Origin of the sequence: Porphyrobacter sp. SLTP (genome assembly GCF_009905735.1) — a bacterium.
In the GTDB taxonomy this organism is placed as follows: domain Bacteria; phylum Pseudomonadota; class Alphaproteobacteria; order Sphingomonadales; family Sphingomonadaceae; genus Erythrobacter.
The window spans coordinates 1-57,082 of record NZ_JAAALE010000011.1; the positions used below are offsets into that span (position 1 = coordinate 1).

General features: G+C 64.6%; 50 protein-coding genes (1 of these 50 cut by a window edge). 22 read left to right on the forward strand and 28 right to left on the reverse strand.

The genetic code is table 11. The features are described 5' to 3' along the window. Positions 1-58 precede the first annotated feature (58 nt). Complete coding sequence (locus GVM20_RS10505) at positions 59-2,911, reverse strand: valine--tRNA ligase (RefSeq protein ID WP_166547153.1); 2,853 nt, start codon at positions 2,909-2,911, stop codon at positions 59-61. A gap of 111 nt (positions 2,912-3,022) precedes the next feature. Between GVM20_RS10505 and GVM20_RS10510 the strand changes: the two genes are divergently transcribed. From GVM20_RS10510 to GVM20_RS10525, 4 genes are read left to right on the forward strand one after another with little or no spacing between them, the layout of a single operon-like run. Next, positions 3,023-4,135, forward strand: coding sequence for an ABC transporter permease (locus GVM20_RS10510; protein WP_166547154.1), 1,113 nt, complete (start codon positions 3,023-3,025; stop codon positions 4,133-4,135). A gap of 3 nt (positions 4,136-4,138) precedes the next feature. Continuing rightward, on the forward strand, positions 4,139-4,945 hold the full coding sequence (locus GVM20_RS10515) for an ABC transporter ATP-binding protein (RefSeq protein ID WP_166547155.1): 807 nt from the start codon (positions 4,139-4,141) through the stop codon (positions 4,943-4,945). Between the two features lie 50 nt (positions 4,946-4,995). After that, complete coding sequence (locus GVM20_RS10520; protein WP_166547156.1) at positions 4,996-5,946, forward strand: MlaD family protein; 951 nt, start codon at positions 4,996-4,998, stop codon at positions 5,944-5,946. A 14-nt stretch (positions 5,947-5,960) separates the two neighbouring features. Continuing rightward, entirely contained in the window at positions 5,961-6,560 is a 600-nt protein-coding gene (locus GVM20_RS10525; RefSeq protein ID WP_166547157.1) for an ABC-type transport auxiliary lipoprotein family protein, read from the forward strand. 1 nt (position 6,561) lies between these two features. Here GVM20_RS10525 and GVM20_RS10530 read toward each other — a convergent pair whose 3' ends face one another. From GVM20_RS10530 to crcB, 6 genes are read right to left on the reverse strand one after another with little or no spacing between them, the layout of a single operon-like run. Beyond that, a complete protein-coding gene (locus GVM20_RS10530) occupies positions 6,562-7,263 on the reverse strand; it encodes an ATP12 family protein (RefSeq protein ID WP_166547246.1) in 702 nt (233 codons plus the stop codon). Continuing rightward, entirely contained in the window at positions 7,263-7,502 is a 240-nt protein-coding gene (locus GVM20_RS10535) for a hypothetical protein (protein WP_166547158.1), read from the reverse strand. The genes GVM20_RS10530 and GVM20_RS10535 overlap by 1 nt, the downstream gene beginning before the upstream one ends. Then, on the reverse strand, positions 7,499-8,167 hold the full coding sequence (locus GVM20_RS10540) for an HAD-IA family hydrolase (protein ID WP_199799557.1): 669 nt from the start codon (positions 8,165-8,167) through the stop codon (positions 7,499-7,501). Before GVM20_RS10540 ends, GVM20_RS10535 begins: the two co-directional genes overlap by 4 nt. After that, entirely contained in the window at positions 8,164-8,763 is a 600-nt protein-coding gene (locus tag GVM20_RS10545; RefSeq protein WP_166547159.1) for an FMN-binding negative transcriptional regulator, read from the reverse strand. Before GVM20_RS10545 ends, GVM20_RS10540 begins: the two co-directional genes overlap by 4 nt. Beyond that, positions 8,763-10,025 (reverse strand): RluA family pseudouridine synthase, encoded by a 1,263-nt coding sequence (locus GVM20_RS10550; protein WP_166547160.1) that lies wholly within the window; start codon positions 10,023-10,025, stop codon positions 8,763-8,765. The genes GVM20_RS10545 and GVM20_RS10550 overlap by 1 nt, the downstream gene beginning before the upstream one ends. Further along, positions 10,022-10,411: a fluoride efflux transporter CrcB gene (gene crcB / locus GVM20_RS10555; protein ID WP_166547161.1), complete on the reverse strand. Its 390-nt coding sequence runs from the start codon at positions 10,409-10,411 to the stop codon at positions 10,022-10,024. Before crcB ends, GVM20_RS10550 begins: the two co-directional genes overlap by 4 nt. Positions 10,412-10,674: 263 nt before the next feature. Between crcB and rpsU the strand changes: the two genes are divergently transcribed. From rpsU to GVM20_RS10595, 8 genes are all read left to right on the forward strand, one after another. After that, on the forward strand, positions 10,675-10,881 hold the full coding sequence (gene rpsU, locus GVM20_RS10560) for a 30S ribosomal protein S21 (protein ID WP_067402220.1): 207 nt from the start codon (positions 10,675-10,677) through the stop codon (positions 10,879-10,881). Between the two features lie 137 nt (positions 10,882-11,018). After that, positions 11,019-11,633, forward strand: a complete 615-nt coding sequence (locus GVM20_RS10565) for an FKBP-type peptidyl-prolyl cis-trans isomerase (protein ID WP_166547162.1) — start codon at positions 11,019-11,021, stop codon at positions 11,631-11,633. 14 nt (positions 11,634-11,647) lie between these two features. Further along, positions 11,648-11,950, forward strand: a complete 303-nt coding sequence (gene gatC / locus GVM20_RS10570; protein WP_160761893.1) for an Asp-tRNA(Asn)/Glu-tRNA(Gln) amidotransferase subunit GatC — start codon at positions 11,648-11,650, stop codon at positions 11,948-11,950. A 119-nt stretch (positions 11,951-12,069) separates the two neighbouring features. Continuing rightward, positions 12,070-13,551 (forward strand): Asp-tRNA(Asn)/Glu-tRNA(Gln) amidotransferase subunit GatA, encoded by a 1,482-nt coding sequence (gene gatA, locus GVM20_RS10575; RefSeq protein ID WP_166547163.1) that lies wholly within the window; start codon positions 12,070-12,072, stop codon positions 13,549-13,551. Next, positions 13,548-13,706, forward strand: a complete 159-nt coding sequence (locus GVM20_RS10580; protein WP_353653141.1) for a glutamyl-tRNA amidotransferase — start codon at positions 13,548-13,550, stop codon at positions 13,704-13,706. The genes gatA and GVM20_RS10580 overlap by 4 nt, the downstream gene beginning before the upstream one ends. Next, positions 13,703-15,199, forward strand: a complete 1,497-nt coding sequence (gene gatB / locus GVM20_RS10585) for an Asp-tRNA(Asn)/Glu-tRNA(Gln) amidotransferase subunit GatB (protein ID WP_166547165.1) — start codon at positions 13,703-13,705, stop codon at positions 15,197-15,199. The genes GVM20_RS10580 and gatB overlap by 4 nt, the downstream gene beginning before the upstream one ends. Positions 15,200-15,216: 17 nt before the next feature. Continuing rightward, positions 15,217-15,978 carry an alpha/beta fold hydrolase gene (locus GVM20_RS10590; RefSeq protein ID WP_166547166.1) on the forward strand — a complete coding sequence of 254 codons (762 nt, stop codon included), beginning with the start codon at positions 15,217-15,219 and terminating at the stop codon, positions 15,976-15,978. Beyond that, complete coding sequence (locus GVM20_RS10595) at positions 15,975-16,430, forward strand: tRNA (cytidine(34)-2'-O)-methyltransferase (RefSeq protein ID WP_166547167.1); 456 nt, start codon at positions 15,975-15,977, stop codon at positions 16,428-16,430. The genes GVM20_RS10590 and GVM20_RS10595 overlap by 4 nt, the downstream gene beginning before the upstream one ends. A gap of 88 nt (positions 16,431-16,518) precedes the next feature. On the opposite strand, the gene GVM20_RS10600 is transcribed toward GVM20_RS10595, so the two are convergent. The 3 genes from GVM20_RS10600 to GVM20_RS10610 are packed head-to-tail and all read right to left on the reverse strand — an operon-like array spanning position 16,519 to position 20,800. Continuing rightward, the gene (locus tag GVM20_RS10600; RefSeq protein ID WP_166547168.1) at positions 16,519-18,018 is read right to left on the reverse strand and encodes a TolC family protein; all 1,500 of its coding nucleotides are present in this window, start codon (positions 18,016-18,018) and stop codon (positions 16,519-16,521) included. Positions 18,019-18,020: 2 nt separating this feature from the next. Then, positions 18,021-19,052: an HlyD family secretion protein gene (locus tag GVM20_RS10605; protein ID WP_166547169.1), complete on the reverse strand. Its 1,032-nt coding sequence runs from the start codon at positions 19,050-19,052 to the stop codon at positions 18,021-18,023. Between the two features lie 2 nt (positions 19,053-19,054). Continuing rightward, on the reverse strand, positions 19,055-20,800 hold the full coding sequence (locus GVM20_RS10610; RefSeq protein WP_166547170.1) for an ABC transporter ATP-binding protein: 1,746 nt from the start codon (positions 20,798-20,800) through the stop codon (positions 19,055-19,057). Between the two features lie 265 nt (positions 20,801-21,065). Between GVM20_RS10610 and GVM20_RS10615 the strand changes: the two genes are divergently transcribed. The 4 genes from GVM20_RS10615 to GVM20_RS10630 all read left to right on the forward strand — a co-directional run bounded on the left by GVM20_RS10615 (position 21,066) and on the right by GVM20_RS10630 (position 26,418). Next, entirely contained in the window at positions 21,066-22,199 is a 1,134-nt protein-coding gene (locus GVM20_RS10615; protein WP_166547171.1) for an FAD-dependent oxidoreductase, read from the forward strand. Positions 22,200-22,240: 41 nt separating this feature from the next. Next, entirely contained in the window at positions 22,241-24,382 is a 2,142-nt protein-coding gene (locus tag GVM20_RS10620) for a dihydrolipoyl dehydrogenase family protein (RefSeq protein WP_166547172.1), read from the forward strand. A gap of 5 nt (positions 24,383-24,387) precedes the next feature. Next, positions 24,388-25,659, forward strand: a complete 1,272-nt coding sequence (locus GVM20_RS10625; protein WP_166547173.1) for a NupC/NupG family nucleoside CNT transporter — start codon at positions 24,388-24,390, stop codon at positions 25,657-25,659. A gap of 153 nt (positions 25,660-25,812) precedes the next feature. After that, positions 25,813-26,418, forward strand: coding sequence for a CDP-alcohol phosphatidyltransferase family protein (locus GVM20_RS10630; RefSeq protein WP_166547174.1), 606 nt, complete (start codon positions 25,813-25,815; stop codon positions 26,416-26,418). Here the strand turns inward: GVM20_RS10630 and GVM20_RS10635 are convergent. Next, positions 26,415-27,227, reverse strand: a complete 813-nt coding sequence (locus GVM20_RS10635; RefSeq protein ID WP_166547175.1) for a DUF1499 domain-containing protein — start codon at positions 27,225-27,227, stop codon at positions 26,415-26,417. The two genes, GVM20_RS10630 and GVM20_RS10635, sit on opposite strands and share 4 nt — an antisense overlap. Positions 27,228-27,429: 202 nt before the next feature. Between GVM20_RS10635 and GVM20_RS10640 the strand changes: the two genes are divergently transcribed. Continuing rightward, a complete protein-coding gene (locus GVM20_RS10640) occupies positions 27,430-27,939 on the forward strand; it encodes a c-type cytochrome (protein ID WP_234031957.1) in 510 nt (169 codons plus the stop codon). Positions 27,940-28,043: 104 nt separating this feature from the next. Here GVM20_RS10640 and GVM20_RS10645 read toward each other — a convergent pair whose 3' ends face one another. Then, positions 28,044-29,564, reverse strand: coding sequence for a tryptophan halogenase family protein (locus tag GVM20_RS10645; protein WP_166547176.1), 1,521 nt, complete (start codon positions 29,562-29,564; stop codon positions 28,044-28,046). A gap of 20 nt (positions 29,565-29,584) precedes the next feature. Continuing rightward, positions 29,585-30,355, reverse strand: coding sequence for a DUF6445 family protein (locus GVM20_RS10650; protein ID WP_353653142.1), 771 nt, complete (start codon positions 30,353-30,355; stop codon positions 29,585-29,587). 337 nt (positions 30,356-30,692) lie between these two features. Between GVM20_RS10650 and GVM20_RS10655 the strand changes: the two genes are divergently transcribed. Further along, a complete protein-coding gene (locus tag GVM20_RS10655) occupies positions 30,693-33,497 on the forward strand; it encodes a TonB-dependent receptor (RefSeq protein WP_166547178.1) in 2,805 nt (934 codons plus the stop codon). 245 nt (positions 33,498-33,742) lie between these two features. On the opposite strand, the gene GVM20_RS10660 is transcribed toward GVM20_RS10655, so the two are convergent. Genes GVM20_RS10660 through GVM20_RS10675 form a run of 4 tightly spaced genes read right to left on the reverse strand, consistent with a single transcriptional unit; the run spans position 33,743 to position 39,815 of the window. Further along, positions 33,743-35,260, reverse strand: coding sequence for a tryptophan halogenase family protein (locus GVM20_RS10660; RefSeq protein ID WP_166547179.1), 1,518 nt, complete (start codon positions 35,258-35,260; stop codon positions 33,743-33,745). Next, positions 35,257-36,288 (reverse strand): LacI family DNA-binding transcriptional regulator, encoded by a 1,032-nt coding sequence (locus tag GVM20_RS10665; RefSeq protein WP_166547180.1) that lies wholly within the window; start codon positions 36,286-36,288, stop codon positions 35,257-35,259. Before GVM20_RS10665 ends, GVM20_RS10660 begins: the two co-directional genes overlap by 4 nt. A 6-nt stretch (positions 36,289-36,294) precedes the next feature. Beyond that, positions 36,295-37,977 carry an alpha-glucosidase gene (locus GVM20_RS10670; RefSeq protein WP_166547181.1) on the reverse strand — a complete coding sequence of 561 codons (1,683 nt, stop codon included), beginning with the start codon at positions 37,975-37,977 and terminating at the stop codon, positions 36,295-36,297. Continuing rightward, positions 37,977-39,815: an alpha-amylase family glycosyl hydrolase gene (locus GVM20_RS10675; RefSeq protein WP_166547182.1), complete on the reverse strand. Its 1,839-nt coding sequence runs from the start codon at positions 39,813-39,815 to the stop codon at positions 37,977-37,979. Before GVM20_RS10675 ends, GVM20_RS10670 begins: the two co-directional genes overlap by 1 nt. 312 nt (positions 39,816-40,127) lie before the next feature. Here GVM20_RS10675 and GVM20_RS10680 point away from each other — a divergent pair, with 312 nt between their 5' ends. From GVM20_RS10680 to GVM20_RS10695, 4 genes are all read left to right on the forward strand, one after another. Further along, on the forward strand, positions 40,128-41,708 hold the full coding sequence (locus GVM20_RS10680; protein ID WP_166547183.1) for an MFS transporter: 1,581 nt from the start codon (positions 40,128-40,130) through the stop codon (positions 41,706-41,708). Then, positions 41,708-43,072 carry an alpha-amylase family glycosyl hydrolase gene (locus tag GVM20_RS10685; RefSeq protein WP_166547184.1) on the forward strand — a complete coding sequence of 455 codons (1,365 nt, stop codon included), beginning with the start codon at positions 41,708-41,710 and terminating at the stop codon, positions 43,070-43,072. Before GVM20_RS10680 ends, GVM20_RS10685 begins: the two co-directional genes overlap by 1 nt. Positions 43,073-43,100: 28 nt before the next feature. After that, a complete protein-coding gene (locus GVM20_RS10690; protein ID WP_199799559.1) occupies positions 43,101-45,173 on the forward strand; it encodes a glycoside hydrolase family 97 protein in 2,073 nt (690 codons plus the stop codon). 281 nt (positions 45,174-45,454) lie between these two features. Beyond that, positions 45,455-46,993 (forward strand): PAS domain S-box protein, encoded by a 1,539-nt coding sequence (locus GVM20_RS10695; protein ID WP_166547185.1) that lies wholly within the window; start codon positions 45,455-45,457, stop codon positions 46,991-46,993. A gap of 293 nt (positions 46,994-47,286) precedes the next feature. Here the strand turns inward: GVM20_RS10695 and hemA are convergent, their stop codons facing one another. The 11 genes from hemA to GVM20_RS10750 form a co-directional block, all read right to left on the reverse strand. Next, the gene (hemA, locus tag GVM20_RS10700) at positions 47,287-48,507 is read right to left on the reverse strand and encodes a 5-aminolevulinate synthase (protein WP_166547186.1); all 1,221 of its coding nucleotides are present in this window, start codon (positions 48,505-48,507) and stop codon (positions 47,287-47,289) included. A 31-nt stretch (positions 48,508-48,538) separates the two neighbouring features. Continuing rightward, entirely contained in the window at positions 48,539-49,348 is an 810-nt protein-coding gene (gene puhE / locus GVM20_RS10705) for a putative photosynthetic complex assembly protein PuhE (protein WP_166547187.1), read from the reverse strand. Continuing rightward, positions 49,342-50,403, reverse strand: coding sequence for a magnesium-protoporphyrin IX monomethyl ester (oxidative) cyclase (acsF, locus tag GVM20_RS10710; protein ID WP_166547188.1), 1,062 nt, complete (start codon positions 50,401-50,403; stop codon positions 49,342-49,344). Before acsF ends, puhE begins: the two co-directional genes overlap by 7 nt. Next, positions 50,400-50,702 (reverse strand): O2-dependent cyclase accessory protein, encoded by a 303-nt coding sequence (locus GVM20_RS10715; protein ID WP_166547189.1) that lies wholly within the window; start codon positions 50,700-50,702, stop codon positions 50,400-50,402. Before GVM20_RS10715 ends, acsF begins: the two co-directional genes overlap by 4 nt. Further along, entirely contained in the window at positions 50,702-51,190 is a 489-nt protein-coding gene (puhC, locus tag GVM20_RS10720; RefSeq protein WP_166547190.1) for a photosynthetic complex assembly protein PuhC, read from the reverse strand. The genes GVM20_RS10715 and puhC overlap by 1 nt, the downstream gene beginning before the upstream one ends. Continuing rightward, a complete protein-coding gene (gene puhB, locus GVM20_RS10725) occupies positions 51,187-51,954 on the reverse strand; it encodes a photosynthetic complex putative assembly protein PuhB (RefSeq protein WP_166547191.1) in 768 nt (255 codons plus the stop codon). The genes puhC and puhB overlap by 4 nt, the downstream gene beginning before the upstream one ends. Then, a complete protein-coding gene (gene puhA / locus GVM20_RS10730) occupies positions 51,945-52,751 on the reverse strand; it encodes a photosynthetic reaction center subunit H (RefSeq protein ID WP_166547192.1) in 807 nt (268 codons plus the stop codon). Before puhA ends, puhB begins: the two co-directional genes overlap by 10 nt. 73 nt (positions 52,752-52,824) lie before the next feature. Beyond that, the gene (locus GVM20_RS10735) at positions 52,825-54,264 is read right to left on the reverse strand and encodes a BCD family MFS transporter (protein WP_166547193.1); all 1,440 of its coding nucleotides are present in this window, start codon (positions 54,262-54,264) and stop codon (positions 52,825-52,827) included. Beyond that, on the reverse strand, positions 54,261-54,965 hold the full coding sequence (gene bchM / locus GVM20_RS10740) for a magnesium protoporphyrin IX methyltransferase (protein ID WP_166547194.1): 705 nt from the start codon (positions 54,963-54,965) through the stop codon (positions 54,261-54,263). Before bchM ends, GVM20_RS10735 begins: the two co-directional genes overlap by 4 nt. Next, positions 54,965-55,861 carry a ferredoxin:protochlorophyllide reductase (ATP-dependent) iron-sulfur ATP-binding protein gene (gene bchL / locus GVM20_RS10745; protein ID WP_160761925.1) on the reverse strand — a complete coding sequence of 299 codons (897 nt, stop codon included), beginning with the start codon at positions 55,859-55,861 and terminating at the stop codon, positions 54,965-54,967. The genes bchM and bchL overlap by 1 nt, the downstream gene beginning before the upstream one ends. A gap of 19 nt (positions 55,862-55,880) precedes the next feature. Then, positions 55,881-57,082 carry the 3' portion of a magnesium chelatase subunit H gene (locus GVM20_RS10750; protein ID WP_166547195.1) on the reverse strand. 2,440 nt of this gene lie beyond the right edge of the window, so the window shows 1,202 of its 3,642 coding nt (coding positions 2,441-3,642); its start codon lies beyond the right edge, outside the window — the gene reads right to left on this strand; its stop codon occupies positions 55,881-55,883.

Sequence of the window (57,082 nt, forward strand, 5' to 3'; positions counted from 1 at the left end):
CCCCTCCACCCCGACCCTGCGGGTCGCGGTCCCCCTCCCCTGAAGGGGAGGATCGCGCTCACCCCAGCCGCGCCAGCGCCGCGGTCAGCCGCTCGACTTCGCCCGCATGGTGGGCGAGATCGGCGCGGGCCTTCTCGACCGCTTCGGGCTTGGCCTTTTCGGCGAAAGCGGGGTTGGAGAGGCGGCCGTCAAGGCTCTTGGCTTCCTTGGTGCTGGCCGCGAGCGCCTTTTCGAGCCGCGCCTTTTCCGCCGCGATGTCGACGATGCCCTCGAGCGGGATCACGAACACGTCCTCGCCTGCGGTCACCTGCATCGCGGGGCCTGCGGGAGCCTCGCCAATGGTCACCGGGGTCAGGCGGGCGAGGCGTTCGATGGCGGCGCTGCTGCGTTCGATGGTGCGGGTCGCAACATCGGACGGCGCGGCAAGGAACGCCGCCAGCTTCGCGCCCGGCGCAATGCCGAGTTCGTTCTTGGCGCTGCGGGTGTTGGTGGTGAGGTCGATCACCCAGTCGATCGCGTCGGTCGCCTCTTTCGAGACTTCCGCTTCCGGCGCGGGCCATTGCGCGAGGATCAGCTCGTAGGGCCGCTCACCCAGCTTGTGCCACAGCTCTTCGGTGATGAAGGGCATGAAGGGGTGCAGCATGACGAGAATCTGGTCGAGCGCCCATCCGGCAACCGCGCGGGTTTCGACCGCGGGCGGGCTGTCGGCGTCCCCTGCGAAGACCGGCTTGATGAGCTCCAGATACCAGTCGCAGAACTTCGACCACGTGAACTGGTAGATCGCGTTCGCCGCTGCATCGAAGCGCAGGTCGGCCATCGCCTTTTCGATCTCGGTCACGCAGGCCGCGACCTCGCCGATGATCCACTGGTTGGCGGCGAGCCGCGCGGTCGGAGCCTTCACGCTCGCCGAAGCACCGATTCCGTTTGACTGGCAGAAGCGCGCCGCGTTCCACAGCTTGGTGGCGAAGTTGCGGTAACCCTCGACCCGCTTCTCATCCATCTTGATGTCGCGGCCCTGGCTCTCCATCGCCGCCATGAAGAAGCGCAGCGCGTCGGCCCCGTACTGGTCGATCAGGCCAAGCGGATCGACGACATTGCCCTTGGACTTCGACATCTTCGCCCCGTCCGCCGCGCGCACGAGGCCGTGGAGATAGAGCGTATCCCAGGGCTTCTGGCCCATGTTGTAGAAGCCCATCATCATCATCCGCGCATCCCAGAAGAACAGGATGTCGAAACCGGAGATGAGGAGCGAGTTGGGGAAGTGCTTGTTCAGCAGCGGCGCGTCGTTGTCCGGCCACCCCAGCGTGGCGAAGGGCCACAGGGCGCTGGAGAACCACGTGTCGAGCACGTCTTCGTCTTGAAACACGACAGCTACGTTACGATCGTCCCCCAAACCCAGGGGGTGATGGATTGCTTTCTCCATCGTGTCGACGAACGTGACGGTTACGCCCTCGCCGTAGTATTCGCGGACTAGGGCGTTCAGCTCCGTCTCGTCCGTAGCGACGAACACTTCCGTAGCAAATGATGAGACGACACCGTTTTCGTCGCGCGATGGCCCAAACCACGCCGGAATCCGGTGACCCCACCACAATTGGCGCGAGACGCACCACGGCTGGATGTTCTCCATCCAGTTGAAGAAGGTCTTCTCCCACGACTTCGGCACGATGCCGATCTCGCCCGAGCGCACCGCTTCGATGGGCTTCTTGGCGAGCTCCGCCGCGTTCACATACCACTGGTCGGTCAGCCACGGTTCGATCACCACGCCGCCGCGGTCGCCGAAGGGGGTCTGGATCACGCGCGGTTCGGCGTCGTGCTCGATGTCTTCGCCGTCCTTGGACTTGGTCACGTGGGGGACGAGGAAGCCATCGGCCTTCAACCGTTCCACCACGGCCTTGCGCGCATCGAACCGATCGAGGCCGAGGAACTCATCCGGGATCGGAGCCACAGGGTCATTGACCTGACACACCGCCGCATCGGCATCGAGCATATTGAGCATCTCGCCCGCCGCAATCCCGGCGCGCCGCCCCACCTCGAAGTCGTTGAAATCATGCCCCGGGGTGATCTTCACGCAGCCTGATCCCAGCGCCGGATCGGCGTGTTCATCAGCGATAATCGGAATGCGCCGCCCGGTGATCGGCAGGATGATATGCTTGCCGACCACGCTGGCGAAGCGTTCGTCTGCGGGGTTCACTGCCACAGCCATGTCGGCCAGCATGGTTTCGGGGCGGGTGGTGGCGACGATCAGGTGATCGGCCCCGGCATCCGTCTTCAGACCGTCCGCCAGCGGATAGCGGAACCGCCAGAAGCTGCCCTGAATTTCGCGGGTCTCGACCTCAAGGTCGGAGATCGCGGTCTTCAGCTTCGGGTCCCAGTTCACCAGCCGTTTGTCGCGGTAGATGAGGCCATCATTGTAGAGGTCAACGAAGGTCTTGATCACCGCCTTGGTGAAATGCGGGTCCATCGTGAACTGCTCGCGGCTCCAGTCCATCGAGCAGCCGAGGCGCCTCAGCTGGTTGGTGATGGTGCCGCCGCTTTCGGCCTTCCACTCCCACACCTTCGCCACGAAATCCTCGCGCGAGTAGTTCGTGCGTTTGTCCTGCCGCGCCTCAAGCTGGCGTTCGACCACCATTTGCGTTGCGATCCCGGCGTGATCGGTGCCGACCACCCACAGGGCGTCCTTGCCGCGCAGCCGCTCGTAGCGGATCACCACATCCTGCAAGGTGTTGTCGAGCGCGTGGCCGATGTGCAGCGACCCGGTCACGTTCGGCGGCGGGTTGACGATGGTGAAGGCCTCGGCATCGGGCCGCTCGGGCCGGAACAGGCCGTTCGCTTCCCAATGGGCATACCAGCGCGCCTCGATTTCGGCGGGGTCGAACGTGGTGGGGAGAGTGGGTTGCACAGTGTCGCTCATGATGCCCCGCGCCATGCCAGCACCTATGTTGCGATGCAATGATGGAAGCCAATTGCGGTTCGCCGCGAGAGCCTTGCCGGGGGCGAAAAATCACCCCATAGCTTCCATCCGATGCAGGACGCCGCGCAATATACGCTGGAGGAAGCAGGCGCGGATACCGCCCGGCTGGTGCTGTCAGGGCGGTTGACGCTGGCCAATATCGGCGCGATCGAGCCCGAACTCAAACGCATCGCGAGCCCGCTCGCCAGCATTGATCTGGCCGCCGTGGACGAGATCGATACAGTCGGCGCCTGGGTGGTGTGCCGGCTCGCACGCGAACACAATTGCGACATCACCGGCGCGTGCGAGGCGGCCGAGCGGCTGCTGGCCGCCATGCGCGGGATCGAAGCAGGCGGTAGCACGCGCGCGCACCGCCTGCCCGTATGGGAACGCGTGCCGACGGCGCTGGGCGAAAAGGTCTACGGCGCGCGCCGCGGCATTTACGGCGTGGTCGGCTTTTTTGGTCAGATTCTGCTCGGCGGGGCCAGTCTGCTCCGCCACCCGACGCGCTTTCCGATCAAGGCGCTGGTGCACCAGATGGAGCTGGTCGGCGTGACCGCGCTGCCGATCATCGGCCTGATGAGCTTCCTTATCGGCATCGTTATCGCGCAGCAGGGCTCGGTCCAGCTCGAACAGTTCGGGGCGGAAGCGCTGACGGTGAACCTGGTCGGCCGGATCACCTTGCGCGAACTCGGCGTGCTGATGACCGCGATCATGGTCGCGGGCCGATCCGGCAGCGCCTTTGCGGCGCAGATCGGGACGATGAAACTGACCGAGGAGATCGACGCGATGCGCACCATCGGCGTCTCGCCGATCGAGGTGCTGGTGATACCGCGCATTCTGGCGGCGACCTTCATGATGCTGCTGCTGGGCTTCTATGCCTCGCTGATGGCGATCATTGGCGGCGCGGTGGTGGGCGATCTGACGCTCGGCATTCCGTTCGTCACCTTCCTGCTGCGCATTCAGGAAGTGGTGCCGACGCATGACCTGTGGGTCGGGTTGATCAAGGCTCCGGTGTTCGGGCTGATCGTGGCGCTGGCGGGCTGTTACCACGGGATGCAGGTGCGCGGCGATTCCGAGGAAGTGGGTCGCCGCACGACGATGGCCGTGGTCTCGGCGATCTTTGCGGTGATCGTGCTCGATGCGTTTTTCGCGGTGTTCTTCACCGAAGTCGGGTGGGGCTGAGCGATGGCGGGCGAATTTCATCAGGAGGATGCGAACTTCCCGATCGTGGTCGAGGGGCTGGTCAACCGCTTCGGCGATGTGACAGTCCACGAGGGGCTCGATCTCAAGGTGCGGCGCGGCGAGATCCTTGGCGTGGTCGGCGGCTCGGGCACCGGCAAATCGGTGCTGATGCGCTCGATCATCGGCTTGCAACGGCCCAGCGAAGGGCGGATCGATGTGCTGGGGCGCACCATCACCGAACTGGATCTGGAACAGGGCATTGGCGTGCGCCGCCGCTGGGGCGTATTGTTTCAGGGCGGGGCGCTGTTTTCGACGCTGACCGTGGGCGAAAATGTCGAAGTGCCGCTCAGGAAGTACTATCCCGATCTCGATCCAGCGCTGCGGACCGAGATCGCGCGCTACAAGGTGATCCTCACCGGCCTGCCCGAAGATGCGGTGGCCAAGTTCCCGTCCGAGCTTTCGGGCGGCATGAGGAAGCGCGCTGGCCTCGCCCGCGCCTTGGCGCTCGATCCGGAGTTGCTGTTTCTGGACGAACCGACCGCCGGGCTCGACCCCATTGGTGCGGCCAAGTTTGACCGGCTGACCCGCGAGTTGAAGGAAACGCTGGGCCTTACGGTGTTTCTTATAACCCATGATCTCGATACGCTTTACGAGATATGCGACCGGGTGGCGGTGATTGCCGAAAAGAAGATCATCGCCATTGGCACCATCCCCGAACTGATCGCGACGAAGCATCCGTGGATCGAGGAATATTTCGGCGGCCCGCGCGGCCGCGCTGCGCATGATGCGCACCTCAGGAGCCATGAATGAGCCGGATAGTAATGGACAAGCGCGCCGCCCGCGCGTCATAGGAAACGCACATGGAAACCAGAGCCAATCATCTGTGGGTCGGTGCGGTGACGCTGGTGCTGCTGGCGGTGCTGGCCGCCTTCATCGTCTGGATCGCGCGGCTGGGCGAAGGAAAGCAGGACGAATTCGACATCTTCTACGGCCAGTCGGTCTCTGGCCTTGCCAAGGGCAGCCAGGTCAGCTTTGCCGGGGTGCCGGTGGGGCAAGTGACCGAAATCGCGCTGGCCAAGGACAATCCCGAATTCGTCCGTGTGCGGATCAAGGTGGGGGAGGATGTGCCGATCCTCGTCGGCACGCAGGCGACCATTCAGGCGAGCTTTACCGGCGTGTCCACCATTCTGCTGGATGGCGCGCGCAAGGACAATCCGCCGATCACCTGTGAAACCACCGCCTGTCCTGAAGGCCGCCCGGTGATTCCCCCGGGGCGCGGCGGCTTTGGCGAGATCGTGGCGAATGCGCCGCTGCTGCTGGAACGGCTGGCGACGTTGACCGAGCAATTGAACACGATCCTCGGCCCGGAGAACCAGGAAGAACTGGCAGGCATCCTGCGCAATTCCAACCGCTTGACCGGCGGGCTGGCCGATGCGGCGCCGGAATTGACGGCCAACCTCAAGGAATTCCGCGTCACCATGCAGGAATTCAACCAGACGCTGGATGCCGCCGAAAAGCTGGCGCTCACCACCGACACGCTGATGAGCAAGGAAGGCGAGCCGCTGGCGCGCGAACTGCGTGAGACGCTGAAGTCGGCCAATTCCGCGCTCGCCTCGCTCGCGGCGACGCTGGAGGACACCCGCCCGGCGGCGCGTCAGCTGCGCACCAGTACGCTGCCCAATGCCGAGGCGACCCTGCAAGACCTGCGCGCCACCAGCCGCGCGCTCCGCTCGATCACCGAAAAGCTCGAAAGCGAAGGCGCGGGCGCCTTGGTGGGCGGCCAGTCCCTGCCCGACTACAAGCCGAAATGAGGATGACCGCTTCCATGACCTTCCTGACCCGGCCGATCCTGTTTGCTCCGCTCCTGCTGCTGGCGCTGTCCGGCTGTATCAGCCTGGGGGGCGAGCCGCCTGAAAGCCTGCTGACGCTGAACCCTGAATCCCGCGCACCTGCCGGGCAAGGCATCGCTCAGGGTGGCGAGCGGCCGGTGGTGGCGGTGCTGACCTTCGATACGCCTGCCAAGCTGGACGTGCTGCGCGTGCCGGTAGAGGTGAGCGCGACCGAACTGGCCTATCTGCAAGAGGCGTTCTGGGTGGAGAAGCCCGCCCGCCTGTTCCGGCGGCTGGTGGGGGAAACCATCCGCTCGCGCGGCGCGGCGATGGTGGTCGATGGCGATGATACGGCGATGTTGGCGACCGTGACCTTGCGCGGCACGCTGATCGATATGGGCTATGACGCGCCGGGTTCAGCCGCGGTGGTGCGGTTCGATGCGGTGAAGGTGGGCAAGGACGGCGCTGTCGTAACCCGCCGGTTCGAAGCCCGTGAAACCGGCATCCCGGCCGAAACCCGCGCAGTGGGCGCGGCGCTCAATAGCGCAGCCAACCGCGTCGCTGCCGAAGTGGCGGATTGGGTCGCGGGGGGCTAATTCAGCGCCGCGACAACCTCGCAAAGCCATGGGCGCGCAGGAAATCGGCTTCGCGCCGGGCGCGGCGTTCTTCGGCCTCCCAATCGCGGCCCCATAAATCGGCCTGCCATTCTTCCTCGAGACAGACCGCCTGCCACAAGGCGCGCGGTTCATCCTCATGCCCGGCATCAAGGGCGGCAAGCGCTGTCACCAGCGAGGCAGCAAGCGTGGTCATTGTCTCCACCCCCGCCAGCACGAAGGGATCGAGCGTCGCCAGCCGCTGACGCAGCATCGCCAGCGTCGCCTCCGGTTGCGGGCGGTGGAGCACACCGCTGACCCGCACCAGGGTGATGCCATGCGCCGCTTCGAACGCGGCAAGCAGCGGCTCCCACACCGCCTGCTGGTGTGCGTGGAGCGGCTCGTCGGGATCGGCACGGTAGCAGAGCGTATCGGTCTCGGCATAGGCGATGAGGCCATCGGCAATCGCCGCCGGATCGGGCGTGACAATGTCGATCGCGTAGTCGGCCATGTCGCGCAGCGGCAGGCTGGCGGGGTCGATTGTCTCGCCCTGCCGCCGCCATTCGGCCGCCAGCGCCTCACCCAGTGCTTCCGTCGGGACGATCTGCGCCTCGCCGCCCACGGTCTTCACGCCGCGCCCGTCGAGCAGCACCTGATAGCCACCCGGCTGCGCTCCGAGCGTCACGTCCTTGTAGAACCGGCGGATCATTTGGGCGTCCTGTCTCCGGCGTTCCAGCGGCGCGCGATGAAGCGCGGCAGGAAGAAGACCTCGAAAAAGCCAGCCACCGCAATGACCGCTCCCACCGCATAAGGCAGGTCAATGACCCCGCGCACGATGGCAAAGCCGAGCATCACCAGCGCAACCCCGCTGAACCGCACGAGGTTGATGATGATGAAGCCATTGCGGGCCCGTGCCTCGGCGAGGTCGCGGTCGGATCGGCTCATGGCAGGACCTCCTCAAGCGCAGCGGCCAGCGCCTCGGCAGTGCCGACCACGCGGGCCGCGCCGCTCGCCAGCAATTCGGGCGCGGCGTGATAGCCCCAGCCGACGCCGATCCCGGCAACCCCGATGCTGCGCGCCATCAGCATATCGAAACTGGTGTCGCCGATCATCACGGCCTGTTCGCGGCTTGCGCCGGCTTCGAACAGGGCGGCCTCCAGCATGGCGGGATGCGGCTTGGACGGGTGGCGATCGGCGGTCTGGAGCGAGACGAACAGGTCGGCGATCCCATGCGTCGCAAGGCACGCGGCGAGCCCGCGGTCGGACTTGCCGGTGGCGACCGCAAGGCTCCAGCCCGCGCCGTGCAGTTCGCGTAGCAGATCAGCGATGCCATCATACAGCGGCTCGTCGAGCAAGCCTTCCTCACGCCGCGCGCGGAAGCTGGAGCGGTAGAATTCGGTGACGGCGCGGTTCTGATCCTCGGTGAGATCGGGCGACAGCGTGCGCACAGCCTGTGGCAGGCTCAGCCCGACGGCGCGGCGCACGGCGGACACTTCGGGCGCGGGCAGCCCAGAACGGGCAAAGGCGCGTTCCATCGCCCAGCAGACATCCGCCTGCCCATCGACCAGTGTCCCGTCGCAATCGAACACCGCGAGCCGCACGCCGCTCATCCGGCCACGCTCCGCACCCAATCGGCGAGCGCGGGCGAACCCGCCTCGGTTAGCCCGTCAGCGATCCGGGCGCGGGTTTCGGGCGGTTTGTTCTGCGACAGCTTGTAGGTCGGCCGCCGTGCCGCGACGGTCAGCTCGAAGCCGACGATCCCGCGGAACAGGCCTGCCCACATTGCCTCGGAGGATTCTTCCGCGCGCCAAGGTTCGCCGCCCAGCCGCGTCTCGTGCTTGGCGATGGCGGCGTGGAGGAAGGCTTCGAGCCCATCGTCGTCCATCCGCCGCACCGGGCCTTCCAGCTCCAGCGTGACGTAATCCCAGGTCGGCACGGTGTTGCGATCATCATACCAGCGCGCGGAGACATAGGCGTCCGGGCCGTTGACCACGATCAGCGCGGTGGCGCCATCAAGATGCCGGGCGAGGGCGTTGTTGCGGGCGAGATGGAACTGCACCGCTCCGCCCTCCGTCATCAGCAACGGCGTATGCGCCACGCGCGGCCCATCGGGCGTGGCGGCGAAGACCATGCCGAAGCCGATCTGGCCGACCAGCGCTGCGTCAGCCGCAGTGTCATCGCTGCGGTAAAGCGGATTGGGATGCATCAGCGGCCCGTCCGCTTGCCGCCGCCTTTGGGAGCGGGTTTGGGAGTCGGCCTCGCCCGGTTGGCGGGGGCTTTGGTCGCGGGTTTTCCGGCAGGCTTGCCAGCGGATTTGGCCGCCGGCTTTTTCGCCTTGGGCTTGGCCGCAGCATCCCCGCGCGCACGGCGGGGTGCACGGGCTTCTTTCCGCGCCTGTTTGAAATGGCGGCGGGCGGCCTGCTTCTTTTCCTCACCCGTACGCTCCGGCGCTTCGTCGCCCATGGGCGAAGCGTCGGACAGGCCCTGGTCAAAGCCGAGCACTTCCATGCTCATGGCAAAGTGCGGGGGGAGTTCGGCGGTCACATCCAGCTTGCCGCCGGTTCCTTCACCCACCTTGGGTTCGGAGATGATGAGGCGGCGCGCGTGCAGGTGCATCTTGCGGCTGACTGCGCCGGTGAGGAAGGAATCCGGCCCGCCATACTTGCCATCGCCCACAATCGGGTGGCCGATCGCGGCCATGTGGACGCGCAGCTGGTGCGTGCGGCCGGTGAGGGGTTCAAGCTCGACCCAGGCGGCACGCTGGCCCGCCCGCTCCACCACGCGGTACCGGGTTTTGGCGGCCGCGCCGTTTTCCTCGTCGATATGCATCTTCTCGCCGCCGGTGCCCGGCTGCTTGGCGAGCGGGGCGTCGATCACGCCTTCGGACAGCTTCGGCACGCCGACCACCAGCGCCCAATAGACCTTGCGCGCCGAACGGCCAGCAAACCGCTTGGAGAAACTCGCAGCAGCCCCGGGCGTGCGGGCGATAAGCAGGACTCCGCTCGTGTCCTTGTCGAGCCGGTGGACCAGCCGCGGGCGCGGGGTCTTCTCGGTTTCGACAAAGGCATCGAGCAGCCCGTCGACATGCTTGGTCGTCTTGCTGCCGCCCTGGGTGGCAAGGCCGGGGGGCTTGTTGAGCACGATCGCGCTTGCCGTCTCGCGGATCACCATGCCCTTGGCTTCGGCGATCTGTTCAGGGCTCAGGGTGCGCAGACGCGGCGCGGCTTTCTTGGTGGCGGGCGTATCTTCGCCGCCGGGGGGCACGCGCAGGACCTGGCCTTGCTCCAGCCGATCCTCCGGCTTGGCGCGCTTGCCATCCACGCGGATCTGCCCGGTGCGCGCCCAGCGCGAAACCGTGGCAAAGCCGATCTGCGGCAGATTGCGCTTGAACCAGCGGTCGAGCCGGATGCCGTCGTCATCTTCGCTGACGGTGAATTGGCGGACGTTATCGGTCGGGGTCTCGGTCATGATGCACTCTGCGCGGCGACAAGGCCGATGATGACCGCTGCCATGCCGGCGACCAGCGAGGCGGCCGCATAGCCCACGGCCAGCAGCGCTTGCCCGCGATGCAGCAGGGTGACAAGCTCGGCGCTGAAAGCACTGAAGGTGGTGAACCCGCCGAGCAGGCCGACGCCGATCAGCAACCGGACATTCTCGGCCGTCTGGGCCTCGGCGCTGCCGCGCGCGAGCCAGCCCACCAGCACGCCCATCAACAAGCTGCCGAGGATATTGACGCCGAGCGTCCCCCACGGGAAGGCGTTTTCCGGCCCGGCCAGATGCGTGACAGCGCGGCCAGCATGATAGCGCAGCACAGAGCCCGCAGCGCCGCCGACAGCGACATTGAGGCTTGCCATGAGAGGGGAGATTTCACCGGACATCGCGCGGCCATAGCGAGCGCCGCGCGATCTGCCTAGCGCAGCTGAAGAACGATTGCGCCGGGACGAGCACGCTGGCGGGTTGCCTTTGGGACGATGTTGGACTATCGGGGCGCGGTTTAGTGGGCGGTCCTGAAAGGGAATCGCCCCTGTATCATTGGTGTTTCACAGGCAATTCACCGCGTATCCCCGCGTGATTCGGGCGGGCTCTGGCGTTTGGAAAATTGAGGTAGTCGTCGTTTATGCAAATCATGGTTCGCGATAACAATGTCGATCAGGCCCTGCGCGCGCTCAAGAAGAAGCTGCAGCGCGAAGGCGTTTATCGCGAAATGAAACTGCGTCGCCACTTCGAAAAGCCCAGCGAAAAGCGCGCCCGTGAAAAGGCTGCTGCTGTGCGCCGCGCCCGAAAGATGGAGCGCAAGCGGATGGAGCGTGACGGGAGCAAATAATCCCGTTGCCAAGCGCACTCTGCCTCGCAGAAGCGCTTGAATCCCCCTTTCCGATCAGTCATCAGGGCGCGGCTTATTCCCGCGCCCTTTTGCCGTCATAACGTGGCGCCAATGCGCCGCCCATCAGGACCGTACCCATGACCGAGATTACCCGCGTTCCGATCAAGCCTGTGGCCAAGGGCTCGCTCACCAAGCTGTGGATCGGGGTCGCGCTTGCGATCGCGGTGGGCGGCGGGCTTGCCTGGTCGGCCGTGCCGCGCGGGCTTGACCTTGATGTCGAAGTCGCAGGCACGGGCAAGACTGCGGCCAAGGGCGATGTCGTGTTCGTGAAATACAAGGGCAAGCTGGCTGCCGATGGCACGGTGTTCGACGAATCGCAGAACATCCCGCTGCCGGTCCAGGGCCTGTTCCCCGAAGGCAATCCCTTCCCGGTTGAAGATGGCGCGACCATTCCGGGCTTCTTCCAGGGGCTTCAGCAGATGCAGAAGGGCGGCAAGTACACGCTCTTCATCCCGGCCGATCTCGCTTACGGTGCAACGCCGCCTCCGGGTACGCCGATCCCGCCCAACGCCGATCTCGAATTCGAGATCGAGGTGATGGACATCATGAGCCGCGCGACCTTTGACCGCAATCTGCAGATCCTCCAGCAGACGATGCAGCAGCAGATGGGCGCTGCCCCGGGCGGCGCTCCCGGTGGTGCAGCGCCGGGCGGCGCGCCAGAGGGTGCGCCTCCGGTGGCTCCGGGCCAGTAAGGGGCGGACGCGCAATGTCGGTCGACAAGGCAACCGTTGCCAAAATCGCCTCGCTGGCGCGCATCCGCATGGATGACGCCGCGCTGGAACAGATGGTGCCGGAATTGAACGGCATCCTGCAATGGGTCGAGCAATTGGGCGAGGTGGACGTGACCGGGATCGAGCCGATGGCGGCCGTGATCCCCAACACGCTGCGTCTGCGCGCTGACGTGATCGACGCCGATCCGCTGACCGGCGGCGGCAGGCAGGGCGATATCCTCGCCAACGCGCCTGCGGCCGAGCACGGGTTCTTCGGCGTGCCCAAGGTGATCGAGTAGGAAAGGGCCTTCACCCTTTCCGTTCGGGCTGAGCTTGTCGAAGCCCCGCATTTCTTTTCTGCTCTTGCGCCCGAAGAAGGACAGCCCTTCGACAGGCTCAGGGCGAACGGTTGGAAACAATGACTGACCTAACTCAACTCGGTGTAAAAGACATTCGGGACGGCGTGCGCGCCGGGGACTTCACCGCGCGCGAAGTCGCCGAAAGCTTCAACGCTGCCGTCGCTGCGGCGGCGAGCCTCAATGCCTTCATCGTCACCACCCCCGATCATGCGCTGGCCGCCGCCGATAAGGTCGACGCCGCGCGCGCTGCGGGCGAGCCGCTGGGCGCAATGGCGGGCGTGCCGATCGGCATGAAGGATCTGTTCGCCACCCACGGCGTGCAGACCACTGCGGCGAGCCACATCCTCGAAGGCTTCACCCCCCGCTACGAATCCACCGTCAGCCAGAAGCTGTGGGACGCGGGCGCGGGGATGCTGGGCAAGCTCAACCTAGACCAGTTCGCGATGGGCTCGTCCAACGAGACCAGCTATTTCGGCAACGTCACCTCACCGTGGAAGAAAGCCGGGTCGAACGCCGCGATGAGCCCCGGCGGCTCTTCGGGCGGTTCGTCCTCGGCGGTCGCCGCGCGGATTGCGCCTGCTGCGACCGGAACCGACACCGGCGGCTCGATCCGCCAGCCCGCCGCCTTCACCGGCATCTGCGGGATCAAGCCGACCTATGGCCGCTGCTCACGCTGGGGCATCGTCGCCTTCGCGTCGTCGCTCGATCAGGCAGGCCCGATGGCCCGCAGCGTCGAGGATTGCGCGATCATGCTCGGCGCGATGGCGGGGTTTGATCCCAAGGATTCGACCAGCCTCCAGATGGACGTGCCCGACTGGGAGGCCGCTTTGAACAGCGATCTGCGCGGCAAGAAGGTCGGCATTCCGCGCGAATACCGGATGGAGGGCACCGATCAGGCGATCCTCGATTCGTGGGAGCAGGGCAAGGCATGGCTCAAGGACGCGGGCGCGGAAATCGTCGACGTCTCGCTGCCGCACACCAAATATGCGCTACCCGCCTATTACATCGTCGCCCCGGCTGAGGCTTCGAGCAACCTCGCCCGCTATGACGGGGTGCGTTACGGCCTGCGCGATCTGCCCGAGGGCGTCGGCCTGCAGGACATGTACGCCGCCACCCGCGCCGCCGGGTTCGGCGACGAGGTCAAGCGCCGCATCCTGATCGGCACCTATGTGCTCTCGGCCGGTTTCTACGACGCCTATTACACGCAGGCGCAGAAGGTCCGTGCGCTCGTCGCCCGCGATTTCGAGCGCGCCTTCGAGCAGTGCGATGTGATCCTCGCTCCGACCACGCCGACGGCGAGCTTCCCGCTGGGTTCGATGAATGAAGACCCGCTGACGATGTATCTCAACGACGTCTTCGCCGTGCCCGCCTCGCTCGCTGGCCTGCCTGCGATGAGCGTGCCCGCGACGATCAACGCTGATGGCCTGCCGCTCGGCCTCCAGCTGGTCGGCCGCCCGTTCGACGAGCAGGGCGTGCTCAATGCAGGCCTCGCCATCCAGCAACGGGCAGGCTTCACCGCCAAGCCGGAGAAGTGGTGGTGAACGCCGATCTGCCGCTGTGGATTGCCGGACTGGCAATCGCCGCTGCGGTGCCGGTGACCTTCATGGTCGCCAATTGGGTCAGAAAACACGTCGATCATGGCGAGATGCGCTTCGGGCCGGATGGCAAGGTGATCGAGGACGAGGACAAGCAATGAGCAACTACCGCATTCAGGGTGCTACGGGTGAATGGGAGGTCGTGATCGGCCTTGAAGTCCACGCGCAGGTGACGTCGCAGTCCAAGCTGTTCTCGGGCTCGGCCACCGCGTTCGGCGCCGAGCCGAATTCGCAGGTCAGCCTGGTCGATGCCGCGATGCCGGGGATGCTGCCCGTGCCCAACGCCGAGTGCATCCGTCAGGCGGTGCGCACCGGCATGGCGATTGACGCGCAGATCAATGCGTGGAGCCGTTTCGACCGCAAGAACTACTTCTACGCCGACTTGCCGCAGGGCTACCAGATCAGCCAGCTTTATCATCCGATTGTCGGCGAAGGTTCACTCCTGATCGAGGCGGATGAGAAGGCGGGCATCCCCGAAGACAAGATCATCGGCATCGAGCGCATCCATGTCGAGCAGGACGCGGGCAAGCTGATGCATGATCAGCACCCGACCATGTCCTATGTCGACTTGAACCGTTCGGGCGTGGCGCTGATGGAAATCGTCAGCCGTCCCGACATGGCTTCGCCCGCTGAAGCAGGGGCTTACCTGCGCAAGCTGCGCGCGATCCTGCGCTATGTCGGTTCGTGCGACGGCAACATGGAAGAAGGCTCGATGCGCGCTGACGTGAACGTCTCTGTGCGCCGCGTAGGCGAGGGGCTGGGCACCCGCACCGAGACCAAGAACGTCAATTCGGTGCGCTTCGTGATGCAGGCGATCGAGCATGAGGCGATGCGGCAGGTCGATGTGATCGAAAGCGGCGGAAAGATCGTGCAGGAAACCCGCCTGTTCGATCCGGGCACCGGGACGACCCGCACCATGCGCAGCAAGGAAGACGCGCACGATTACCGCTACTTCCCCGATCCCGACCTTTTGCCGCTGGTGCTGGAAGACGACTTCCTCGCCGAATGCCGCGCCAGCTTGCCCGAACTCCCGGACGCCAAGCGCAAGCGTTACGTCGAGGTTCTGGGCCTCACGCCGTATAACGCGCGCGAGCTGACGGCCGAGGTCGAGACCTTTGCGCGGTTCGAGACGCTGCTGGCCGAAACCGCCAAGGTTACGGCCAAGGACGAAGCCAAGGTCGCCACGCAGGTCGCCAACTGGTCACTCTCGGTTGCGCCGGGTGTGATCAAGGCGCTGGGCGATGACGCCGACCTCGCCAACGCCACGGCGGCTGCACAGGCGAGCATCCTCGCAATGGCCGACAAGGGTGAGATCAGTGGCGGTCAGGCCAAGGAAATCTTCGAAATCGTCCTCAAGACCGGCCGCGATCCCGCTGAAATCGCGGAGGCCGAAGGGCTGAAGCAGGTCAGCGACACCGGCGCGATCGAAGCTGCGGTCGACGCGATCATCGCCGCCAATGCCGACAAGGTCGAACAATATCGCGGCGGCAAGGAAGCGCTGTTCGGCTTCTTCGTCGGCCAGACGATGAAGGCGATGCAGGGCAAGGCCAATCCGGGCGTGGTGAACCAGCTGCTCAAGGACAAGCTCGGCTAGACCCCGGAGCCAAGGCTTTGCGGCCCGTCACGCTCTATTTCCACGGGTTGCCGGGATCGGCGGCGGAGCTTTTGAACTTCGGCCCGGAAATCGCCGCGCAGGTCGGGCATTTCCATGTCGTCGATCGCTCCGCAGCGCCGGGTGAAGGGTACTTCTCGCAGCTTGCCGCAAGGATCGCTGCGACATTTCCCGATGAGCCGCTGCGCCTCGTCGGCTTCTCGCTGGGCGCGGCGGCGGCCTTGCAGGTGGCTCCGCATTTGGGGGCCAGCGTCGAGCGGATCGACCTCGTCTCGCCCGCCGCGCCGCTCCAATTGGGCGACTTTCTGCCCGGAATGGCAGGCGCGCCCGTGTTCCGCGCGGCGCTGTCGGGGCGGATGCCGTTCGCGGCGCTCACGTTCATGCAGGCGCAGGTCGCCCGGATTGCTCCCGCAAAGATGGCCGAAGCGCTGATGGCGAAGGCGAGCGGGGCTGACCGCGCGCTGGCCGGCGATCCACAGTTCATCGCGGGGCTTGCGCAATCGCTGCGCCAAAGCCTGCTGGCTCAGCGCGCCGCCTATACGGCCGAAATCCGCGCCTATGTCGCCGATTGGACGAGAGTGCTTGTCGAGGTCCATCAGCCGGTCACGATCTGGCAGGGCAGTGAGGATGACTGGACCCCGCCTGCGATGGCCGAGGCACTCGCCGCGCAGCTGCCCGGTGCGCCAGCCATGCAGATGCAGCCCGGCTTCTCGCACTTCTCGACCTTGCGCGCCTATCTCGCAGCAGAGCCGCGCCCATGACCGCCATCGTACTCGTCCAACCCGAAATCCCCGGCAACACCGGCTCGGTCGGGCGCACCTGCGTGGCCCTGGGGATGGAGCTGATCCTGATCCACCCGCTGGGCTTCGAGATCACCGATACGCGGGTCAAGCGCGCGGGGCTGGACTACTGGCCGCATGTGCACCTCACCGAATATGCGAGCTGGGACGCGTTCCTCGCCGCGCGCACCCCGCGCGCCGATCAGCTATTCCTGTTCGAGGAATTTGGCGCGAAGAGCTTCTACGAGCCGGACTACCCGGATGATGCGATGCTGGTGTTCGGCAAGGAGACCACAGGCATCCCCAAACCCATCATCGACCGCCACGCCGACCGCCTGGTCAAGCTGCCGATGCGCTCGGACGTGATCCGGTCATTGAACCTCGCCAACACGGTGACAGCCGCGGCCTATCAGGCGCTGCGGGGCAAGCTGTAATCCGACTATTGTTGTTCGGGCCTAAGGGTCACGCAGGGCCGCTGGGTCGCAGGCGCCCGCGTATTTCACTTCACGGTGCGGTAGGCGGCTACTCCAGCCCCAGCGCGCCAAGGTTCATCGTTGCCGCGTTGTAGCTCGCTTCGGCTAACCGCCCGGCAAGCTCTGCGCGGATAGCGTTGATTTGCGCGTTGGCGGCGGTTTCCTCGCGCTGGTTGACGAAGAAGAAATCGCCAGCGCCCAGCCGGAACCGGGTGCGTTCGGCCTGCACCATCTGGTTGGCCTGCTTGACCTCGGCATCGGCGAGGTCGGCTTGCTTCAGTGCGGTGTTGAGATTGACGAGGATGTTGCCGACCTCGGTGGTGATCTGATCGGCAATGCGGCGCTGGCGCAGCTCGGTCTCGCGCAGTTCGGCTTCGGCCCGCTGCACTGCGCCGCGCGCTGTGCGGCGTTGCAGGGGGACGCTGAAGGTCAGGCCTACCACGGTGTCGGTCGAATCGAAGCCCGGCCCGCCCGGCCCGATCTGGCCGAAATCGCGCGACAGTTCGACGCTGGCATTGAGCGAGGGTTCCAGATCATTGCGGCGCAGCGCCACGCGGTTGTTCGCGCGTTCCAGCGCCAGCTTGAAGGTCTGGAGCTCGGGGCGGCTCTGGATCACGTCGCTCAGCGGTGCCGCCACCAGCTGTTCGACCGGCGCAATCGCTTTCATGCGGGACAGATCAGGCAACATCTCGCGGGTGGGGATCACCATCCGCCCGTCGCTGCCGCGCAGATAGAAGCCGAGGCTGTTGGCGGCGGTGAGGAAGTTGCGTTTGGCCTCCTCCAGCAGCGAGCGGCGGCGCAGCAGGTTCTGCTCGTTCTCGGTCAGCGCGATGCGGGCGCGGGCGCCTTCATTGACTTCGCGGGTGAGGCCGATCTGGCGGGCTTCGGCGATTTCGAGCAGTTCTTCGAACACCCGGATTTCCTCGCCCGCGCCGACCCAGCGCCAATAGGCGCGCAGCGCTTCGTGCTGGACGTTCAACTGCACCAGCAGCACATCAAGCCGCGCCTGACTGGCGGCGAGGCGGGTGTCCTCGATCGCGAAACGGCGGCTGTCGATGTCGCGGTTGCGCAGCAGCGAGAACAGCGCGCCGACCTTTATCTCGCCGAGATTGTTGGTGTAGTTGTAGTTCTCGTAGATCGGGAAATCGCCGTTGGAGACGCGGTAGGAGCCGAATACTTCCGCGCCGTACGGCCGCAGCGGCTGGCGCGCTTCGACCTTGCCGAACCCGCCGGAATAGTAGCCGGTGAGACGGTCGTAATATTCGCCCTTCAGCATCAGGTCGAAAGCACCATCGGCGCTGAGCTGGTCGGAACGCGCTGCCGCCTCACGCTCGAAGGATTCGAGGATCGACGGAAAGGTGAGTGCCGAGGAGCGGAGCACTTCATCCGGCAGCAACGGCCCAGTAGTCAGCGCCACGTCGAGCGGATCGCCTACCGGCGCGATATCCTGCGCCGCCGCAGCCACCGGAGCGAGCGCCAGCAGCGCTGCACCGATAGCGGCGGGGCCGAGCACCGTGCCCAGCCGGATCAAGGCCGTCCTGCGCTTCATCCTCAGTTGGCCGATCCGGTGCTTTCCGCGACCGGCAGTTCAGGCGGGAAATTGTTGAGCTGACGCCAGATTTCGTAACCCACCGGCACGGTTTCGAGCAGCACCCAAGCCTGCACCACAGCGCCGAAGCGGACGTAGCGTTCTTCCGGCCAGCGATGAAGCTCGCTCCGGTCCTCGGCAATCAGCACACGGAACCGGCCATTGATCTGGGCCGACTGGTCGACCGAGATCACCCGCCCGCCAAAGGTGCCGACCGCGACCGAGGGCCAGCCGGAAAACTGCACCGCCGGCCAGCCTTCGAATTGGATGCGGGTCTTGTCGCCGGGACGCACCAGCGCGACATCGCGCCCGTCGATGAAGATCTCGATCACGCGTTCGGCCCCATCAGGCACGAAGGTCGCGAGCACGTCGCCAGCGTTGATATAGGTGGCAGCGTCCCCGGCATTGAGGCTCTGGATGAAGCCGTCACGCGGGGCACGGACGATCTGTTCGGACTGGCGCGCGATGTTGGTGTCGGCGCGGTTGAGATCGGCCTGCGCTGCGGCCACGCGGCCCTGCATGTCAGCAACCTTGATCTGCGCCAATTCGTAATCGCGGCGTGCGGCAAGCCCAGCTTCGAACAATTCGCGTGACCGGCGCTCGTCAATCTGTGCCGTGGCGAGCGCGGACTGCGCGGCTTGCAATTGCAGTTCCATCTGCCCCCGTTCGGCCTGCAACCGGTCAAGCAGCTGCGGATCGATATCGGCAATGCGGACAATCGGATCGCCCTTTTTCACCGAGCTACCGTCGCGCACGTACCATTCCTCGATCCGGCCCGGCACCAGCGCGTTGATATCCTGCTTGCGCTCATTGGGGCTGAGCGTCGTCACCACTCCGCGGCCCGAAGTGGTCTGCACCCACGGCACGTAGATCAGGAAAGCCAACGTGATGACGATCGCCGCCAGCAGCATGAAAAACACCGCCCGCATCACGCGCGGCGTCTTGATTGACGCCAGCGTGGTGAAATGCGCCATGTCTTCCTTGAGCGTTGCCATGATTATGCGCCTCCCTCGGCAATCGGGGCGCCGGTATAGGGCGCGGGGCGGTTCATCGCGGCGCTGAACTCCTCGAAATTGTCGAAGTACCGCTGTTGGTGCGCTTCGAGATAAAGGAAGCGGTCAAAGCCCAGATCGATGCGGCGGTTGGAGAAGTAGATCACGGTCGAATAGGCCTGCGCCCGCAGCTCCGTCACGGCGCGGGCGATGGGTTCGGGGTCGATCAGATCGAACAGCCGGCTGAGCACCAGAATGCGCGGGCGCTCCAGCAATGCATTGGCGAGCTTCAGCTGCTGCAACTCCACGGCCGAGAGCGGATAGCCGGTCGCCGCCAGCGGGGTATCGAGGCCCTTGTCCAGCGTCGAGATCATGGTCGCCAGCCCCACCGTCTCCAAGGCGCCGATCATGCGCTGCGGCGCGGTGTCGGGGCAAGACAAGGCGAGATATTCGCGGATCGTCATTTCGACGATGCTCGGCCGGTCGAGCACGTGGACGTTCTTGCGCAGGTGGTGCGCCTCGATCGCTTTCATGTCGACCCCGCCCAGCGTCGCAAAGCCGGACTGCGGCAGAGCGTGCATCTTGAGCAGGTTGGTGAACAGACGTTGCACCCCATGCTGGCTGGCCGCGGCCATGATGATCGAGCCCGAGGGGATCTCCAGATCGAATTGCGCCTCTTCATGCCGCGCCTTGCCGCGCACGCCCTTCATCACGATGGCGTGATCCGGCCCCTCGAACGGATCAGCGCCCTTGGGCTGTTCCTGCTCGACATCGTAGAATTGCGAGATTTCCTCAACCGCGGCGAAGAGGTCGTAGAAATAGCCCAGATAGCTGCCAAGCTGCGCCACGCCGAAGAACGCTGCCGACAGCACCAGTTCGGCCGCAACCAGCTGACCGAGCGTGAGCTGGTTCTGGATCACCAGCCAGCCGCCGAGGCCGAGCAGCGCCGCGCTGGCGGCGGCATACATCAGCAGGAAGGCGATGGTCTGCGCAAACAGGTGGCGGAAATGACGCTTACGATCGGTGATGTACTGGCGGGTGTAATCATCGGTCTTGTCGAGCGCGTAGTCGATCCGGCGCTGGGATTTGAAGAAGCCATTCGATCCGCCGATGGTCTGCAACCAGGCGGCGGTCTTGTGTTTGGCGTGACTGAGATCGACCCCGGTGCGCAGCGCGCGGCTGCCCCAGGTCAGCCACACGACCCAGATCAGCGCGATCATGATCAGCGTGAAGCCGAGGAAATAGGGGTGGTAGAGGCTCACCAGCACAAAGCCGACCGCGATCTGCAACAGCGTGGTGAAGCCACCGATGAACAGGATCGGGATCGCGGTCTGGACATAGACCACGTCGAAATAGCGGTTGAACAGGTCGCCCTTCTTGGCGTCGTCGAAAAACGGATTCTGCGCATAGACCGAGATCAGCGAAATCTCGGCGACCATGCGGGCGTAAAAGCGCCGCGCGAACAGCTCCATCAGGTGGACCCGTAGCGCGTAGAGCATGCTGGAAATGAACAGCAGGCCGAACAGAGTGAGCGACAACACCACCAGGGGCGCAGTGAGCGCGGTGTTGGCGATGGTGTTGATCAGCATCTGCACCGAAATCGGCGTCGCCAGGCTGAGCAAGCTGATGCCGATCCCGTAGACGGCCGCGAGCCAGTAGAAATTCGCTTCGGGCTTCAGGATATCGAAGAAAATCCTGAAGAATTTTACCAGCGAAATCTGCGAGCCGTAACTTTGGCCTTCTCCTGCCATGGCAGCCTTTCAATCCGAAATCTGCGTTCAAGGTCCGGGTTGTCCGGCTTGGACAACTCGCGACCGAACGTGAGTGCAACTCTTGCAACATTACCGCGCCGCAAGCGATCAATCATTCAACACGCCGACGGTTCCAGCGACAAAAAAGGTGCTGCAACTTCTTGAAGATATGAAGTATTGAAGGCTAATGCGAAGCAATGTCGTGTGGCCGCCCCGTTAGCGTCCAAAGCTTGCGGATAGCTGAACCAAGGCCGATGAAGCGAGCATGATGACACGGCAGAATGCCTCGGCCGGTGCAGAAACCGTGATGCTGCTGGTGGGCGGTGGCCATGCACATGTCGCGGTGCTGGCGGACTGGGCGAAGCGCGGCGCGCCTGCGGGTGTGCGGACGGTGCTGCTGACGCCGGAGCGGCACTTGCGCTATTCCGGGATGGTGCCCGGCTGGATCGCGGGGCAGCATGCGCAGGATGATGGGCTGGTGGATCTGGCTGCGCTGGCAGCGCGCGCAGGCGTGGCGCTGGTGCTGGATCGTTGCACCGGCCTCGACCCTGACGCGCAACTGGTCCGCACTGCAGCGGGCGAGGCGATCCGCTTTGACATCGCTTCTTTCGATACTGGCGGGGAAGGGCAGGCGGCCAAGCTGCTGGGCGATGATCCGCGCCTGATCGATGTGCGACCCATCGGCGCTTTCGTCGACCGCCTTGCCGCGCTCGGCCCACTGACGCGGATCGTGGTGGTGGGCGGCGGGGCAGGGGGCGTGGAACTGGCTTTTGCGCTGCGCAATCGCGCTGGGGTCAGCCTGCCACCCGAAGTCACCCTTGCGGCGGGGCGCGCCGGATTGCTCCCCGGCTTCGCGCCTGCCGTGCAAGCCCGCGCCGCCCAAACGCTGGCGCGGGAGGGGATCGTAGTGCTGGCCGCCGATGCGCGTTTCGCGGGCGGCGCAATTGTCGCAGGCGAACAATCGTTGGAACCCGCCGATTGCATCATCGCCGCCACCGGCAGCGCTGCGCCGGCATGGGTGCGAGCGAGCGGCATCGCCACCGATGCGGTGGGCTTTCTCGCGGTGGATGCACACCAGCGCTCGACCTCACACCCGCACATCTTCGCCGCCGGGGACGTCGCTGCGCGCACGGACCGACCACTTGCCCACTCCGGCGTTCATGCCGTTTTCGCGGGCCCGGTGCTCGCCGCCAACCTGCGCGCCGTGCTGGCGGGCGAAGCTCCGCGCCGCACCTATCGCCCGCGCTGGAACAACCTTTATCTGATGAACACCGGCGACGGCAGCGCGATTGCCAGCTATGGCCCGCTCGCCGCCGAGGGCCGCTGGGTGCTGGCGCTCAAGCATTGGATCGACAAGCGCTGGATTGCGCAATACGTCCGCCTTGCGCAGATGGCGTAACCCTCGCAGCAGCTTGCGCGAATGTGCAGGCAGGAGACCGTGTGAAAAAGCTTGCCATCCTCGCCGTGCTGGCCGCCATCATCGCGGCCTATTTCATCTTCGATCTCGGGCAATATCTCACGCTTGAGGGGATCAAGCAGTTGGTCGCCCAGTGGGAGGCCTTCTACGCCGAAAACCCGGTGATGGTCATCGCCGGGTTCTTCGCTGCCTATGTCGCAGTAACGGCAGCGTCGCTGCCCGGTGCGGCGATCATGACGCTGGCGGCGGGGGCGCTGTTCGGGGTGGTGACAGGGACGATCCTGGTCTCCTTCGCCTCGACCCTAGGGGCCACGCTGGCGTTCCTGTCCTCGCGCTATGTCCTGCGCGACACGATCGAGGCGCGCTTCGGTGAGCGGCTGAAGGCGATCAACGCCGGAATGGAGCGCGACGGGGCGTTCTACCTTTTCAGCCTGCGGATGATCCCGGCCTTCCCCTTCTTCGTGGTCAATCTGGTGATGGGCCTGACCCGCATCCGCACCCTGACCTATATCTGGGTGAGCCAGATCGGGATGCTGCTGGGCACGGCGGTCTATGTGAATGCGGGGACGCAGCTGGCGCGGATCGAGAGCCTCTCGGGCATCGCCTCACCCGGCGTGCTGGGCAGCTTCGTGCTGCTGGGCATTGCGCCGTGGCTGGCCAAGCTGGTGATCGGCCTGATCAAGCGGCGCAAGGTCTATGCAGGCTTCACCCGGCCCAAGAGCTTCGACCGCAATCTGGTGGTGATCGGCGCAGGCTCGGCGGGCCTGGTGTCGGCGCTGATCGCCGCGACGGTCAAGGCCAAGGTGACGCTGGTCGAGGCTAACGAAATGGGCGGCGATTGCCTCAACACCGGCTGCGTGCCGAGCAAGGCGCTGATCAAGAGCGCCAAGGTGGCGGCGATGATGCGCGGTGCGGACAAGTACGGTCTCACCCCGACCGAGCCGGATGTGCCATTCCGCGCCGTGATCGCCCGCGTGCTGGGCGCGGTGAAGGCCATCGAACCGCATGATTCGGTCGAACGCTACGAAGGTCTCGGCGTCGACGTGGTGAAGGGCTATGCGACAATCATCGACCCCTGGACGGTCGCAATCGCGCGCAATGATGGCGGCACGCAGCGCCTCACGACCCGCAGCATCGTGATTGCCAGCGGTGCGGAGCCGGTGGTGCCGCCGATCCCCGGTATCGATAGCAGCGGCTACCTCACCAGCGAGACGATGTGGGACGCCTTTGCCCAGATGGACACAGCCCCTGCGCGCGTTGCGGTGCTGGGCGGCGGGCCGATCGGGTGCGAGCTGGCGCAGGCGCTGGCGCGGCTGGGTTCGCAGGTAACGCAGGTCGAAATGGCCGACGCGCTGCTCGGGCGCGAGGATGCGGATGTGTCGGCGCTCGCCCGCAGCGTGCTGGAGGCAGACGGCGTGCGCGTGCTGACGGGCCACAAGGCGGTGCGGATCGAAGACCGCACGCTGATCGCCGAACAAGGCGGGCAGGAGGTGCGCATCCCCTTCGATGTGCTGCTCGTCGCCGTCGGGCGCAAGGCGCGGCTCACCGGGTTCGGGTTGGAGGATATCGGCGTCGACACCGCCAAGACCGTCGTCACCGATGAATTCCTCGCCACCAAATTCCCCAACATCTTTGCCGCCGGAGACGTCGCCGGGCCGTTCCAGTTCACCCACACCGCCAGCCATCAGGCCTGGTACGCCAGCGTCAACGCGCTGTTCGGGAGCCTGCGCAAATTCAAGGCGGATTACCGCGTGATCCCTGCCGTCACCTTCCTCGACCCGGAATTTGCCCGCGTCGGCCTTAACGAACGCGAGGCGGCCGAGCAGGGCATCGCGGTCGAAGTCACCCGCTACGACCTCGACGATCTCGACCGCGCGATTGCCGAGAGCGAGACCAGGGGCTTCGTCAAGGTCCTGACCCCCGCAGGCGGCAAGGACACAGTGCTGGGCGCGACTATCGTCGGCGCGCACGCGGGCGAATTGCTCGCCGAATATGTGCTGGCGATGAAGCACGGGATCGGGCTCAACAAGATTCTCGGCACAATCCACGCCTATCCCACCATGGTCGAAGCGAACAAGTTCGCGGCCGGAAACTGGAAGAAGGCGCACAAGCCCGAAGGCCTGCTCAACTGGGTCGAGCGCTATCACACCTGGATGCGGGGCTAGCCCGCGTGGAATTGTTCGACCAGCTGCGCGGGATCATCGGCATTGCGGTGCTGATCGGAATTGCATGGGCCATCAGCGAGAACCGCAAGGCCCATCCCGGCTGGCGCTGGATCGCAGGCGCACTCGCCTTGCAAGGCGTGCTGGCGGTGCTGATCGTGCGGGTGCCGATCGTCTGGCAGGCGGTCGGCCTCGTCAATAATGCGGTCAGCGCGGTCGAGGCGGCGACGCTCAAGGGCTCGTCCTATATGTTCGGCTATCTGGGCGGAGCGGAGCTGCCGTTCGCCTTGAAAGACGGCGCGCAGCCGCCGCTGGTGATCGCCTTCCAGATCCTGCCGCTGGTGATCGTCTTTTCCGCGCTCGCCGCGCTGCTGTGGCACTGGGGCGTGCTGCGCTGGATCGTGAATGGCTTGAGTTTCCTGCTGCGCCGATCGCTTGGCGTCTCGGGCGTCGTCGGCCTGTCGGGCGGGGCGAGCGTGTTTCTGGGCGTGGTCGAAGCGCCGCTGGTCACCCGCGCCTATTTCGCGCGGATCAGCCGAACGGAACTGTTCCAGATCATGACGCTGACCATGGCGACCATCAGCGGCGCGATCCTGATCCTCTACGCCACCACCCTGCGCGACACTGTGCCGGACGCGGTTGGCCATATGATCTCCGCCTCGCTGATCTCGCTCCCCGCTGCACTGCTGATTGCGCGGCTGATGGTGCCGGGGGCGCCCGACGATGTTGCGACCGAGGTCGAAAAGGAAGACCCGGGCCTGCGTTACGAGTCGAGCATCGACGCCATCGTCAAAGGCACCATGGACGGGATGCAGCTGTTCCTTGCCGTGATCGCGGTGATCATCACGGTGTTTGCGCTGGTGGCGCTGGTGGACATGGCGCTGGCGCTGCTGCCGCTGGTGGATGGCGATCCGCTCAGCCTCAAGCGGTTGCTCGGCTGGGGGCTGGCGCCGTTCATGTGGTTGCTTGGCGTGCCGTGGAGCGAGGCGCAGGCGGCGGGGGGATTGATGGGCACCAAGGCGGTGCTCAACGAATATGTCGCCTATCTCGAACTCGCCGCATTGCCGGACGGGACGCTGGGGCCGAGGAGCCTGCTGATCGTCACCTACGCCCTGTGCGGCGTGGCGAACCTCGCCAGTGTCGGCTTGCTCGTCTCGACCATCGGGACGCTCTGCCCGGAACGCCGCGCCGAGGCGGCGGGGCTGGGGATGAAGAGCTGGATTTCCGGCAACCTCGCCAGCGCGATGACGGGGGCGTGGATCGGGCTGGTGACGTGGTGAGGGTGAGGAAGGTTACCCCTCCGTCAGCGCTTCGCGCTGCCACCTCCCCATCCTTTCAGGACGGGGAGGAACTCGCTCCGTCTCGTCCCTCCCCGTTGCAAAGCAATGGGGAGGTGGCAGCGCCGCACGGCGCTGAAGGAGGGGTTTCCCCTCATGCTTGACGCCCGGCTGCGCCCCTTGATCGACCCGCCCCTCAACGCTGTCGGTCGCGTGCTGGCAGGCGCAGGCGTGACCGCCAATGCCCTGACCTTCACCGGCCTCGCGTTGGGCCTTGGCGGTGCCGGGGCCATCGCACTGGGCCATCTTGGCTGGGGCCTGGCGCTCATCATCGCCAATCGCATCGCTGACGGGCTCGACGGCGCGGTGGCGCGCGTGCGGGGGCCGAGCGACCTTGGCGGCTATTTCGACATCGTCGCTGACTTCGCCTTCTACGTCAGCATCCCCGTCGCTTTCGGCATCCTCAGTCCCGCCAACACCCTGCCCGCGCTGGTGCTGGTGGCGAGCTTCGTGCTGACGGGGGTGAGCTTCCTCGCCTTCGCGGTGATCGCGGGCAAGCGCGGCGCGACCACCGAGGCGCATGGGAAGAAGAGCTTCTTCTACTCCACGGGGCTCGCCGAAGGGGCCGAGACCATCGCCGTCTTCATCGCCATGTGCGCCATGCCCGAATGGTTCGGGGGGTTGGCCTATGCCTATGCCGGCCTATGCGTGCTCACCGTGATCCAGCGCAGCGCGATGGCGGTCAGCACGTTTCGCGATTAGCGACTGGCCGCGCCCAGCAGCGCCTCTGTCCGCGCGCGCAGGTCGATGATCCGCGCGGTGTTCGCGCCGAGATCGCTGATGCCGACGCGGCTGACCGAACGGAAGTCGATCTGGCTGTCACCCACGCGGGCGACGACATCATCCTTGAAGCCGAACCAGAAGCTGCTCGCGACGCCCTCAACGATGCCGATTTCGTTATCGGTGCGGATGTCAGTGAGGCCCATCGCTGCCATGGCCGCCGCAACCGCTGCTAGACCTTCCTGCTTGCTCGCACCGCCAAGGGGCAGCGGGGCGGGGCGATCCTTGCGGTCGGTGATGATCTGCGCGTGGGATTTGACCGCCAGCTCGGGCGAGACCCGTTCCTTGTAAAGTTCCAGCTGACCCAGCGGGATCTGGTAATCGCTCAGCGGATTGGCCCCAGCCTCAGCGCGCGCATCCAGCGTCGCGGCGGAAAACAGCGGCGGGTTGCCGGTGTCGGTGGCGATGTCGTGGATCGGGTTCTGTTCGGCCTTGCCGCCAGCGCTCATGAACATGACCAGCGCAGCGCCCGGCGCCAGCAGGCCGAGAATCGCTGCGGCCAGCGGGCCGTTGCGGCGCGGTTTGGCGCGGGCCGACAGGATTAGCGAAACCAGCGCGACCAGCGCAGTCACCCCCAGCACGATCATGCCGCCGAAGAAGGTCAGCGTCATCAATCCGATCTGCCAGCTCCAGATCCCGACTTTGGTGCCCAGCGCGGCAATCGCGAAATAGAGCGGGATGAATGCCAACAGGGCGAGAACGAGCTTGGTGTGCTTGGGCAGGTTTGTCATGCCCGCAGTCATAACGTCAGGTGCGCGCATGGCAATCTTTGTGGCACGGGCCTGAAACCCTTTGCGGGCCTGCGCGTTGCTGGATTACGGTATCTGGGGAGAGGGCCTTGGCACACGTGAAGTCCCGCTTTCCATGCCCGAAAATCTGGTTTAAAGCCCGCTGGGATGCGGGAGGAACAAGTTGTTCAGAGGACAGATAACCATGAAGCGTAATTTCCTGATGGGCGCGGCCGCGCTGGCGAGCCTCGTTACCCTTTCGGCTTGCGGCGGCGGTGCTGGCGGCGACGCCAACGCTCCGGCCCCGGCGGCTACCGAAGATGCCATGGCCGTCGAAACCCCGGCGGCGGCAGAAACCCCGGCGGCGGCTGCTGCTGATGGTGCCAAGGTCGAATATGCCAGCTTCACCACTGACGCCGCAGCCGGCGAAAAGGTGTTCGCGGCTTGCCGCACCTGCCACGTGTTCGACGAAGGTGTGAACCGCGTCGGCCCGTCGCTGCACAAGATCGTTGGCCGCAAGTCGGGCTCGGTTGCTGGCTTCAGCTACTCGGACGCCAACAAGAACAGCGGCATCACCTGGACGCCGGACGTGCTGTTCGCGTATCTTGAAGATCCCAAGGGCTACATCCCGGGCACCAAGATGGCCTTCCCGGGCGTCAAAGACGCGCAGAAGCGTGCTGACCTGGTCGCCTATCTGGAAGCCCAGTCGAAGTAATTCATCGCCCCCGGGCGAGAATGATGGGGCGGCGCGGGACACTGCGCCGCCCTTTTTCGTGGGCGGTTCGGCGCGGCAAGGCGTTTCCGCTTGAGGGGTAAGCCTCAGGCGGCCAGCAAGCTCGCGTCGGCGGGGCAGTGCTGGCGCAGATAGTCCTCATGAGTCGGCAGGCTGGCGATGCTGCGCGCAATCAGGGTGCGCAGGTTGGCGAGGAATTCGGTGAGCTGCTGCGGCGCGATCTGATCGGCCATCGGATCGTAATCCGCCGGCATGATACCTTGGCCCAGCATCACCTGCACCCAGCTCGCATCACGGAACAGATCATCGTGATCACGCCCGACTCGGCCTGACGCGGCAAACAGCGCCAGCTTGTGCGTCAGGCTGTCGGGCACGTCCATATGCTTGCAATAGCGCCAGAATTCCGAATCCTCGCGGTCTGTCCGGTGGTAGTGCAGGATCAGGAAATCGCGGATTTGCGCGAACTCGGCGGTGCAGCGGCGATTATATTCGTCCCGCATCGGCGCCGGATCGCCGGCCCGCGGGAAGAGCTGGATCAACCGGCTCACATGCGCCTGGATCAGGTGGATCGAGGTCGATTCGAGCGGTTCGAGGAACCCGCTCGACAGGCCAATCGCCGCGCAGTTGTGCGCCCAGAAGGTCTCGCGCCGCCCGGTGGTGAAGCGGATCGGGCGCGGATCGCCCAGCGCCTTGGTGTCGAGACCCGCCATCAGCGTGTCGGCGGCGGCCTCGTCTGTAGTGAAGCCGCTCGAATAGACGTGCCCGTTGCCGGTGCGGTGCTGCAAGGGGATGCGCCACTGCCAGCCTGCGTCCTTCGCCGTGGCGCGGGTGTAGGGCACCAGCGTCGGCAGCCGCTCGCTCGGCACGGCCAGCGCGCGGTCACACGGGAGCCAGCGCGACCAGTCCTCATAACCCACCCCCAGCGTCTCGCCCAGCAGGAGCGAGCGGAAGCCGGTGCAATCGATGAAGAAATCGCCTTGGACGCGCGTGCCATTCTTCAGGGTGATCGCGGTGATGTCACCGGACTCGCCATCGCGCTCGACGGCATCGACGATCCCCTCGGTCCGCGTCACCTCGCGCTTTTCGCTATAGGCGCGCAGGAACAGGGCATAGCGGCTGGCGTCGAAATGATAGGCATAGGCGAGGCCCGTCATCGCCGTATTCCCGACCCGGTCGAGCTTGCCGAAGCGGGCCTGGGATGCCGCCTGCTGGTGCAGCGAATAGTCCCACAGGCCCTTGGGATCGGGCGTGTCGCCTGCGCTGCGCCGCCAATAGTGGTGGAAGGCGACATTGCCGAGGTTCATGCCCGTATCGCCGAAGGTGTGGAGATAGCGGCTGCCCTTCTTGCCCCAGTCGACGAATTCAATCCCGAGTTTGAAAGTGCCCGAAGTCGCGCGCAGAAACTCATGCTCGTCGATACCGAGGATCGTGTTCAGCCGGATGATTTGCGGGATCGTCGCCTCGCCCACGCCGACCGTGCCGATCGCCTCGCTCTCGACCAGTTCGATGGTCAGGCGTTCGCCCAGCAAGCGGCTGAAGGCGGCGGCGGTGATCCAGCCCGCCGTCCCGCCGCCGACAATCACGAGTTTCCTGACCTCTGGTTGCATCGTCCTGTCCCTGTTGTGCCCTATCCCGCCGCCGGGCGGAAGAAGGCATTGATCGTCAGCCGACCCTCGGCAGGGTCAGCGCTCAATGGCGCGGCATTGTCGATCACCCCGCTGTGCAGGATGTTGCCGCGATAGAAGACCGCACTGTTGAACGCGCCGGGGACCGCGTGAACCCGCTCGAAATGCGGGGCGCCATCGGTGGGGTAGGCGGCTGGCGGCAGTCCGGCGCGCGCGACCTCAGCCTGCACCGCAGCCGCATAGCGCGGGAAGTCATTGGCAGTCAGCGACTCGAGCCCGGTCGTCCGGTGGCGGAAGAACGCCGTACCGCCGTGTCCGGTGCGGTGAAGGTAGAGCATCATCGCAATCTGCGTCGGATCGGTGCCATCGACATGCGGCAGGCACTGGATCGGCGCGAGCTTGGCGGGCGGGGTGGTCACCAGCGAATACCACGCCTGCATCTCCCACGGGCGGCCATAGGGCCCAAACCACTGATCCAGCAGCGGTGTCAGCTTGGTGATCCAGGCGCGGCAGATTGCCGGATCAAGCGGTGCCCGCACCCCGGGATATTGCGGTGTGATTTCTGCAAAATCTTGCAAATTGGCTTGTGAAATGACTGTTTCAGGCGCTTCGAGAAATCCGTCTATGCTCACAAGCGTATGATTAGACGCCGAAAATGCCCCAGTCTGCACGTGCGCGAGGGAGACGCCCCATCCTTCGGGGGCTGATTGTTGGATAGAAGTGGGCGATATGGCCATGGAGGCAAGCCTATCAAACTCCGGGATACAGTCCATCTGGAAAGTCTAGACCAATGAAATAACTAGGAAATAGCGCGCATTTTGCGGCGTCAAAAGCCATCCAGCCGCGAGGTGATCAGGCTTGTGTCCATGCTGCACTGCGGCATCGACAAAAACTGTGTCAAACTGGCAACATTTCATCTCGTTGCAATGCGCGAAAGCCTATGTGAACGTTGCCAAAAATCTCGCAAAACATTGAAATAGCACAGTTATATACAAATTTTCCGTTGATCCTCCGCATCTGCTTTTTCGCGATTTACCTGAGGTTCATGTTGGGCTATGAAAAAAACTGCAAAAGCGCACGTTGAGGGGCGCTTGCGGGAGGGGATTTCTGATGAAAGCGAATGGCATCAATGCAACCGCGCGCCTGCTGTGCGGGGCCGCAACGTTCCTGGCACTGGCCGTCACCGGCACGCCGGTCATGGCGCAAGAGGCTGAAGAGCCGGCTGCCGTCGAAGGCGAGGGCGACGACATCGTCGTCACCGGCATTCGCGGATCGATCCAGTCCTCGCTTGATGCCAAGCGCGAAGCGACCTCGATCGTCGAAGTGATCACCGCTGAAGATCTCGGCCTGCTCCCCGACCTCTCGATTGCCGATACCCTCGCGCGCCTGCCCGGCGTCACAGCCCAGCGCGTGCGTGGCCGTTCGCAGTCGGTCTCGATCCGCGGCCTCGGTCCGGACTTCTCGCTCGCGTTGCTCAATGGCCGCGAAGTCGTGTCAGCGGGTAACAACCGCGGCATCGAGTTCGACCAGTTCCCGTCCGAACTGATCGGCACCGGCGTCGTCTACAAGACCGGTGACGCCCAGCTCGCCGCGATCGGCATCGCCGGTGCGGTCGATCTGCGCACCATTAAGCCGCTCGATTCGAAGAAGCGCCAGATCACCGTGTCGGGCACCTACACGATCAATGACAATGGCTCGCTCAACCCCGATTTCGGCGCTGACGGCTATCGCTTCTTCACCAGCTACATTGATCAAAACGCCGATGGCACCATCGGCTGGTCGATCGGCGCCACCACCCAGGCGATCCCGACCCAGATCATCCAGCGCGAACTGAAAACCAACAACGGCCAGACCGCCCGCACCCCCGCTGGCGTCATCTTCCCCCGCGACAACCCGCGTCAGGGTTCCCAAAGCCGCGAATTCAAGCGCACCTCGGTCGCCGGCAGCTTGCAGTTCGAGCCGACCGACCGCTTCTCGCTGACGGTCGATTCGTTCTACACCAAGACCGAGGACGCCGGCATCTTCCGCGGCACCGAGACCCCGATCGCTTCGTGGAGCTTCGATGGCGGTGCCCAGGTTGACCAGGTGACCGGTTCCGGTCCCTTCGCTGAGAGCGCGACCTATTCCAACGTCTATCCGATCCTGCGCACCGACACTGAGGGTGCCGATACCGAAATCTTCGCGATCGGCGGGAACATGGAATGGAAGGCGACCGACAACCTCGGCTTCGTGCTCGATTACGGCTATTCGACACTCAACCGTAACGATATCGACTATGAATCCTATGCCGGCACCGGGCCCAACGGCACCGGTCCGGCCGACAGGCTGACCTTCACCTTCCCGGAAGACGGTCAGTACACGATCGACACCCAGCTCGATTACACCGATCCGGGCAACTTGCTGCTGATCGATCCGGGCGGCTGGGGCCAGGTCGGCTTCCTGCGCGTGCCGGAAACCAATGACGAGCTCCACCAGCTGCGTGCTGAAACCTACTGGGAGTTCGATGGCGGCTTCATCGACCGCATCGTCGCCGGCTGGCTCTACACCGACCGCAGCAAGGATTTCGACAACAACGGTATCTTCCTCCGGGCGGGTGCGGGCTTCACCAACGGGCCAGGCGGCAACAGCGCGCCGATCCCCAGCAGCCTCATCATCGGTTCGAGCGACTCCAAGGGCATCGGGCTTGATATCCTTGCCTATGACCCCACTCCGCTGCTGACCAATGGCACCTATGTGCAGCAGGCCGCGACTGACGATACCGAATGGCTCGTGGAAGAGAAGGTCCACAACTTCTACATCCAGGCCAATATCGACGGCGACCTCGGCTCGGTGCCGGTGCGCGGCAATATCGGCCTGCGCTATGTCGATACCGAGCAGTCCTCGGTCGGCACACTCTCGGGCGGTGCCATCAACGACGTGAGCTTCAGCTACGACAACTGGCTGCCGAGCGCGAACCTCGCCTTCGAGGTGATGGAGGACACCTTCATCCGTGTCGCCTTCGCCAAGACGATCACCCGCGCGCGGCTCGATCAGCTGGCGGCCAACCAGAACCTGACGTTCAATCCGCTGGTCTGCCGTGACACCAACGGCGATCAGGTGCCGGATTCGATCGTCCCCGGGGCTTTCAACCCGCCCGCCAACGTGTGCTTCACCGTCAGTGGCGGCAACCCGACCCTCCAGCCTTACCGCTCGACCTCGTTCGACGTTTCCTTCGAGAAGTATTTCTCGCCCGGCACCGCGATCATCGTCGCCGCGTTCCACAAGGACCTGTCGGACTGGGTAATCAATCAGCCGGCCGTGATCGACTTCACCCAGCAGATCGAGAACGCCGGGTTCGGCTCGATCCTTCAGTCGGCGCCGGACATCGCGGTCGGTGCCTTCGACGGTCCGGTCAACTTCTCCGACGGCAAGATCACCGGGATCGAAGGCACGTTGCGCCTGAACTTCGGTGACTTCAGCGATGCGCTCGACGGCTTCGGCGGGTTCTACTCGATCACCTATTCGGATGCCGAAATCACCCCCCCGGGCAACGACCCGATCTCGATCCCGGGCTATTCGGACCTGACCTGGTCGGGCGACGTCTTCTACGAAAAGTACGGTTTCCGTGCCAAGCTCGCCGCGCGCTATCGTGGTGGCTTCCTGTCGGAAGTCCCGAACTTCTCGGGCGGGCTTGAAGGTGCCGAGGCACGCAGCGAGACGATCCTCGACGCGCAGATTGGCTACACCTTCAGCAACGAAGGCAGCTTCCTCAACGGGGTGCAAGTTCTCGCGGAAGTGTTCAACCTGACCAATCAGCCCTTCGTGACCCAGAACCCGCTGCGCAACGCTGCCAACACCGAGACGATCGGCAACTTTGCGAGCCGCCACGAGCTCTACGGACGGACCTTCCAGTTCACGCTCCGCAAGACGTTCTGACGTCGGCGCCCTCAGGTCGCTTTGAGGGTTGCAGGGGGCTCGCCAGCAATGGCGGGCCCCTCACCATATCCGCCAGGCAGGTGTTAACTTACGCGCATGGATGGTGGCAGAATGGCGAACATGACCCGCGCTCGCCCCGTGCTGCCCGATGCATATGCGGGTCTGCGCCGCGCGCGGATTTTCGTCCCTGAACAGTGTCTCAGGTGTCTCCAACAGGCGTGTGCGCTGCCGGGAAGACGCAGGCCTCAGCCGGGGATTGGCGACGCAGCGCAGTGCCGGGCGACGAAATCGCTGTGACTCGGCATGGCCGCCACGGCTTCGCTCATTGCCGCGCGGATCTGCGCGAGCCGCTCGGCCACTGGCACGCCTTCGCGCATTGCAGCAAGCGCAGGCGCCCGGTTCGGGACGATCCCCTGACCCAGATAGACCGCAATCCAGCTGGGGTTGGCAAACAGCTCCTGCGGCTCGGCCACCAGCATCCCGTGGGCGCGGAAATGGTCGATCTTGTATTGCAGGCTGTCGGGGATCGGCATGGCCGCGCAGTAGCGCCACAGCTCGGAATCGTCGCGCTCAGTCGCCTTGTAATGGAGGATCAGGAAGTCCCTGATGAGCTCGTATTCGCGGGCGGTCTGCGCGTTGTACTCGCGCGCCAGCAGCGGTGACATGGCGCTGTCCGGCAGCAGGGCGATGAGCCGCAGGATGCCGTATTGGATGAGGTGAAGACTGGTCGATTCCAGCGGCTCCATAAAGCCCGCCGACAGCCCGATGGCGACACAGTTGCGCTTCCAGAATTCGCGGCGCTTGCCCGTGACGAAGCGCAAGGGGCGCGGATCGGCCAGAGCCTTGCCGTCGAGATTGGCGAGCAGCGTGGCGCTGGCCTCGTCCTCGGAGATGAACTCGCTGCAATGGACATAGCCGTTGCCGGTGCGGTGTTGGAGCGGGATGCGCCACTGCCAGCCTGCCTCACGCGCGGTGGAGCGGGTGTAGGGGGTGAACGCGCCCTTTTCGCTCGGCACCGCAACCGCGCGGTCGCAGGGGAGCCAGTGCTGCCAGTTGTCGTACCCCGCCTCCAGCGCCTCCTCGATCAGCAGACCCCGGAAACCGCTGCAATCGATGAAGAATTCGCCCGCGATGCGCGTGCCATCATCAAGCAACACGCTGTCAACGAACCCGTCATGACTGCGCAACGCCACGTCAACGACCTTGCCTTCCTTGCGCACCACGCCCCGCGCCTCGGCGAACCGGCGCAGGTACGCGGCATAGAGCCCCGCATCGAAGTGATAGGCATAGTCGAAGGTCGACTGGATCAGGCGGCGGTCGGCCGAAGGGTGGCTGAACTTGCCGGCCTTGGCCATCGCCCAGCACATCGAGAAATCGTCAATCGGGCCGTCGATCCGGCCTTCAAGGCTCTCACGCATCCAGTGGTGATAGAAGGGAACATTGTCGAATTCGGCGCCATGCTGGCCGAAGGGGTGAAAATAGGAATGCCCCTTGCGCCCCCAATCGACGAATTCGATCCCGAGCTTGTACGACCCCTGCGTCTCACGCACGAAGGTCGCCTCGTCGATGCCGAGGCGCTGGTTGAAGTTGCGGATCGGCGGAATGGTCGCCTCGCCCACGCCGACGGTGCCGATGGCCTCGCTCTCGATCAGCGTGATGGCGCAGGATCGTCCGACCGCATGGGAAAGCGCCGCCGCCGTCATCCAGCCCGCGCTGCCGCCGCCGACAATCACGATGCTTGTGAGCGGAGCGGGCTGGCTCATCCCCCGCAGCTTTCGCGGATAAGCAGGCTGGTTTCCAGCCGCTGCGAAATCGCCGGGCCGTCACCCTTGTCGATCAGCTTCGACACCAGCATCCTTCCGGCAAGATTGGCGTCCTGATCGATCGTGGTGAGCTGCGGGGTGACGAGGCGCGCGGCGGGGATGTTGTCGTAGCCGACCACTGAAACATCCTCCGGCACCCGCATGCCCGAACGCGTCAGCGCCCGGATCGCGCCGATGGCGATCAGGTCACTGACGGCGAACACCGCATCGAACTTGAGCCCGCGCGCAATCGCGCTGCGCACCGCGGCTTCGGCCGAGTGGACTTCGAAATGGGCGGGGACGATCAGCTCGTCATCCAGCGCGACCCCTGCCTGATCCAGCGCCTGCTTGTAGCCGCGGAAGCGCTGTTCAGCCTCGGGCGCTTCGGTATCGCCGAGGAACAGGATGCGGCGGCGGCCAAGGCGCGCAAGGTGGGCGGTCGCCCGCCTGCCGCCCGCGACATTGTCCGATCCGATCGCGCAATATTGCGCATCGGGAAACTCCGCGCCCCACACCACAAAGCGATTGTCGCGCGCGGCCAGCGCGTTGAATTCGTGGTGCAGCGAGCTTTGCCCGATGAAGATCACCCCGGTCGCGCGGCTGGTGCTCATCGCGTAATCGAGATCGAGGCCCGCGCGCGGGCTCAGGTGGCTGATGATCAGGTCCGCGTTCCGTTCCCGCGCGGCTTCGGCGATCCCGGCCAGCAGTTCGAGGAAGAACGGGTCGGACACCCGGCTATCGCGCGCCTGCGGGGCGGGGACGACGACCGCGATGGTCGCATCCGCGCCGATCGGCCCGCTCGGCATCGACGCGCGGAACTCGTAATCATGCGCGCGGGCGATTTGCCAGATTTGTTGCTTGGTCCGGCGCTTGACCGAGGGACTATCGTTCAGCGCGCGGCTGACCGTGGAGATCGATACCCCGGCCTCACGCGCGATATCCTCAAGCGTCGCGCTGCGCCGGGATGCGGGGGAAAGTGTATCGGTCATTCGTCCTCAGCTGCCCGTCACCACAGCCCAATAGCCGGTGCCGGGGGCGAGATCGTGCGACAAGGCGGCCGCCGTGTCGACTGTGTTTTGGGTAGCGATCACACTCACGCTGCCAAGTTCCGACGGAGGGCTCCACCGGACAGGCGCTTCGCCGAGGTTGAAGACGCAGAGCACCGCGCCGCTTTCGTCCTGGCGCAGGAAGGCGAGGATATCTTCCGGGCTGTCGATCAGCGCAATATCGCCATGCACCAGCGCCGGATGGGTCCGCCGCAGGCGCAGCAGCTGGCGCGCGTAACCGAGGGTCGAGGCGGGGTCTGATGCCTGACTGTCGACAGCAAAGCCGGTGTGCACCGGATCAAGCTTGAGCCAGGTGCGGTTGGCGTTCGAGAACCCCGCTTGCGGGGCATTGGCCGACCATGGCATCGGGGTGCGGGCACCGTCGCGGCCCAAGGTGTGCGGCCAGTTGGCGATGGCTTCGGGGTCTTGCAGGTCTTCGAAGGCGACCTCGCCCTGCGGCAAGCCCAGTTCTTCGCCCTGATAGATGATCGGATTGCCGCGCAAGGAAAGGAGCAGCAGCAGGTTGAGCCGCGCGGCGCGCGCCATGTCGCCATCCAATGTCCAGCGCGTCACCGCGCGCGGGGCATCATGGTTCGAGAACGCCCAAGACGGCCAGCCTTCGCCCGGTTCCCCGCTCCATTGCGACAGACTGGCGCGGACCACGCCCGCCGTCAGGCGCGGGGCGTAGAGGAAGTCGAAGTTGTACGCGGAATCGAGCCGCTTGCCGCCTTCGGTAAAGGCCTTCATTTCCGCCAGCGGCTCCGGCCCACCGACCTCGGCAACGGTGAAGCGGCCGGGGAATTCGTCGATCGTCGCCCGGATGCGTTCGAGGAAGCCGGTGATGTCGGGGTGCGACTGGTTGTACTGCTTGACCTGCATGTCGAACGGGCGGGTTACCAGTTCCATCGGCAGCCCGCTGGGCGGATTGTCGCGCAGGTCGGGGTCATGCATCGAGAAGTTGAGCGCATCCAATCGGAACCCGTCCACCCCTCGGCTGAGCCAGAACCGCGCCACATCCAGCAGCGCATCCTGCACTTCGACGTTATGGACGTTGAGGTCGGGCTGGCTGGTGAGGAAGTTGTGCAGGTAATACTGCTTCCTCGGCCCATCCCACTGCCACGCCGAACCGCCGAACACCGACTGCCAGTTTGACGGCGGCGAGCCATCGGGCTTGGGATCGGCCCAGACATACCAGTCGGCCTTGGGATTGGTGCGATCGGCACGGCTTTCCTGAAACCACGCGTGCTCGTCCGATGTGTGCGAATAGACCTGATCGATAATGACCTTCAGGCCGAGGCTGTGCGCCTTGGCGATGATCCGGTCGAAATCGGCGAAGTTGCCGAAGCTGGGGTCGATCCCGCAATAATCGGCCACATCATAGCCGAAATCCTTCATCGGCGAGGTGAAGAAGGGCGAAATCCAGATGCCGTCAACGCCAAGATCGGCGATGTAGTCCAGCCCCTCGGCAATCCCGGCAAGATCGCCGATCCCGTCGCCGTTGGTGTCGCGGAAGCTGCGCGGATAAATCTGGTAGATGACAGCGCCGCGCCACCAGGCCCCCAAGCGATCGGTGTCGCTGGCGGCGGTATCGACGGCGGCTTGCGGGCCAGCGCAGGACTGGGCGGATGCCATTAGTCGTCAGTCTCCAGAATGCAGGCGGCAAAGCCGAAAGCGGGCAGCGCAATAGCGACCGTTCCCGGCGCGGTGAGGGCGGTCGGACAATTGCCGATGAGCGGCGCGACACCGCTCGCCCGGTAGCTTACCTCGACATGGTGCGAAAGCGCCGATGCGCTCGTATTGAACACCGCCAGCACCCGCTGTCCGGTTTCGGGATCATACCGCTCGACCGCGAGCAGGCCGGGGGCGGTTTCGGTGAAAGCGCGCACTTCGGACAGGCCGCGCCGCAGCGCCGGGCTGGCCGTGCGCGCCGCCGACAGATCGGCGATCAGGCGATAGAGCGGGTGGGCGGTGTCGAAGTTGCTCTGCGCCGTGGTGGCTGTGGTGCCGATCAGCCTGTTGTCGTTATAGACCGCGACCTTGCTGGGGAACATGTCCTCGCGTGCCAGCTGGTCATTGCCGTCCGAGATGAAGCCCTGTTCGTCGCCGTAATAGACCGTCGGCACGCCGCGCAGCAGGAACATCATCGCATGGCCAAGCTTGACCCGCGCCAACAGGGCCTCGGCATCATCCGAACCGCTCATGTCGCGCACGAACATCGAAAAGCGGCCGAAATCGTGATTGCCGAGGAAGGTCGGCAGGCCCAGCGCGGTTTTTGCGCCGCCGGGGTAAATCGCGTCCTGCTGGAGGAATTCGGCCATCAGCCGCGGCCCGGCCTTGCCGCTCGCAACCAGCTGCGCGGCCTTCGCAAAGCCCATGTCGAGCGCATAAGGCAGCTGGCTTTCCGCCATCACCTGCGCAGCGAGCGTGGCGGTGGGTTCTTCGTAAGCGATCTCACCGAAGATGTGGAAGTGGTCGATCCCCTTGGCCTTGGCGCGGGCCAGAATGGGAGGGACGAAGGCCTGCCAGAACTCCGGGTTCACATGCTTGGCCGTGTCGATCCGGTAGCCGTCGATCCCGTAATCGTCGATCCACTGGCCGAAGATGTCGATCATGCCCTCGACGACGCGGGGATGCTCGGTCGCGAGATCATCAAGGCCCGAAAAGTCGCCATAGACACTGCTTTCCCCCACCCAGTGCGAATTGCCGCGGTTGTGGTAGAGCGTCACGTCATTCAGCCACGCGGGCACTTTCACGTTTTTCTCTGCTGCGGGCACCACGGGGGTATAGGCGAAGGCGGGGTCGGTAAGCTTGGCCCAATTGGCGGGATCGGCGTTTTCGTCCCCCGCAAAGCCCGGGTTGATCGGCGCGCCGGTCGGACCGCCCTTGCGCCCGTAGGGATAATCGCCCTTGCTGCGATAGGCATAGCCGTTGGCCGGCCCCTCGGCATAGTCGATCACATCGGCGGTGTGGTTGATGATGATGTCCATATAGACCTTCATCCCGCGCGCATGGGCGGCATCGACGAAGGCCTTGAATTCGGCATTGGTGCCGAAATGCGGATCAATCTGCGTGAAGTCCGTCACCCAGTAACCGTGGTAGCCCGCGCTTTCCTGACCGGGGAGCCCTTGCACCGGCTTGTTCTTGAACACCGGCGCGAACCAGATTGCTGTGACGCCCATGCCCTGAATGTAATCGAGCTTGGCGGTCAGCCCCTTGAGGTCACCGCCGTGGTAGAAGCCTTTGTGGGTCGGGTCGAAGCCGTGATCGAACACGCCGCCCTTGATCCCGCCGCGGTCGTTCGAGGTGTCCCCGTTCTCGAACCGGTCGGGCAGGACGAAATAGATGATCTCGTCTTCAAGCTGGCGCTCGGAAATGGGGGCGGCGCCCGATGGTTCGGCCGCAACCGGCGCTCCCGCCAAAGCGGTGCCCGCGCACAGCACAGCCGCTAAGCTCACGAAGATTCGCGTCATGACCCAACTCCCTCCGGCAGCTTTTCTGACACTTCAAAAGAGAATTTGCAAATCTTTGTGAAAAGTCGAAGTGGGCTACGGATCATGCATCAAATCATTGAAAAACAACGATAACAAAGCACAACGGAAAGGTAAGCGGTAAATTTTATTGAGATTATCGGAAAGTTTCTTGCAAATTTTTGCAAGGCGTCCAGACTATGGCCCGGCATCGTGCAATGTGTCACCCGGCGACAGATCCGGGAGCCTACGCGATGCCGGGAGCTGCGTCACCTCCGTGCGGATGGTGGTGCGGGGGAGAGGGATGATACGATCATGACGCAAGCCGGCCAAAAGCCTGCGCTGAACGCGGGCCAAATCTGGAACATGAGCTTCGGCTTCCTCGGAATCCAGATCGGGTTCGAGCTCCAGAACGGCAATGTCAGCCGCATTTTCCAGACGCTGGGCGCGGATGTCGGTGAGCTGGCGATCCTGTGGATTGCCGCGCCGATGACCGGGCTGATCGTGCAGCCGATTATCGGCCACCTGTCGGACAAGACCTGGAGCCCCCGCTTCGGCCGCCGCCGCCCCTATTTCCTCATTGGCGCGCTGCTGGCGACCTTTGCGCTGTTTGTCATGCCCAATGCCCCAGTGCTGTGGGTCGCGGCGGGGATGCTGTGGATCATGGACGCCTCGCTCAACATCACGATGGAGCCGTTCCGTGCCTTCGTGGGCGACAATCTCCCAGACCGGCAGCGCACGATGGGCTATGCAATGCAGAGCTTCTTTATCGGCACCGGCGCGGTAATGGCAGGGGCGCTCCCGTGGGTGATGACCAACTGGCTGGGCCTCAGCAACATCGCGCCGGTGGGCGAGATTCCGGAAACGGTGCGCTGGTCGTTTTATATCGGCGGGGCGGCATTGGTGGCGGCGGTCGCGTGGACGGTGTTCTCGACCAAGGAGTATTCCCCGCAAGACCTCGCCCGGTTCGAAGCCGCACGCGGACCTGCCGCTGGCGCAGCGCATGGCAATGTGGAGCGTACCGCGCGGCAGTTTTCCAATGGCGGGATCGTCTGGATCATCGCCGGTCTCGGCCTTGCTGCGCTGGTGGCCTTTGCGCGGGGGGAGAACCGCCCGGCGTTCCTTGGCGACATTGAAGTGGCCAAGGATATCTATGTCCTCGCGGGCTTGCTGGCAGGCTTCGGCGTGATCCAGCTCGTCGCTGCATCCTTGCGCGGGCAAGGGCGCAATGACAGTGGCTTCATGGAGGTGGTGAGCGATCTGTTCGCCATGCCCAAGACCATGCGCCAACTGGCGGTGGTGCAGTTTTTCAGCTGGTTCGGGATGTTTGCGTTGTGGATTTACGGCACGCCGGGCGTGACCGAGTATCACTTTGGCGCGGCCGACGCGGCGAGCGCCGCCTATCAGGATGGGGCGGACTGGTGGAGCCTGATGGGATCGGTGCGCAACGGCCTGGCCGCTGCCGCCGCGCTCGGGTTCGTGATGATCGCCGCGAAGATCGACCGCTGCCGGTTACACGCGATCAACCTGCTAATGGGCGCGGCGGGCTTTGCTGCGGTGCTGCTGGTGCGCGATCCGGCGCTGCTGTGGATCCCGCAGATCGGGATCGGCATCGCCTGGGCCTCGATTGTAGCGCTGCCCTACGCGATCCTGGCAGGCTGCGTCCCGGCGGAAAAAATGGGCATTTACATGGGGGTGTTCAACATCTTCATCGTCGTGCCGCAGCTGCTCGCCTCGACGTTGCTCGGCTTCCTCGTCACCAACCTGTTCGGCGGTGAGCCGATCTACGCGATGGCGATTGCGGCGGTGAGCTTCGTGCTGGCAGCGACGGCGACCCTGTTCGTCACTGATGGCGAGGCGCGAGGCGTTCCCGCTCTGCGGGCGGGGGAAGCGTGATGCGGCTGGTATTTGCCCTGCTGGCGGGCGCGCTGGTCGCTACCCCTGCGCTGGCCCAGCCCGATTACACCCCGCGCGATGTGGTCCAGGTGCCAAACGCCGAGTGGACGCGCGACGCGGTACTGTATCAGCTCAACACCCGGCAGTTCACCAGCGAGGGCACCTTTGCCGCCGCGCAGAAGCAGCTGCCGCGGCTCGCAGCGATGGGGGTCGATATCATCTGGCTGATGCCGATCCACCCGATTGGCGAGGCGAACCGCAAGGGCAGCCTTGGCAGCCCCTATGCCGTGCGCGATTACCGCGCGGTCAATCCCGAATTCGGCACCGAGGCCGAGTTCCGCGCCTTTGTGGACGAGGCGCACCGGCTGGGGCTGAAGGTCATCCTCGACTGGGTCGCCAACCATTCAGCCACTGACAATCCGCTGACCCTGAGCCACCCGGAGTGGTACACCCGCACGCCCGAAGGCGCGCTGATGTCGCCCGCCGGCACCGACTGGTCGGACGTGGCGGACTTCGATTACAGCCAGCCCCGCCTGCGCCAGTACATGACCGAAAGCCTCGTTTATTGGGTGCGCGAATTCGGCATCGACGGGTATCGCGCGGACGTGGCGGGGTATGTCCCGACCGATTTCTGGGACACCGCCCGCGCCGAACTCAACAAGGTGAAGCCGGTCTTCATGCTCGCCGAATGGGAGCAACGCGATCTCCACGCCCGCGCTTTCGACGCCACCTATGGCTGGGGCTGGAAGGAGGCGATGCAGCGCCTCGTCAAGGACGGCAGCGGGGCAGGGGCGATGCGCGGTTACTATGCCGGGCAGTCGGAAACCTGGCCCCACGCCGCGATGCGCATGGTCTATACCGAGAACCACGACCAGAATTCGTGGGACGGAGTGGCAGCGAACATCTACGGCCCGGCTTATGAGGCTGCGATGGCGCTGTCCTTCACCGGCCTCGGACTGCCTCTGATCTACAATGGGCAGGAGGCGGATAATGACCGGATGCTCAAGTTCTTCGAGCGCGATCCGATCGTCTGGCGCGAAGGCAAGCACGCCGCGCTGATCGCCAAGCTGATCGCGCTCAAGACTGACAACGCCGCGCTCCACAACGGGCGCTTTGGCGCGCCGCTGTTGGAAGTGCCGACCAATGCGACGGCAGATGTCTTCGCCTTCACGCGCGGGTCTGCGGGCGAACGGGTGTTTGCGGTGTTCAACCTCAGCCCCCGGCCGCAGCAGGTGACCTTCCAGCACGCGCGCCATCATGGCGGCTATGCCGACGCGCTCAACGGCGAGGCGATGACCTTCGCGAGCGGCGAGGCGCTTGCGCTTGCGCCGTGGGGCTACCGGATTTTCACAGAGACCAAATGAGCGCTCCGATGGGCGTGGGAGAGGACGCATGACGAAGCTTTGGACCCGGATGATCGCGGCGGCGGCAGTGGCATGGGCAGCGGCGCCTGCCTATGCCGAGACGTTGGAAGTGACCTCGCCCGACGGCAAGATCACCGTCACGGTCAAGGATGATGGTGGCCAGGCGACCTATGCCGTGAGCTTCGAGGGCGAGCAGGTCATCGCTCCGTCCAAGCTCGGGATGCTGTTCGCCGAACATCACGGCTTTGAACGCGGCCTCGCCATCGCCGGATCGGCCCGCGCCTCGCAAAACACCACTTGGGAACAGCCGTGGGGCGAGCGCCGGCTGGTGCGCGATCAGCACAATGAACTCAGCGTCACCTTCCGTGCCGCCGAGGGCCCCGACCGGCAGATGACGGTCCGCTTCCGCGCCTTCGATACCGGCATCGGATTCCGCTACGAGCTGCCCGAACAGGCGGCGCTGCAAGGTGACATCGCCATCGTCGAGGAGCTGACCCAGTTCGGCGTCGGCGACAAAACGACGATGTGGTACACGCCGTCCGACGAATACAACCGCAACGAGTATATCTACCGCGTCGCCCCCGCAGGCGAGGTTGATGACGCGCACACCCCGTCCACCTTCCGCACCACCACCGGCATCCACTTCGCGATCCACGAGGCGGCGCTGGTCAATTACTCCTCGATGTCCCTCGATCAGCTGCGCCCCGGCAATTTCCAGGCGAACCTGCGCAATTGGTCGGGCGGGCCGAAGGTGAAGACCAAGGCGCCGTTCACATCCCCGTGGCGCACCATCCAGATCGCGCGTGAGGCGGTGGGCCTGATCAATTCCGACATCATCCTCAACCTCAACGAACCCAACGCGCTGGGCGATGTCTCCTACGCCAAGCCCGGCAAATATGTCGGCATCTGGTGGGCGATGCACATCAATGACCGCACCTGGGCGAGCGACAAATATCACGGCGCGACCACCGCCGAGACCAAGCGCTATATCGACTTTGCCGCCAAGCACGGCTTTGCCGGCGTGCTGGTCGAAGGCTGGAACAAGGGCTGGGACGGCGACTGGTTCAACAATGGTGATCTGTTCAGCTTCACCGAGCCCTATCCCGATTACGACATCGCGGGCCTGAGCAAATATGCCGCCGCCAAGGGCGTCCAGCTGATCGTCCATCACGAAACCTCGGCCAACCTCACCAATTACGAAAAGCAGCTGGCGGCAGGCCTTGATCTGGTGCGCAAGATCGGCTCGCACTACGTCAAGTCGGGCTATGTTTCCGACGCGGGCGATGCGGTGTGGGTCGATGACAAGGGCATCCGCCACTACGAATATTACGACAGCCAACGCATGATCGACCACCACATGACGGTGATCAAGGCCGCCGCTGAGCGCCAGATCGCGATGGACACCCACGAGCCGGTCAAGGACACCGGCCTCAGGCGCACCTACCCCAACTGGATGACCCGCGAAGGCGCGCGCGGGATGGAGTTCAACGCCTGGGGCACGCCGCCCAATCCGCCTTCGCATGAGCCGATGCTGGCCTTCACCGCGCTGCTGGCCGGGCCGTTCGACTATACCCCCGGCATCTTCGACCTGCGCCCCAACGAGCGCCCGCCGGTGCGCCCCGACATGCCGCGCGGCGATCCGAAGAACCGCCCGCAGACCACGCTGGCCAAGCAGCTTGCGACCTATGTGACGATCTACTCGCCGCTCCAGATGGCCGCCGATCTGCCAGAGAATTACGAAGCGCGGCCCGAAGCCTTCCAATTCATCAAGGATGTGGAAGCCGACTGGGAGGAGTCGATCGCGCTCGCCGGTGAGGTTGGCCAATATGTCGCCTTCGCGCGGCAGGGGAGGAAGTCCAAGGAATGGTTCCTCGGCGCGGTGACCGACCACGAGCCGCGCGATCTGTCCCTGCCGCTGTCCTTCCTTGAAACGGGCCGCAAGTACCGCGCGCAGATCTACCGCGACGGGCCGCACGCGCATTGGGACTACAACCCCTATGACATCGTGATCGAGGAGAAGGTGGTCACCGGCGGGGACACCTTCGCGGTGCGGTTGGCGGCGTCAGGCGGGGTGGCGGTGCGCTTCATTCCGGTGAAGTAAGGGACGCCGCAGCGGGATGGGCGGTTTTCGCCTTCCTTCATCGCCCCGTAGTTCGATCTGGCGCATGGTTAAGCGGAAGCTAGGATTTTGATGGCATAAGGCGCCATCAGATCGAGGGCCGCTTGCCACCCATAACCGTGTCATTCAGTCAAAGCGGCCTGCGACAAAATGCACCCGCACACAAGCCGGGATCTGGCCGACAATCCTATGGCGGGGCCAGTATCAGAAGGACTGATCGAAATTATATTCGTCCCGCTTCGATACCTTAAAACGATGAATCCATGAGCCAACCTCCCGTCCAAGACTCGGCCGCGCTCCGCCTGTTGTTGAGCACAGTCCTCGACGCAGCGGTCGCCATCGATGCGGAAGGGAAGGTCGTCGGCTGGAATCGTGCGGCGGAGCAAACCTTTGGATGGTCTCGGGCCGAGGCCTTGGGGCAAAATCTCAATGATCTGATTGTCCCATCCAGGCATCAGCAGGCCCACGCTCACGGTATGCACCGCTACCAGCAAACCGGTGTGGCCCATGTCGTCAATCGTCGGATCGAGATCGAGGCGCGGGCAAAGTCCGGGCGTGAATTTCCCATCGAGCTCTCGATCACCGAGGCGCATGATGGGAGCGGGGCTGCCTTTGTGGGATTTATGCGCGATATCAGCGAGCGCATCGCGATGGAACGCAGACTACGCGAGAGCCAGAAGCTGGAGGCGGTGGGACACCTCACCGGAGGCATTGCGCACGATTTCAACAATTTGCTTACAGTGATCCTGGGCAATGCAGAAATCCTCGCCGAGAGCATAACCGATCCGGAACTCAAGCCCTTGGCCGAGGTGACGCTTTCGGCGGCGGAGCGGGGGGCCGAGCTGACCAATCGCCTGCTCGCTTTCGCCCGCCGTCAGCCGCTCGATCCGAAGCCGACGAACGTCAACCAGCTGGTGGGGGCGATGCAGGGGATCGTCCGGCGCACCCTGCCCGAGAGTATCGATGTGGAATTCCATTCCGATCCTGATCTCGGACTCATCGAAATCGACGCTGGCGAACTGGATTCAGCGCTCCTGAACCTCGTGGTCAATGCCCGCGACGCGATGGAAGACGAAGGCAAACTGGTGATTGAGACCGCCAACACAAGGCTGGGACCTGATTACGCTCTCAGATATCCGGAGGTGGTGCCCGGGGAGTACATCATGCTCTGTGTGACCGACACGGGCACTGGCATGGATGCTGTCACGGCCGGGCGGGCCTTTGAGCCGTTTTTCACCACCAAGCCCGTTGGCAAGGGGAGCGGACTTGGATTGAGCATGGTGTTTGGCTTCACCAAACAATCGGGCGGACATATCGAGATTTGCTCCGAGCCTGGTGTAGGCACCAAGATCAAGCTGTATTTCCCGCGCCTGCCGATCGGCCAGCCAGCGAAAGCTGACCTGCCTTCGGATGTGCAACCCCAAGGCGGTACGGAGAAGATCCTCATCGTCGAGGATAATGCCCTGGTCCTCAGCCATTTGCAGCGGCAATTGGTTTTGCTGGGCTATCGCGTCAAGACCGCGATGTCAGGCCGCGAGGCGATGGTCCTTTTGCAAGCGGACGACGAGGTGGACCTCCTGCTCACGGATATCGTGATGCCAGGAGGCATGAACGGAACCGAGCTTGCCGATTGGGCCCGGACTTTTCGACCCTCGCTCAGGGTGCTCTTCACCTCGGGCTACACCGATAACGCCATCGACCGACACGGCCGCCTTGACCCTGGTGTTGATTTGCTCAGAAAGCCCTACACCCGACTGGAACTGTCGAAGAAGGTGCGAGAAGTCCTTCAGCGGGAAATCTAGCACCCTTGTCGGCCATGCGGGGATGTCTCCCCATCATCGCCGCACTCTGCCGTAACGCAGCGGCGAGGCGCCCTCGGATGATCCCGCCCACCCAGACGCAAAGGAGGGCGGACGCCTCGCCTAAGGCATCCACCCTCCACTCCCGTCCAAGGGAGAGCTGCTGAAAGTCAGAGCATTGTGCTGCGCGGCTGCGGGATCACAAGATCCGGCGCACGACCCATGCAGCCGCCCCTTTCGGTGCCCGTCAGGCAAGCGGAGCGGCGCGGCGGCGTGCAGGACCGGTTGGGCGGGGTTTAAGCCGCCTGTTCCATCCGGGCCAGTTCGCAATGCGACCAGATCTCGGACAGCGCCTTGATCAGCCGGTCGATGTCGCCATCGGTGTGCACGGGCGAGGGCGTGACGCGCAGTCGCTCGGTCCCCACCGGCACGGTCGGGTAGTTGATCGGCTGTACGTAGATGCCGTGGTTGTCCATCAGCCAGTCGCTGATCATCTTGCACTTCTTGGCATCCCCAACCATCACCGGGATGATGTGGCTCGGGTTGTCGAGGTGCGGGATGCCCATGATGTCGAGCGCGCGGCGGACCTGCGCGACGCGCTTCTGCTGAAGCTCACGCTCGGCGCTGCTGTTCTTGAGGTGGCGGATGCTGGCCGCCGCGCCCGCCGCGATGGCGGGGGGCAGAGCGGTCGAGAAGATGAAGCCACTGGCGAAGCTGCGCACAAAATCGACGAGGTTGGCCGAGGCCGCAATGTAACCGCCCATCACGCCGAACGCCTTGCCCAGCGTCCCTTCGATGACGGTGATCCGGTCCATCAGCCCTTCGCGCTCGGCAATCCCGCCGCCGCGCGGGCCGTAGAGGCCGACCGCGTGGACCTCGTCGATATAGCTCATCGCGCCGTGCTTTTCGCAGACGTCGAGGATGTCGGCGATGGGGGCGATGTCGCCATCCATCGAATAGACGCTCTCGAACGCGACCAGCTTGGGCACGTCGGGGCCGTACATCGACAGGAGTTCGTCGAGATGCTCCGCGTCATTGTGGCGCCACACCTTGTAAGGCGCGCGGCTGTGGCGGATGCCTTCGATCATCGAGGCGTGGTTGAGCGCGTCCGAGAACACGACGCAGCCGGGAATCTTCGACGCCAGCGTGCCGAGACCTGCCCAGTTGGAAACATAGCCGCTGGTGAACAGCAGGGCCGCTTCCTTGTTGTGGAGATCAGCCAGCTCAGCCTCAAGCAGCACGTGGTGGTGATTGGTGCCCGAAATGTTGCGCGTGCCGCCCGCACCTGCGCCGCATTCGTCGAGGCATTCATGCATCGCGTCGAGCACGTCGGGGTGTTGGCCCATGCCGAGATAGTCGTTCGAACACCACACGGTCACCGCCTGGGTTTCGCCTTCGACAAAGCGCGTCGCGTGCGGGAAGCGGCCGCGATGGCGCTTGATATCGGTGAACACCCGGTAGCGGCCGTCGGCGCGCACAGTGTCCAGCTCGCCGGCGAAGTAGGCTTCGAAGTCCATCGGGGTTCCCTCTGTCGTCATTGTCTTGCTTTCAATCTGGATTGATCTGCGCCGCAGTCTTCCGCTGCGGCCCAGTCCGTTTTGGCATGGCCCAGCCCCACAGCATCCCGTCACGGAATGGCAGGGCGAGGAAAAGGTGTTCGAGCACGCCGAGCAGGCTCAGGGTGGTCAGCAGGCTCGCGCCCACCATCTCGGCGCTGCCCACAGGTGCTGCGAGCGCGAGGCTGGCGAACCATGCGGTCACTGCCGCAATCCCGGCGACCGACAGCACCAGCAGCACCGTCATGCGGTTCGGGCCGAAATAGGTCTTCAGGTAGGCGAGCTGCTCGGGCAGCATTTCAGACGTGGAATTGGGCACGCCGACAAACAGGTTGATCTTCGAAATCAGCCGCATAGCGAACATCAGCACGAACACGGTCGCGCCGATCTGGTTGGGCACGCTCCACGACAGCGAGATCAGCAGCAGTGCGGTGAGCGCCAGAGCGACCTCGTGATGCATCACGGTCGCGGCGGCCTGCCGGAAGCGGGCGACGCCGGTCAGCGACGGATCGGCCAGCCCGCGGCGCGGCCCGGCTGATGCGCCGGTCAGGAACGAAAGCTCATGCCAGCCCCACACCATCAGCGCGCCGATGAAGGCCAGGTACACCGCCCACACCTCGGCCGAGAGCGAAGCGACGAGGATTACCACGAGCCCGGCAATCCCGGCGATGCTGCCGATCAACAGGCTGGTGGAAAAGGTCGCGCGCTCACGGTTGTCCGCCCAGGCAATCAGCCCGGTTGCGACAAACCAGATCGCGACCGTCACGATGAACGGCACAATATGGCCGCTCCAACTTACCACGCGGGCTGGAGCCGGATCGAAGCGGGCAGAGTGTTCGACTTGGGCTTTTGCAGATACATCTTGGCAAAGGCGAGGCCAGCGCCGGCCATGCCCGAAGCGCGTTGCAACAGACCGCCGATCCCACCGCGCGCCTTGCCTTCTTCGATGCGTCCGGCCGCGAGGCGCAGCTTTTCCATCTGAGTGCGGAAGGCCGGCGCATCAATGTCCAGTTCCACCGGGAAGACCTGGCGGCTGATCTGGTTGCAGATCGCGAACACCTTGTAGCCATACTCGGTCGGATCGACGCCGAGGGCGGCGTGGAACAGCGGGCGGTTGTGATCGCGCACATACATGGTGGCGTAGACCGACAGCAGGAAGAAGCGCACCCACAGCTTGTTGGCGCCTTCCAGCAGCTTGGGATCGGCGCGCAACAGCATGGCGAAGGCCTCACCATGGCGGAACTCGTCATTGCACCATTCCTCGAACCAGTCGAAGATCGGGTGGAACTTGTACTGCGGGTTCTGGGCCAGATGGCGGAAGATGGTGATGTAGCGCGCGTAGCCGATCTTCTCTGACAGATAGACCGCGTAGAAGATGAACTTCGGCTTGAAATAGGTGTATTTCTTGGTCTTCGTCAGATAGCCCAGATCGACGCCGATGCCCGCATCCTTGAGGCTTTCATTGATGAAGCCGGCATGACGGCTTTCATCGCGGGCGAGCAGGCGGAACAGCTGCTTCACATCCGGGTTCTTGGTGCGCTTGGCGATTTCGGCATAGAGCACGCAGCCTGAAAACTCGCTCGTCATCGAACTGACGAGGAAATCGGTGAACTCCTTGCGCAGCGCGGGTTCCAGCCCCTCGATCACACCCTTGAAGCGGTCCGAGTGCTTGAAGTGCAGCTTGTTGGGATCACCCACCATGTCGGCGATCAACTGGTCCCATTCGCGCCGCACGCGGCTGATGTCGATGGCATCGAGCGCGTCATAGTCGGTGGTGTAGAAACGCGGGGTCAGCATCGTGTCCTGCGTCGCGATCGCCATCGCCTCTTCGCTGGTCATCGGCTTGTAGGCGTTCATTTGATCCTCCCGGCATTGAAACTGACTTCGTAGAGTTCGGCCAGATCGAAATAGGCGGCCAAGCGCGTGAGCGCGCGGGCCAGCGGGCTGGCGCGGGTCACAGTGGCGCGGCGTTCAAACACCTGGCGCGTGCCAAACGGGATCTGGATCGGAGCGCCGTGAACGCGGACCTTGTCGCCCGGCTGGATAATCACCTCGTCGGCCAGTTCGACATGAGCGTGGAAATGCTCGGGGCTCTGCTCGACCGTGATCGTGCAGGGCGTTTCGAACGAGCGTGCGGTGATGAAGGAGAATGCCATTACTGCGCCGCGGTCTTCGCGGTGAGCAGGTTGGCATAGACGGCGCGGTTGTCCGGTCCGAAGGAGCTGACTTCCACACTGCGTCCGGTCACCGGATCGCTCAGCGTGAGCGTGTCATTCTCCCATCGGGTGAGAGTGAAGGGCACCGCCGGTCCTTCGCCGCGGATACGGCGTTGGTGGACGAGGCTGCGCACGGTGGCGCGGATGAAGCCGCCTTCGCCCGGGCCAAAGCTGCCGAGCACTTGCGCCGTCGCGCCGTCTTCAACGCGGACCGTGCCGTCATCCTCGTCGAAGAAGCGCAGTGTCACTTCATCTGCGGCCTTGATCCCGGCGGCGGCCCGCGCCTCAGCCGGAACCGACTGACGCTCGAAAAAGCCGAGGGAGACAGCCGAGGTCAATGCCAGCGCGATGGCCACCATCCCGCCCATCAGCAACAGCGGCGCCTTGTGGACGGTGACCTCGTCCTTCTCGTATTCGCGAACGATCATGCTGGTGCTCCCTCAAGACCCTGTCCGGCCCGGCCCATGACCGGAGCGAGACGTCCGGCCACAGCCGCACCTGCGCCCTGACCGGCGTGTTGGACGCTGGCAGGGGCGGCTTCCTTGATCTCGGTCAAATTCCGATCGATCGCGCCATATTGCGCGCGGGCTTCGGCGATCATCTGTGCGACGTGGGCCGCGTCAGGAACGGCGCGCAGCATCGGCTGGGGCATCGCATAGTGGAACGGGCGGACATGCGGCCACAGCAGCAGCGTGCTGAGCAGTCGCTCACCGGCCAGTTCAAAGGCAATGTCGCCGTGATCCTTGCCGCGTGCGCGGAAGTTGGCGGCCGTGATCTGCTTCAAGGGCAGGTTGATCCGCGTCTCGATCGCCATGCCGATGCGCATGATCATACGCGCGTCGGTCAGGATGTAGAGCGTCGTGCGCGCGCTCGCCCAGGCGAGCAGGTAGAGCAGTCCAACCAGCACCAGGCCCAGCCCTGCAACGACCAGCGCAGCCGTGGAATTGCCCGTCAGCACCGCGATCACCGCCAATGCTGCCATGTAGGCGCCGGCTTTGTGGGCATGGAACGCCGAGCGCGCCAGCAGGCTGACCGTGGGACGGCCCTTCCACAAAACCTTTTCCTCAGGTGCCGGCGTGCCGATCCGGTCGCCGAACGCCTTGGGCCCGTCATTCTCAAGCGAGGCGTGATCGAGGCCGGGTAGCAGCGACGTTTCCGTCGCTGCTGCACCTGCGGTTGGGTTCAGATCCATGCTTCAGACCTTTCCGGAGTCGCATACATGTAACCGCCGCCGAAATAGGCCTGGACGCGGTCTTCTTCGTAGCGGGTGATGATGCCAGCGGTTTCGAGCGTCGGTGCGTTCTCGAACTGCGCGGCGGTGATGGCGTCGATCTCCACGAACTTGGGCTTGTCCTCGATGATCGGCAGCAGCGCGTCGATCAGGCCGTTGCCGTGGACCGTGGCGACCATCATCGGCGCCAGCACCTTCTTGCCGGTGGTGGTTTCGACTTCGAGGTAACGGATCAGGTGTTCGGCCTGATCGACCCAGATATCGCTGACCTTGCCCACGGTCACGCCGTCGGCAGCAACCACCGGCCAGCCGACCAGCTGCGGATCGTTGGGCGAGACGATGATCTCGTGGCTTTGCGCGATCGGAACGATCCGCGGACGACCATCGAAGGTGAGGTCGGGATACTTCGAGCGGTTGGCAAAGGCAGCCGGGCCCATGCCGTCGAGCATCGGATCGCCCGTCGGCACCAGCGGCGCTCCAGCGGAGCGGAAGGCCGGGACGCCGGGGACGTTGATGTCATCGCGGGCGACGTCTTCCGGCACATAGGTGCCGCGGCCGTTCGGCAGCTGGAAGGTCTTCTTGCCTGCGTCAAACAGGCTGCCGGGGTGAATCTTGCCGGTGCCCTCATCTTCGAGCGGGTAGCCCTCGCGGCGGCTTTCGCGGTTCAGGTAGAACACCAGCGCGATGAAGAATCCGAAAAACAGCAGGAAGGTGAGTTCGGCAACATCGAAGGTGCCGACGATATAGGCAGCGTTCATTTCATATTCCTCTCATGGAACAATCCGGCTGAGGCGGAGCCGGGCAAGGATCGGGACGGGCGGGCACAGGTAATCATGTCGGAAACTCAACGAGCCCAAAGGGCTGGGCGAGCGGGTCTTCGGCGTCGTCCGGCAGGCGGCGCTGGTGGCTGACCAGCGGGCCGATGGCGGCAAGGCCGATAAGCAGAAGAGCGATTTCGAGGATGTAGACCGAGCCATATCCGGTGGCGCGCATGGCGATGCTTGCGGTCTGATCGCCGCTTTGCAGCAGGGCTGCGATCCCGTCGCGCAGCAGGCCGCCGATGGCGATACCCAAGCCGGCGCAGGTCGCCTGCACCGCGCCCCATGCGCCTAGCGCAAGGCCCGCAGTCTGGTGCTTGGCCAGGCTCATCGCTTCCATCAGCGTGCCGACCGAGAACAGCCCGAGCCCGACCCCGATGGTCAGCGCACCGGCGTACAGCATCAACGGCGCGCCGAAGGGACCAGCAAACAGCACCAGCAGGAAGGCGTTGATCCCGACCACCAGGCCGGCCCCGGCGAGCCGGAGCGGATCCCAGCCGCGTGCCAGCGCCCGGCCCGAAAGCATGAAGCCGAACAGCGAGCCGAGCGCCCAGGCGCCCGTCAGTCCCGTGGTCGCACCGACCGAAAGGCCGAGGATTTCTCCGCCATAGGGCTCAAGCAGCGCATCCTGCATGGCGAAGCCTGCCGCGCCAATGCCGATCGCGGTCAGGAGCCGAGCGTTGCGGCCATCGGTGATGAAGGCCTGCCAGATTTCCCTGAACGTCGCCGTCTCGCGATCAGGGGCGGTAACAGCGGGGTTGCGCGCTTCCTGCTTCCACAAGGCGATCACGTTGAGAATGACAGTCAGCAGCGCACAGCCCTGGATCACCTGCACCAGCTTGGTCTCGCTATAGTCGGACAGCACGCCGCCGATCACGAAAGCGGAGAACATCATGCCGACCAAGAGCATCACGTAGAGCAGCGCGACCGCGCGCGGGCGCTTGTCTTCGGGCGCAAGGTCGGTCGCCAGCGCAAGGCCCGCGGTCTGCGTGACATGGAAGCCGGTGCCGGTCAGCAGGAAGGCAGCGGTCGCCGCGACCAGCCCGATTTCGAAGCGATCTACGGTGCCCAGCAGCAGAAGCGCGAAGGGCATGATGGCAAGGCCGCCGAACTGCATCAGCGTGCCGAACCAGATATAGGGCACCCGCCGCCAGCCGAGCACCGAACGGTGCGTGTCGGACTTGTGGCCGATCAGCGCGCGGAACGGCGCAGCAAACAGCGGCACCGCGATAAGCAGCGCAACCAGCCATGTGGGCGTGCCAAGCTCGACCACCATGACCCGGTTCAAGGTGCCGTTGAGCAGCACCATCGCCATGCCGACGCTCACCTGAAACAGCGCGAGGCGCAGCAGGCGGGGCAGCGGCAGGTCCACACTCGCCGCATCCGCAAACGGCAGCAGCTGGAAAACCAGCGCTGTCCAATGCGGTTTGGGAGGGCGGACGGGCTGGGTCATCCGTGGCGCACCAGTTCCAGCGCCTGCGAGGTGTAGAACCCGCTGCTGATGCGCTGGGTACGGCCGATGCTCCAGCCTTGCAGGCGGGCGAGCCGTTCGCGCAGATCGCCCTCGGCGGTCGGGACGATGGCTGGCGAACGGTCTGACTTGGGGAAGAACTTGCCGACTTCGTGCATCGCGCTCAGCAAGCGCGTGCGCGGGGCGAAGGTGAACAGGATCGATCCGGTGGTGCGCTGCGCCAGCTGGGTCAGCGCATCGACGAGATCTTCGGGCTGATAATGGATCAGCGAGTCCATCGCGACCACATGGGCAAAGGTGCCCAGCTGCGGATCAAGCATGTCGCCCGAGCGCCAGTGGATGCGGCCATGGCCGATGAATGAAGGCGTGCGTTCGCGGGCGACTTCAACGAGGCCCGCGGCGACATCGATCCCGGTGACTTCGGCGCCGCGGCAGGCGGCTGCAACCGCCAGCGAACCGGTGCCGCATCCGGCATCGAGCACCTTGGTGCGGCGCAGGTCGGTCGGCAGCCAGTCCAGAAGGTTGGCACGCATCGCATCGCGCCCGGCGCGCACGGTCGCGCGGATGCCGCTGACCTTCGCGTCGGAGGTGAGGTCGATCCACGCCTGACGCGCGGTGCTGTCGAAATAGGTCGCCAGCGCCTCGCGCCGGTGATCATATTCGGATGAGTGCCGGGTCGCCATTATTCAAACCCCAGGAAGTCGAAGATGTCGCGGTCCTTCATCGGCTGCGCCTTGGACGGATCGACACCGGCCCACAGCATTGCGGCGAGGCGCAGATATTCGTCCTGCGCCGCGATCACTTCGGGATCGTCGCCCATTTCGAACAGCGTGCACTTCTTCAGGCGCGAGCGGCGGATCGCATCGACATCGCGGAAGTGCGCGAGGCGGGGCATCCCGACTTTTTCGCAGAACCGGTCGATCTCGTCGGTGTCCTTGCTGCGGTTGGCGACGACGCCGGCAAGGCGCACGTCATAGTTTTTCGATTTCGCCGCGATCGCCGCCACGATCCGGTTCATTGCGAAGATCGAGTCAAAGTCGTTCGCTGCCACCACCAGCGCGCGCTCGGCATGTTGCAGGGGTGCCGCAAAGCCGCCGCATACCACATCGCCCAGCACGTCGAAGATCACGACGTCGGTTTCTTCGAGAAGGTGGTGCTGCTTCAGCAGCTTCACCGTCTGGCCGACCACATAGCCGCCGCAGCCGGTGCCTGCCGGAGGCCCGCCAGCCTCGACACACATCACGCCGTTATAGCCTTCGAACATGTAGTCTTCGGGCCGCAGCTCTTCCGCGTGGAATTCAACCGTTTCGAGCACGTCGATCACAGTCGGCATCAGCTTCTTGGTCAGCGTGAAGGTGCTGTCGTGCTTGGGATCGCAGCCGATCTGGAGCACCCGGTGGCCCAGTTTCGAAAAGGCGGCCGACAGGTTGGAAGACGTGGTTGACTTGCCGATCCCGCCCTTGCCGTAGACGGCGAAAACCTTGGCACCCTTGATCTTGTCGGCCGGGTCCAGCTGGACCTGAACCGAGCCGTCGCCATCGGGCGGGCTGAAGGACGATGAGGGGCTGTGCAGGTTCATGATGATCTATCCCTTGAATTCATTCTGCCGGGAACACGCCTTCGAGGCGGTCCTCCAGCTCGTCATTGGCTTCGCGCAAGGCGGCGAGAGTGGCTTCGTCCGGCGCCCACAAGTTGCGGTCGCAGGCTTCCAGCAGCCGGTTCGCCACGCGGCCCGCGCTCTTGGGGTTGAGCGCCGACATCCGCCGCCGCATCTCGGCATCGAGCACGAAGGTCTCGGAAATCTTCTGGTACACCCACGGCGCGACTTGCCCGGTGGTGGCCGACCAGCCCAGCGTGCTGGTCACATGGCCTTCAATCTGGCGCACGCCTTCGTAACCATGTTCGAGCAGGCCTTCGAACCACTTGGGGTTCAGCGTGCGGGTGCGGGTTTCAAGGTCGATCTGTTCGCCCAGCGTGCGCACCTTGGTGCTGCCGCGCGTCGCATCGAGGATATAGACCGGCGTTTCCGCCCCCTTGGCCCGCGCGACCGAGCGGGTCACGCCGCCAAGCCCGTCAACATACTGGTCGACATCATTGATGCCGAGTTCGACGCTTTCGAGGTTCTGGTAGGTGAAATCGACCGTGCTGAGCGCGCTTTGCAGCAATTCGCGCTGCTGCACCGGCTTGCCCGAAACGCCGTAGGCAAAGCCCTTGTTGATCTCGAAGGCATTGGCGAGTTCATCGGGATCGGCCCAGACGCCGCCTTCGATCATCTGGTTGACGTTGGCGCCATAAGCCCCCTCGGCATTGGAGAAGACGCGCAAAGCGGCGGTCTCGAGGTCGCAGCCGTGCTTTTCCATCTGCGCCAGCGTGTGCTTGCGGACGAAGTTGGCTTCAATGGCCTCGTCCTCGGCCTGGCTGGCGAGCAGCGCGGCTTGGGCGAGCATCCGGGTCTGCATCGGCAGCAGATCGCGGAAGATGCCCGACAGCGTCATCACCACATCGATCCGCGGACGGCCGAGTTCGGCGAGCGGGATGAGTTCCGCGCCAGCCAGACGGCCATAGGAATCGCGGCGGGGCCGTGCGCCCATCAGCGTCATCGCTTGCGCGATCTGGACGCCTTCGGACTTCATGTTGTCGGTGCCCCACAGCACCATCGCGATGCTTTCGGGGAAGGGCTCGCCGCCGTTCACATGGCGGGCGATCAACTGCTCGGCCTGTTCGTTGCCGAGGCGGCAGGCATAGGCCGACGGCATCAGGAACGGATCGAAGCCGTGGATATTGCGGCCGGTGGGCAGCA

Excerpts from the sequence above, each read along its gene's own strand:
- GVM20_RS10735 (WP_166547193.1), bottom strand. The coding sequence starts at position 54,264 with ATGACCCAGCCCGTCCGCCCTCCCAAACCGCATTGGACAGCGCTGGTT.
- GVM20_RS10510 (WP_166547154.1), top strand. The coding sequence starts at position 3,023 with ATGCAGGACGCCGCGCAATATACGCTGGAGGAAGCAGGCGCGGATACC.
- GVM20_RS10600 (WP_166547168.1), bottom strand. The coding sequence starts at position 18,018 with ATGAAGCGCAGGACGGCCTTGATCCGGCTGGGCACGGTGCTCGGCCCC.
- bchL (WP_160761925.1), bottom strand. The coding sequence starts at position 55,861 with ATGAACCTGCACAGCCCCTCATCGTCCTTCAGCCCGCCCGATGGCGAC.
- GVM20_RS10670 (WP_166547181.1), bottom strand. The coding sequence starts at position 37,977 with ATGGCATCCGCCCAGTCCTGCGCTGGCCCGCAAGCCGCCGTCGATACC.
- GVM20_RS10685 (WP_166547184.1), top strand. The coding sequence starts at position 41,708 with ATGCGGCTGGTATTTGCCCTGCTGGCGGGCGCGCTGGTCGCTACCCCT.
- GVM20_RS10505 (WP_166547153.1), bottom strand. The coding sequence starts at position 2,911 with ATGAGCGACACTGTGCAACCCACTCTCCCCACCACGTTCGACCCCGCC.
- GVM20_RS10515 (WP_166547155.1), top strand. The coding sequence starts at position 4,139 with ATGGCGGGCGAATTTCATCAGGAGGATGCGAACTTCCCGATCGTGGTC.
- GVM20_RS10695 (WP_166547185.1), top strand. The coding sequence starts at position 45,455 with ATGAGCCAACCTCCCGTCCAAGACTCGGCCGCGCTCCGCCTGTTGTTG.
- puhC (WP_166547190.1), bottom strand. The coding sequence starts at position 51,190 with ATGATCGTTCGCGAATACGAGAAGGACGAGGTCACCGTCCACAAGGCG.
- GVM20_RS10595 (WP_166547167.1), top strand. The coding sequence starts at position 15,975 with ATGACCGCCATCGTACTCGTCCAACCCGAAATCCCCGGCAACACCGGC.
- acsF (WP_166547188.1), bottom strand. The coding sequence starts at position 50,403 with ATGAACGCCTACAAGCCGATGACCAGCGAAGAGGCGATGGCGATCGCG.
- bchM (WP_166547194.1), bottom strand. The coding sequence starts at position 54,965 with ATGGCGACCCGGCACTCATCCGAATATGATCACCGGCGCGAGGCGCTG.
- GVM20_RS10690 (WP_199799559.1), top strand. The coding sequence starts at position 43,101 with ATGACGAAGCTTTGGACCCGGATGATCGCGGCGGCGGCAGTGGCATGG.
- GVM20_RS10605 (WP_166547169.1), bottom strand. The coding sequence starts at position 19,052 with ATGGCAACGCTCAAGGAAGACATGGCGCATTTCACCACGCTGGCGTCA.
- GVM20_RS10650 (WP_353653142.1), bottom strand. The coding sequence starts at position 30,355 with ATGGACTGTATCCCGGAGTTTGATAGGCTTGCCTCCATGGCCATATCG.
- gatB (WP_166547165.1), top strand. The coding sequence starts at position 13,703 with ATGAGCAACTACCGCATTCAGGGTGCTACGGGTGAATGGGAGGTCGTG.
- GVM20_RS10645 (WP_166547176.1), bottom strand. The coding sequence starts at position 29,564 with ATGCAACCAGAGGTCAGGAAACTCGTGATTGTCGGCGGCGGGACGGCG.
- GVM20_RS10680 (WP_166547183.1), top strand. The coding sequence starts at position 40,128 with ATGACGCAAGCCGGCCAAAAGCCTGCGCTGAACGCGGGCCAAATCTGG.
- GVM20_RS10655 (WP_166547178.1), top strand. The coding sequence starts at position 30,693 with ATGAAAGCGAATGGCATCAATGCAACCGCGCGCCTGCTGTGCGGGGCC.
- GVM20_RS10635 (WP_166547175.1), bottom strand. The coding sequence starts at position 27,227 with ATGACAAACCTGCCCAAGCACACCAAGCTCGTTCTCGCCCTGTTGGCA.
- GVM20_RS10660 (WP_166547179.1), bottom strand. The coding sequence starts at position 35,260 with ATGAGCCAGCCCGCTCCGCTCACAAGCATCGTGATTGTCGGCGGCGGC.
- crcB (WP_166547161.1), bottom strand. The coding sequence starts at position 10,411 with ATGGCAAGCCTCAATGTCGCTGTCGGCGGCGCTGCGGGCTCTGTGCTG.
- GVM20_RS10545 (WP_166547159.1), bottom strand. The coding sequence starts at position 8,763 with ATGCATCCCAATCCGCTTTACCGCAGCGATGACACTGCGGCTGACGCA.
- GVM20_RS10640 (WP_234031957.1), top strand. The coding sequence starts at position 27,430 with ATGAAGCGTAATTTCCTGATGGGCGCGGCCGCGCTGGCGAGCCTCGTT.
- GVM20_RS10550 (WP_166547160.1), bottom strand. The coding sequence starts at position 10,025 with ATGACCGAGACCCCGACCGATAACGTCCGCCAATTCACCGTCAGCGAA.
- GVM20_RS10665 (WP_166547180.1), bottom strand. The coding sequence starts at position 36,288 with ATGACCGATACACTTTCCCCCGCATCCCGGCGCAGCGCGACGCTTGAG.
- GVM20_RS10630 (WP_166547174.1), top strand. The coding sequence starts at position 25,813 with ATGCTTGACGCCCGGCTGCGCCCCTTGATCGACCCGCCCCTCAACGCT.
- GVM20_RS10535 (WP_166547158.1), bottom strand. The coding sequence starts at position 7,502 with ATGAGCCGATCCGACCGCGACCTCGCCGAGGCACGGGCCCGCAATGGC.
- GVM20_RS10610 (WP_166547170.1), bottom strand. The coding sequence starts at position 20,800 with ATGGCAGGAGAAGGCCAAAGTTACGGCTCGCAGATTTCGCTGGTAAAA.
- gatC (WP_160761893.1), top strand. The coding sequence starts at position 11,648 with ATGTCGGTCGACAAGGCAACCGTTGCCAAAATCGCCTCGCTGGCGCGC.
- hemA (WP_166547186.1), bottom strand. The coding sequence starts at position 48,507 with ATGGACTTCGAAGCCTACTTCGCCGGCGAGCTGGACACTGTGCGCGCC.
- GVM20_RS10675 (WP_166547182.1), bottom strand. The coding sequence starts at position 39,815 with ATGACGCGAATCTTCGTGAGCTTAGCGGCTGTGCTGTGCGCGGGCACC.
- gatA (WP_166547163.1), top strand. The coding sequence starts at position 12,070 with ATGACTGACCTAACTCAACTCGGTGTAAAAGACATTCGGGACGGCGTG.
- GVM20_RS10520 (WP_166547156.1), top strand. The coding sequence starts at position 4,996 with ATGGAAACCAGAGCCAATCATCTGTGGGTCGGTGCGGTGACGCTGGTG.
- GVM20_RS10525 (WP_166547157.1), top strand. The coding sequence starts at position 5,961 with ATGACCTTCCTGACCCGGCCGATCCTGTTTGCTCCGCTCCTGCTGCTG.
- GVM20_RS10540 (WP_199799557.1), bottom strand. The coding sequence starts at position 8,167 with ATGAGCGGCGTGCGGCTCGCGGTGTTCGATTGCGACGGGACACTGGTC.
- GVM20_RS10565 (WP_166547162.1), top strand. The coding sequence starts at position 11,019 with ATGACCGAGATTACCCGCGTTCCGATCAAGCCTGTGGCCAAGGGCTCG.
- GVM20_RS10615 (WP_166547171.1), top strand. The coding sequence starts at position 21,066 with ATGATGACACGGCAGAATGCCTCGGCCGGTGCAGAAACCGTGATGCTG.
- puhB (WP_166547191.1), bottom strand. The coding sequence starts at position 51,954 with ATGGATCTGAACCCAACCGCAGGTGCAGCAGCGACGGAAACGTCGCTG.
- puhA (WP_166547192.1), bottom strand. The coding sequence starts at position 52,751 with ATGAACGCTGCCTATATCGTCGGCACCTTCGATGTTGCCGAACTCACC.
- rpsU (WP_067402220.1), top strand. The coding sequence starts at position 10,675 with ATGCAAATCATGGTTCGCGATAACAATGTCGATCAGGCCCTGCGCGCG.
- GVM20_RS10715 (WP_166547189.1), bottom strand. The coding sequence starts at position 50,702 with ATGGCATTCTCCTTCATCACCGCACGCTCGTTCGAAACGCCCTGCACG.